47 protein-coding genes and 5 pseudogenes are annotated in these 46,700 nt (G+C 69.8%); 32 read left to right on the top strand and 20 right to left on the bottom strand.

What is annotated here, in order from left to right:
• Positions 1 to 180: 180 nt before the first annotated feature.
• Complete coding sequence (locus A6A27_RS27575) at positions 181 to 585, bottom strand: hypothetical protein (RefSeq protein ID WP_143194208.1); 405 nt, start codon at positions 583 to 585, stop codon at positions 181 to 183.
• 432 nt (positions 586 to 1,017) lie between these two features.
• Here A6A27_RS27575 and A6A27_RS46305 point away from each other — a divergent pair, with 432 nt between their 5' ends.
• Positions 1,018 to 2,079, top strand: a complete 1,062-nt coding sequence (locus tag A6A27_RS46305; protein ID WP_073837558.1) for a C40 family peptidase — start codon at positions 1,018 to 1,020, stop codon at positions 2,077 to 2,079.
• Here the strand turns inward: A6A27_RS46305 and A6A27_RS27565 are convergent.
• Entirely contained in the window at positions 2,064 to 2,948 is an 885-nt protein-coding gene (locus A6A27_RS27565) for an aminoglycoside phosphotransferase family protein (RefSeq protein WP_158074081.1), read from the bottom strand. The genes A6A27_RS46305 and A6A27_RS27565 overlap by 16 nt on opposite strands.
• Before the next feature lie 80 nt (positions 2,949 to 3,028).
• Here A6A27_RS27565 and A6A27_RS27560 point away from each other — a divergent pair.
• A pseudogene (locus A6A27_RS27560) lies at positions 3,029 to 3,509 on the top strand (transposase family protein); the annotation flags it as partial.
• A gap of 118 nt (positions 3,510 to 3,627) precedes the next feature.
• Here A6A27_RS27560 and A6A27_RS27555 read toward each other — a convergent pair.
• The gene (locus A6A27_RS27555; RefSeq protein ID WP_073837556.1) at positions 3,628 to 4,332 is read right to left on the bottom strand and encodes a VanZ family protein; all 705 of its coding nucleotides are present in this window, start codon (positions 4,330 to 4,332) and stop codon (positions 3,628 to 3,630) included.
• Positions 4,333 to 4,541: 209 nt separating this feature from the next.
• Between A6A27_RS27555 and A6A27_RS27550 the strand changes: the two genes are divergently transcribed.
• The 3 genes from A6A27_RS27550 (at position 4,542) to A6A27_RS45195 (ending at position 6,395) form a co-directional block, all read left to right on the top strand.
• Positions 4,542 to 4,826: a hypothetical protein gene (locus A6A27_RS27550; RefSeq protein ID WP_143194207.1), complete on the top strand. Its 285-nt coding sequence runs from the start codon at positions 4,542 to 4,544 to the stop codon at positions 4,824 to 4,826.
• Positions 4,823 to 5,191 carry a helix-turn-helix domain-containing protein gene (locus A6A27_RS27545; protein ID WP_073837554.1) on the top strand — a complete coding sequence of 123 codons (369 nt, stop codon included), beginning with the start codon at positions 4,823 to 4,825 and terminating at the stop codon, positions 5,189 to 5,191. The genes A6A27_RS27550 and A6A27_RS27545 overlap by 4 nt, the downstream gene beginning before the upstream one ends.
• Positions 5,192 to 5,777: 586 nt before the next feature.
• On the top strand, positions 5,778 to 6,395 hold the full coding sequence (locus A6A27_RS45195; RefSeq protein WP_073837553.1) for a hypothetical protein: 618 nt from the start codon (positions 5,778 to 5,780) through the stop codon (positions 6,393 to 6,395).
• A gap of 82 nt (positions 6,396 to 6,477) precedes the next feature.
• Here the strand turns inward: A6A27_RS45195 and A6A27_RS27535 are convergent, their stop codons facing one another.
• Positions 6,478 to 9,093, bottom strand: coding sequence for a transcriptional regulator (locus tag A6A27_RS27535; RefSeq protein WP_241825490.1), 2,616 nt, complete (start codon positions 9,091 to 9,093; stop codon positions 6,478 to 6,480).
• 300 nt (positions 9,094 to 9,393) lie between these two features.
• Between A6A27_RS27535 and A6A27_RS42405 the strand changes: the two genes are divergently transcribed.
• Positions 9,394 to 11,313 carry a hypothetical protein gene (locus A6A27_RS42405; RefSeq protein WP_083672927.1) on the top strand — a complete coding sequence of 640 codons (1,920 nt, stop codon included), beginning with the start codon at positions 9,394 to 9,396 and terminating at the stop codon, positions 11,311 to 11,313.
• Here A6A27_RS42405 and A6A27_RS27525 read toward each other — a convergent pair.
• The 4 genes from A6A27_RS27525 to A6A27_RS27510 are packed head-to-tail and all read right to left on the bottom strand — an operon-like array spanning position 11,302 to position 14,084.
• Entirely contained in the window at positions 11,302 to 11,580 is a 279-nt protein-coding gene (locus tag A6A27_RS27525; protein WP_198940472.1) for a transposase, read from the bottom strand. The genes A6A27_RS42405 and A6A27_RS27525 overlap by 12 nt on opposite strands.
• 49 nt (positions 11,581 to 11,629) lie before the next feature.
• The gene (locus tag A6A27_RS27520) at positions 11,630 to 12,127 is read right to left on the bottom strand and encodes a hypothetical protein (RefSeq protein WP_073837551.1); all 498 of its coding nucleotides are present in this window, start codon (positions 12,125 to 12,127) and stop codon (positions 11,630 to 11,632) included.
• Positions 12,124 to 12,801 carry a response regulator gene (locus A6A27_RS27515; RefSeq protein ID WP_073837550.1) on the bottom strand — a complete coding sequence of 226 codons (678 nt, stop codon included), beginning with the start codon at positions 12,799 to 12,801 and terminating at the stop codon, positions 12,124 to 12,126. The genes A6A27_RS27520 and A6A27_RS27515 overlap by 4 nt, the downstream gene beginning before the upstream one ends.
• Positions 12,798 to 14,084, bottom strand: coding sequence for a sensor histidine kinase (locus A6A27_RS27510; RefSeq protein ID WP_073837549.1), 1,287 nt, complete (start codon positions 14,082 to 14,084; stop codon positions 12,798 to 12,800). The genes A6A27_RS27515 and A6A27_RS27510 overlap by 4 nt, the downstream gene beginning before the upstream one ends.
• Before the next feature lie 155 nt (positions 14,085 to 14,239).
• Here A6A27_RS27510 and A6A27_RS27505 point away from each other — a divergent pair, with 155 nt between their 5' ends.
• The 3 genes from A6A27_RS27505 to A6A27_RS27495 are packed head-to-tail and all read left to right on the top strand — an operon-like array spanning position 14,240 to position 17,612.
• Complete coding sequence (locus tag A6A27_RS27505) at positions 14,240 to 15,187, top strand: ABC transporter ATP-binding protein (protein WP_073837548.1); 948 nt, start codon at positions 14,240 to 14,242, stop codon at positions 15,185 to 15,187.
• 8 nt (positions 15,188 to 15,195) lie between these two features.
• Positions 15,196 to 16,821: an ABC transporter permease subunit gene (locus A6A27_RS27500; RefSeq protein WP_143194206.1), complete on the top strand. Its 1,626-nt coding sequence runs from the start codon at positions 15,196 to 15,198 to the stop codon at positions 16,819 to 16,821.
• Entirely contained in the window at positions 16,818 to 17,612 is a 795-nt protein-coding gene (locus tag A6A27_RS27495) for an ABC transporter permease (protein WP_073837547.1), read from the top strand. Before A6A27_RS27500 ends, A6A27_RS27495 begins: the two co-directional genes overlap by 4 nt.
• 351 nt (positions 17,613 to 17,963) lie before the next feature.
• Here the strand turns inward: A6A27_RS27495 and A6A27_RS27490 are convergent, their stop codons facing one another.
• Positions 17,964 to 18,323, bottom strand: a complete 360-nt coding sequence (locus A6A27_RS27490; protein WP_143194205.1) for a VOC family protein — start codon at positions 18,321 to 18,323, stop codon at positions 17,964 to 17,966.
• A gap of 110 nt (positions 18,324 to 18,433) precedes the next feature.
• Here A6A27_RS27490 and A6A27_RS27485 point away from each other — a divergent pair, with 110 nt between their 5' ends.
• The 3 genes from A6A27_RS27485 to A6A27_RS27475 all read left to right on the top strand — a co-directional run bounded on the left by A6A27_RS27485 (position 18,434) and on the right by A6A27_RS27475 (position 19,980).
• Positions 18,434 to 18,913, top strand: a complete 480-nt coding sequence (locus A6A27_RS27485) for a DUF6933 domain-containing protein (RefSeq protein ID WP_073837545.1) — start codon at positions 18,434 to 18,436, stop codon at positions 18,911 to 18,913.
• Between the two features lie 267 nt (positions 18,914 to 19,180).
• A complete protein-coding gene (locus tag A6A27_RS27480) occupies positions 19,181 to 19,504 on the top strand; it encodes an ArsR/SmtB family transcription factor (protein ID WP_073837544.1) in 324 nt (107 codons plus the stop codon).
• The gene (locus A6A27_RS27475) at positions 19,501 to 19,980 is read left to right on the top strand and encodes an SRPBCC family protein (protein ID WP_073837543.1); all 480 of its coding nucleotides are present in this window, start codon (positions 19,501 to 19,503) and stop codon (positions 19,978 to 19,980) included. The genes A6A27_RS27480 and A6A27_RS27475 overlap by 4 nt, the downstream gene beginning before the upstream one ends.
• A gap of 239 nt (positions 19,981 to 20,219) precedes the next feature.
• On the opposite strand, the gene A6A27_RS46300 is transcribed toward A6A27_RS27475, so the two are convergent.
• On the bottom strand, positions 20,220 to 20,768 hold the full coding sequence (locus A6A27_RS46300) for a hypothetical protein (RefSeq protein ID WP_073837542.1): 549 nt from the start codon (positions 20,766 to 20,768) through the stop codon (positions 20,220 to 20,222).
• A gap of 196 nt (positions 20,769 to 20,964) precedes the next feature.
• Here A6A27_RS46300 and A6A27_RS27465 point away from each other — a divergent pair, with 196 nt between their 5' ends.
• From A6A27_RS27465 to A6A27_RS27435, 7 genes and pseudogenes are all read left to right on the top strand, one after another.
• The gene (locus A6A27_RS27465) at positions 20,965 to 22,218 is read left to right on the top strand and encodes an efflux RND transporter periplasmic adaptor subunit (protein ID WP_073837541.1); all 1,254 of its coding nucleotides are present in this window, start codon (positions 20,965 to 20,967) and stop codon (positions 22,216 to 22,218) included.
• A gap of 115 nt (positions 22,219 to 22,333) precedes the next feature.
• Entirely contained in the window at positions 22,334 to 23,041 is a 708-nt protein-coding gene (locus A6A27_RS27460) for a response regulator transcription factor (protein WP_073837561.1), read from the top strand.
• Positions 23,038 to 24,705, top strand: a complete 1,668-nt coding sequence (locus A6A27_RS27455; protein ID WP_073837540.1) for a sensor histidine kinase — start codon at positions 23,038 to 23,040, stop codon at positions 24,703 to 24,705. Before A6A27_RS27460 ends, A6A27_RS27455 begins: the two co-directional genes overlap by 4 nt.
• Before the next feature lie 46 nt (positions 24,706 to 24,751).
• The gene (locus A6A27_RS27450; RefSeq protein ID WP_073837539.1) at positions 24,752 to 25,954 is read left to right on the top strand and encodes an efflux RND transporter periplasmic adaptor subunit; all 1,203 of its coding nucleotides are present in this window, start codon (positions 24,752 to 24,754) and stop codon (positions 25,952 to 25,954) included.
• Positions 25,954 to 26,694 carry an ABC transporter ATP-binding protein gene (locus A6A27_RS27445; RefSeq protein WP_073837538.1) on the top strand — a complete coding sequence of 247 codons (741 nt, stop codon included), beginning with the start codon at positions 25,954 to 25,956 and terminating at the stop codon, positions 26,692 to 26,694. Before A6A27_RS27450 ends, A6A27_RS27445 begins: the two co-directional genes overlap by 1 nt.
• Positions 26,691 to 27,892, top strand: a pseudogene (locus A6A27_RS27440) (ABC transporter permease). Before A6A27_RS27445 ends, A6A27_RS27440 begins: the two are co-directional and overlap by 4 nt.
• Positions 27,893 to 27,914: 22 nt before the next feature.
• Entirely contained in the window at positions 27,915 to 28,475 is a 561-nt protein-coding gene (locus A6A27_RS27435; RefSeq protein WP_073837537.1) for a hypothetical protein, read from the top strand.
• A 352-nt stretch (positions 28,476 to 28,827) separates the two neighbouring features.
• Here A6A27_RS27435 and A6A27_RS46910 read toward each other — a convergent pair whose 3' ends face one another.
• Entirely contained in the window at positions 28,828 to 28,956 is a 129-nt protein-coding gene (locus tag A6A27_RS46910; RefSeq protein WP_274534589.1) for a hypothetical protein, read from the bottom strand.
• A gap of 24 nt (positions 28,957 to 28,980) precedes the next feature.
• Positions 28,981 to 29,133: a hypothetical protein gene (locus A6A27_RS44520; RefSeq protein ID WP_158074080.1), complete on the bottom strand. Its 153-nt coding sequence runs from the start codon at positions 29,131 to 29,133 to the stop codon at positions 28,981 to 28,983.
• A 229-nt stretch (positions 29,134 to 29,362) separates the two neighbouring features.
• Here A6A27_RS44520 and A6A27_RS27430 point away from each other — a divergent pair, with 229 nt between their 5' ends.
• From A6A27_RS27430 to A6A27_RS27405, 5 genes are all read left to right on the top strand, one after another.
• The gene (locus A6A27_RS27430) at positions 29,363 to 29,929 is read left to right on the top strand and encodes a cadmium resistance transporter (RefSeq protein WP_241825489.1); all 567 of its coding nucleotides are present in this window, start codon (positions 29,363 to 29,365) and stop codon (positions 29,927 to 29,929) included.
• 416 nt (positions 29,930 to 30,345) lie between these two features.
• A complete protein-coding gene (locus A6A27_RS27425; RefSeq protein WP_073837535.1) occupies positions 30,346 to 31,815 on the top strand; it encodes a S8 family serine peptidase in 1,470 nt (489 codons plus the stop codon).
• A 1,262-nt stretch (positions 31,816 to 33,077) separates the two neighbouring features.
• On the top strand, positions 33,078 to 33,446 hold the full coding sequence (locus A6A27_RS27415; RefSeq protein WP_073837533.1) for a YciI family protein: 369 nt from the start codon (positions 33,078 to 33,080) through the stop codon (positions 33,444 to 33,446).
• Positions 33,447 to 33,525: 79 nt separating this feature from the next.
• Positions 33,526 to 34,143, top strand: coding sequence for an IS607 family transposase (locus A6A27_RS27410; protein WP_073837423.1), 618 nt, complete (start codon positions 33,526 to 33,528; stop codon positions 34,141 to 34,143).
• Between the two features lie 132 nt (positions 34,144 to 34,275).
• On the top strand, positions 34,276 to 34,626 hold the full coding sequence (locus A6A27_RS27405) for a hypothetical protein (protein ID WP_073837532.1): 351 nt from the start codon (positions 34,276 to 34,278) through the stop codon (positions 34,624 to 34,626).
• Here A6A27_RS27405 and A6A27_RS46905 read toward each other — a convergent pair.
• From A6A27_RS46905 to A6A27_RS47200, 3 genes and pseudogenes are all read right to left on the bottom strand, one after another.
• Positions 34,568 to 34,831, bottom strand: a complete 264-nt coding sequence (locus A6A27_RS46905; RefSeq protein ID WP_274534588.1) for a TetR/AcrR family transcriptional regulator — start codon at positions 34,829 to 34,831, stop codon at positions 34,568 to 34,570. The genes A6A27_RS27405 and A6A27_RS46905 overlap by 59 nt on opposite strands.
• A gap of 238 nt (positions 34,832 to 35,069) precedes the next feature.
• Positions 35,070 to 35,389, bottom strand: a pseudogene (gene sugE, locus A6A27_RS27395) (quaternary ammonium compound efflux SMR transporter SugE).
• An 82-nt stretch (positions 35,390 to 35,471) separates the two neighbouring features.
• Positions 35,472 to 35,844, bottom strand: a pseudogene (locus A6A27_RS47200) (SDR family oxidoreductase); the annotation flags it as partial.
• A gap of 240 nt (positions 35,845 to 36,084) precedes the next feature.
• Here A6A27_RS47200 and A6A27_RS27385 point away from each other — a divergent pair.
• From A6A27_RS27385 to A6A27_RS27375, 4 genes are all read left to right on the top strand, one after another.
• Positions 36,085 to 38,700 carry a M14 family zinc carboxypeptidase gene (locus tag A6A27_RS27385; RefSeq protein WP_158074079.1) on the top strand — a complete coding sequence of 872 codons (2,616 nt, stop codon included), beginning with the start codon at positions 36,085 to 36,087 and terminating at the stop codon, positions 38,698 to 38,700.
• 254 nt (positions 38,701 to 38,954) lie between these two features.
• Positions 38,955 to 40,250, top strand: a complete 1,296-nt coding sequence (locus A6A27_RS27380) for an asparaginase (protein ID WP_073837530.1) — start codon at positions 38,955 to 38,957, stop codon at positions 40,248 to 40,250.
• Positions 40,251 to 40,421: 171 nt separating this feature from the next.
• Positions 40,422 to 40,595, top strand: coding sequence for a hypothetical protein (locus tag A6A27_RS44515; protein ID WP_158074078.1), 174 nt, complete (start codon positions 40,422 to 40,424; stop codon positions 40,593 to 40,595).
• Positions 40,596 to 40,692: 97 nt separating this feature from the next.
• Complete coding sequence (locus tag A6A27_RS27375) at positions 40,693 to 40,968, top strand: hypothetical protein (protein WP_158074077.1); 276 nt, start codon at positions 40,693 to 40,695, stop codon at positions 40,966 to 40,968.
• An 81-nt stretch (positions 40,969 to 41,049) separates the two neighbouring features.
• On the opposite strand, the gene A6A27_RS27370 is transcribed toward A6A27_RS27375, so the two are convergent.
• The 3 genes from A6A27_RS27370 to A6A27_RS27360 form a co-directional block, all read right to left on the bottom strand.
• Complete coding sequence (locus A6A27_RS27370) at positions 41,050 to 41,844, bottom strand: SDR family oxidoreductase (RefSeq protein WP_073837529.1); 795 nt, start codon at positions 41,842 to 41,844, stop codon at positions 41,050 to 41,052.
• Between the two features lie 128 nt (positions 41,845 to 41,972).
• Positions 41,973 to 42,518, bottom strand: coding sequence for a hypothetical protein (locus A6A27_RS27365; protein ID WP_073837528.1), 546 nt, complete (start codon positions 42,516 to 42,518; stop codon positions 41,973 to 41,975).
• A 214-nt stretch (positions 42,519 to 42,732) separates the two neighbouring features.
• Positions 42,733 to 43,143, bottom strand: a complete 411-nt coding sequence (locus A6A27_RS27360; RefSeq protein WP_073837527.1) for a DUF6223 family protein — start codon at positions 43,141 to 43,143, stop codon at positions 42,733 to 42,735.
• A 218-nt stretch (positions 43,144 to 43,361) separates the two neighbouring features.
• Between A6A27_RS27360 and A6A27_RS27355 the strand changes: the two genes are divergently transcribed.
• The 3 genes and pseudogenes from A6A27_RS27355 to A6A27_RS43525 form a co-directional block, all read left to right on the top strand.
• The gene (locus A6A27_RS27355; protein ID WP_073837526.1) at positions 43,362 to 44,477 is read left to right on the top strand and encodes a sensor histidine kinase; all 1,116 of its coding nucleotides are present in this window, start codon (positions 43,362 to 43,364) and stop codon (positions 44,475 to 44,477) included.
• Positions 44,474 to 45,136, top strand: coding sequence for a response regulator (locus tag A6A27_RS27350; RefSeq protein WP_073837525.1), 663 nt, complete (start codon positions 44,474 to 44,476; stop codon positions 45,134 to 45,136). The genes A6A27_RS27355 and A6A27_RS27350 overlap by 4 nt, the downstream gene beginning before the upstream one ends.
• 6 nt (positions 45,137 to 45,142) lie before the next feature.
• Positions 45,143 to 45,238: pseudogene (locus A6A27_RS43525) on the top strand (IS5 family transposase); the annotation flags it as partial.
• Between the two features lie 229 nt (positions 45,239 to 45,467).
• Here A6A27_RS43525 and A6A27_RS44510 read toward each other — a convergent pair.
• Positions 45,468 to 45,641, bottom strand: coding sequence for a hypothetical protein (locus A6A27_RS44510; RefSeq protein WP_206745065.1), 174 nt, complete (start codon positions 45,639 to 45,641; stop codon positions 45,468 to 45,470).
• A gap of 268 nt (positions 45,642 to 45,909) precedes the next feature.
• On the opposite strand from A6A27_RS44510, the gene A6A27_RS46890 reads away from it, so the two are divergent.
• Entirely contained in the window at positions 45,910 to 46,038 is a 129-nt protein-coding gene (locus tag A6A27_RS46890) for a hypothetical protein (RefSeq protein ID WP_274534586.1), read from the top strand.
• A gap of 115 nt (positions 46,039 to 46,153) precedes the next feature.
• Here the strand turns inward: A6A27_RS46890 and A6A27_RS27335 are convergent.
• A partial coding sequence (locus A6A27_RS27335; protein WP_143194204.1) for a tetratricopeptide repeat protein occupies positions 46,154 to 46,700 on the bottom strand: 547 nt, incomplete at its 5' end.

Here is a 46,700-nt window from a genome sequence, read left to right as displayed (position 1 = left end):
AGTTGTTCAGATTCTCGAACCCAAGGATCTAGCAACAGCCGGCGCGGCTTTCGCTGACTCTCTGATGACGGCCGCGGCCTGGCCTGTCACCGCACCGGCCAGCTCGACCGACGGGCGTTCCATAGCCGGCCCTTCACATCGCGCCGACCGCGGCCGCGCGGCACCGTCAGCCTCTCCAGATCAGGAAGTCCTGAAGACGCGATCATCTTCCAGCCGCACCCGTCCATCGGCAGTGAATATCCAGGTCTTCGTCGTGCAGCCAACGAGGTCGAGACGGGAGATCTCCGAGCCGTTCGCGTCGTATGCGATGAGCAGAGTCGCCCGGCAGGTCGCCTCGCCGAAAGACTCCATGCCACCGGCCGGCACGGTCCTGGTTGAGATGCCGCTGGGCGATTCTACGCGGATGGAAAGCTCGCCCGTCCGCTCGTTGCGCACGATGAGCTGCTGGACGGGCTCCTGGTATTCGAGGAGCGGCACCCAGCGGCCGAGCGAGTCCGGGAATAACACCACTGCCCCGCAGGCGACGACCACTGACAGCACGATCAGCGGCACCAGCCATCGCCGCATGGGGGGTGTGTTTGTCATCGCGGCTCCTCCGGGGTTTCGTGCCATGGACGGTAACGCGGCCACCGCAGGATCTGATGTTGTATCCACATCGCACAAACGGTCGGTGGCCGTCTCGCGTCCGCCCTGGTTCAGCAGAAGGATCTCAAACGGTGGCTGGGTACAAGCCAGCCGATGATCCTGCTCGCCCCACAGATCATGTGCCTGGACTGCTACGGAGCTCTGGTAACTGCCCAGCCTGGGGCCCGGCCACTGGGACTGCCGCTATGCCATCCGGGTCGACGTCAGCCACCCGCTGTTCGAGACCGCCGAACTGATCGCCGATTTCCTCCCCGACACCCACGCCGGGCTGCTCATCCACCGCCTGCAACCCGAAGCCCCATCCCACCTCTGCCGGCCGCGCACCCGCGCGGGACCGGCCCCTTTTCGTTTTCAGCGGAAGGTAGTCACCACATGATCAAGGTCGTCATCGGCGTCGTCACCGTTGTTGTCGTCGCCTGCTTCGGACTGCCCCTGCTGCTGCTGTCGGGCGTCATGGGCAGCGGCTCCGGCGGGTGCGGCATCGTCGCCCCGCCCGTCGTGCGCCCATCCGGGCAGCCGCCCACCGGTACCTGGGACAACGAGCAGTTGAAGATCGCCGCAACCATCATCGATGTCGGCGTCGCCAGAGACGTACCCCGCTGGGGCTGGGTCATCGCCGTCGCCACCGCCATGCAGGAATCCGGCCTGCGCAACCTGCCACACCTCGGCAACCGAAACGACCACGACTCCATCGGCGTGTTCCAGCAACGCCCCAGCCAGGGCTGGGGCAGCGTCACTCAACTGTCCGAGCCCACCCATCAGGCGGGCAAATTCTTCGCCAAGCTCCTCACCGTCCCCGGCTGGGAGACAATGCCGCTCACCCAGGCCGCCCAGGCGGTCCAAGCCTCGGCCTTCCCCGATGCCTACGCGAAATGGACCGACGACGCCCTCCACCTGGTGGAGCAGATGACCAGCACTCTCTCAGGCTGCGCCACCGACGCGCTCGCCGTCCTCCCTGCCGGGTTTGCGTTACCCGCCAACACCCCGCCCGCCGTCATCACCGCCATCTTCTGGACGGTCAACCAGCTCGGCACGCCCTACCACTTCGGCGGATCATGCACCGACCCCCGCTCCGGCGACCCCGACAAACAGTGCGACTGCTCATCACTCATGCAGTCCGCGTACCGGGCGGCGGGCATCGCCATTCCGCGCGTGACCCGCGACCAGGTCAACGCCGGCAAGCCCGTGGCCGACCCAGCGCTCCTGTTGCCCGGCGACCTCATCCTCATCCCCGGCAGCAACGGCAGCATGTCCAATCCGCGCCACGTCGGCATGTACCTCGGCGAAGGGCTCATCATCCACGCCCCGAAAACCGGCGACACCGTCAAGATCACCCACCTGAGCAACTGGCTCAACCAGATCGCAGCGATTCGCCGCATCGCCAAAGAGGATGATGCTGCTCGCAGCGGCACCGCAGGTCAATCGTGGCGCTGACGCACGATGTAGTCGATGTATCGGATCGTGTCCTCGCGGTCGTCCTCCCTGATCGAGTCCCACAGGTCCGCCAGCCAGTAGAGCGAGCCCGACAGCATCCAGGCCCACCCGCGCACCCAGGTCGCCTCGTCGAACCCGAGCGCCTCCCGGTAGGCGGCCCGCGCGCGGGCGTCGAACAGGCACCAGCCCGGCCGCACCTCGACCGCCGGATCGCCGCGGCCGAGACCGCCGAAGTCGATCACCCCGATGAGCCTGCCCCGGTCGACCAGCAGGTTGCCTTCCAGGAGATCACCGTGCAGCCATACCGGCGGTCCGGGCCACTCGTCCGCCGCCATCGCCTCGTCCCACGCCGCGGTCACCGCCCGGCCGTCGATCCGGTCGCCCAGCGCCGCGATCGACCGGCGGGTCAGCTCGTCCCTCTGCACCAGAGGTACGCCGCGCTGAATCCCCTCCTTGACCGGCCCGCCCATCGGGTCGATCGCGATCATCGCGCGCACGAAGCCGGCGAGGTCGACGGCGAGGTCGACGAGGTCCTGCCCGGCTTCCGGATTGCGCCCGTCCAGCCACGGGACGACCGTCCACGGCCACGGATAGTCCCCGCCCGGCCCGCCGACCGCGACCGGCACCGGCACCGGCACCGGAAGATGCGGCGCCAACCGCGGCAGCCAGGTCGCGTCGGTCGCCACCTGGTCGACCGCCCACTGCGCCCGCGGCAGCCGTGCCGTCAGAGAATCACCCAGCCGGAACAGCGCGTTGTCGGTGCCGTTCAACGGCTGCGGAACGATCGGCAGGTCCGACCATTCGGGGAACTGCTCGTCGATCAGGGCGCGTACCTGCCCGACAGCGACGACGATCTCTCCAGGGCGCATCGGCGCGACCATAGAACCCGCTCGATCATCCTGCCAATCGAATTCGGGCCACGCCGAACCGTGCGCCGGATCGACCGCTTGGCACGCTGATTCCGATCGACCGCGTGGCAGACCAGGAGCCGTACTACTCCGGCAAGCACAAGAGGCATGGCGTGAACGTGCCGGTCATCGCCGACGCCACCGGCCGGCGCGTGTGGGCCTGGGCCTCACCGGCACTGCCGGGCTCGGCGCACGACCTCACCGCCGCCCGCGTCCACGGCATCATCGACGCGCTGACCAGCGCGGACGTGATGACCTTCGCCGGCAAGGGCTACCAAGGGGGCTCGGGGCAGGGTGCGCACGCCGTTCAAGCGGCGCCGCTTCCGGCCGAAGCTGTCGCGCCGGCAGAAGGCGGTCAACCGGGCGCACGTGAGAATCCGTGCTCGTGGCGAACGAGCCATCGCCACGCTCAAGACCTGGAAGATCCTGGCCAAGCTGCGCTGCTGCCCACACCGCGCCACCGCGATCGTGCAGGCCATCCTCGTCCTGCGCCACGTCGAAGCGAACCGCTACGCGGGATGAAACTGGCTGGGTCTACATGCGGAACTGCTCGAACATGATTTCGTAGCCGTCCGGGTCCAGGCCATAGTCACGATGACAATGGCTCAGAAGATGCCGGCCGACAGCGCTGGACACCGACTCAGCCTGCCGGCGCCGGCGCGGGGCGCGGCTTGTCCGATGGCACCTCCGCCGTAGTGCGCCACCAGTGGCGTGACGCCAGCCCGGCCAGCACCGCGCCGGCGGCGTTGACCAGGACGTCATCCACGGAGGAAACCCGGTCCAGCCGCAGGACGTACTGTGCGGTCTCGACCAGGACCGCGCAGCCCGCCCCGAGCGCCAGGGTCCGCGGCACGGTCGCCAGCGCCGCGAACCGTATCGGGGCGAAGAACCCCAGCGCCGCGAAGATCAGCAGGTTCCCGCCGATCCCGATCGGCCCCATCGTGACCAGGTCCCGCAGCGGGACCAGGCTCACCCGGCCCGGGACGATGCCGGCCCCCGGGCCCGGCATCATGGTCAGCCATACCAGCGGCACCGTCCCGTAGACCATGCCCACCTCGGCCAGCGACATCCGCCACGCCGACGGGACGCCGGCAGCACGCCGACGGCGCGTCAGAGCCCACACCACCAGAGCGGCCAACGGCAGGCCGACCAGCATCATGAGCAGCACCCCGTTGAACGTGTCGAAGCAGCCGTGCCACCGCCCGGCCATGCACCTCGGAGCGGACATCATGAGCGGCCGCCGCACGACGAACGCCCCGCTCGCCAGGCCGAGGATCGCCAGGCTGACGAGCCCGATTCGGCGCGTACGGCGGGGCTCTGCTGACAGGGATGCACGGTGCTTCATGCCCCCATTAGAAACGGAGGGCCGTTGCAGTGACGTATGAAATTTTCCATACCTCCCCGATACACGGAATGCCCCGGCGTCGTCGCCCGGCACCGCGATGCGCCACACGCGAGTCACGTGTCAGTGCCACGCGAGGCCGCCGTGGCCCCGATAAGGAGCGACCCCGGGGCAGCGCTTCAGGGTCTTGACGGATGCCGGAGGTCCGCCCAATGCGCCGTACCCGCCCCTGCGTAGTCGTCGCCGATCACTCGACCGACGCCGACGTCATCAAACGCGCCGCCGAGCTTGCCGCCCGCGGCTTCGCCGTCGCTGCTACGGACTTCACCTCGGCCCTGGCCGCTGGCGACCTCCTCGCCCGGATCGTCGACGGCCTGGCCGCCGTCGAGGCCTGTCGCCCCGGCGCTGAAGACACTCTCGAGGTCGCCCGCGTCGACCTTCACGGCGTTGCCGCGCTGCGTCTGGTCGACGTCTTGCGGCGGGTGGTGCCCGGATGAGTATCGAGGCCGTGTCCTGGGCCCTCAGTGAGGCCCCGGATGTCCCGCCGTCTTGTCTCGCCGTCCTGATCGGCCTCGCCAATCACGCACACGCCGACGGGCGCGGCGCCTTCCCGTCGCAGGAGCGCCTGGCGTTCTACGCCCGCAAGTCGGTTCGCGCGGTCCGCAATGACCTCGCCGAACTGGCGCGCGTCGGCCTGATCCGCCGAGGCGACCAGCGTCACGCGAGCCTCCTTCCCGCCGACCGTCGCCCGATTGTCTGGGATCTCGCGATGCAACGCCGACGCCCGCTCCCGGCAGCCCTGGAAACCGCTGGCCGAGCTGCAGTCGGGCCGCCCGACCGGGGCCCCGGAGCCTGTGGATAACCGGGCGGAAGCTGGCTTCCGGCCGGGCCGGGACCGGGCGGAAGTGCAGTACCAGACGGCCGGAAGTGTGGTACCGAACGGCCGGAAGCCTGCTTCCGCCGAACCGTCCTTAACCGTTAATAACCAACAGGGCCCGCGCTCGCTTCGCGGCGCCGCCCTCCCCTCTCACCCCGCCGCCGTGCAGTGCCCGCACCACCGGGGTTCCCCGGCCGGCAACTGTGGCCCGTGCCGGTCCGAAGCCCTCGCACGTGACCGATGACCGCCGCCGACGCCATCACCGCCGTACTCCTCGGCAGGCCCACCGTCATGCCCGCCCCCCATCGGCGCCGCTGGCCACCTGGTCGACAGGCACCGAGGAGGCCAGGCCCGATCATCCGCGCCGCCGGCAACGGCGATCCCAGTCCCGCCGCCGTCCGCACGATCGCGAAGGAGACCCACCCGATGGCCGCTGTCCGAATCGCTGGCCGTAACTGGGCGTACGCCGGGGCCGTCCTCGGCGGGGCCGTGTCCATTGCAGCGAACATCGCCCACTCCTACGTCCGGCCCGACGACGCCCCGACCGACTGCTCGCCCGCAGGCCGGGGCCGTGGCCGGATCTGTCTTCTGGCCGGTCGCCCTGTACGTGGCCGTGGAGATCCTGACCCGAACCGCATGGCCACCCGGCCACCGATGGACCACCCTCCGATTCGGTGGCCTCCTCCCAGTGGCCGCCGCGGCCGCCCTCGTCTCCCACCGACACCTGTCCGGCCTCCTCGACCACTACGGCGAAGACGCGGTCACGGTCACCGTCGCGGTCGGGCCATTGGCCGTGGACGGCCTGATGCTCATGGCGACCGGGGCCCTCCTGACAACCGGCCGCCCAACGGCCACGGTCACCACCCCGGCCACGGACGGCCGGACGGACGGCCACGCGCCAGAGGCCACCAGGCCGCAGGCTACGGCCACGGCGGACACGACCACCCGGGCGGGAGACTGGCGGACCACCACGGCCACGGCCACGGCCGCCCGTCGTCACCACGTCCGGCCGGCCTCGCCGCGGCCTCGCCAGGCGGACTTGGCCGACGACATAGCCGCGAAGGTGGCCGCCATCGTGGCGGACCGGCCGGACGTGACCGCCGAGGACGTGGCCGCCGAGATTGGCCGTGCGCCGAGGACGGCTCGGCGCTACTTGGCCGCTGTCCGGGCCAACCTTGCGGGCGCGTGACCGTGCTGGTGCCTCGTCATGCGTCACTTGAACGGGTGATCCGGATACTGGCTGGCTGTGCGTCGGTGCGGTGGTGCTCTCGCTACGTGGCCAGGCTTCTGCATAGCTGGTCTGCCTGCGTGATGGTTGCTTCTTGGGGTTCGGCGTCGAGGTCGGCGAGGGCTTTGGTCAGGGCGCGCTGGAGGGTGCGGATGCCGTCGGGGTCGCCGAGGGCGTGGCGGGCGTGCATGGCGCGGGTGTAGAGGGTTTCGTTGTAGCGGTCCAGGTCGATGGCCTTGGTGAGTAGGTCGGATGCGGCCTGCGGGTCGGTGTCGAGCAGGTCGTCGGCGAGTAGCAGGTGGGCTTCGGTGCCCCAGCGGCGTACGGTCTCGCGGTGTGGCTGGAGCCATTCGTAGTCTTGGCCTTCTGCGAGGGGTGCGGTGTAGAGGTCGCAGGCGGCGGTGAGTAGTTCGTGGCGGCGTGGGCCGGTGGCGATGGCTGCGGCCCGCAGCAGGTCGCGCAGCGTCCAGACGTCGACGTCGATGGTGGCTGGGTCGAGTCGGTAGCGTCCGGTGGTCTTGATGAGGTAGGCGTTCTTCGTCTCGGCGGTGCCGGCGCGGCTGAGTACGTGTCGCAGGTTGCTCGCGTTGGTGTGTACGCGTTGGTCGGCTTGGCTGATGCGGGCGTCGGGTTCGAGGTATTCGCCGATCTCGCGGGTGGTGACTCCGTCGGGGTGGCAGGCGAGGAATACGGCGAGTTCGAGGGCTTTGGCGCGTAGCGGCCGGCCGGGTTCGGTGATGTTGTCGATGCGCGGCTGGCCGAGCACCCGCAGCTGCGCTTTGCCGCTGTTGGCGTCGGTGGATGGGGTGGTGACGGGGGCAGGCTGGTCGGGCGGGTCGGTGTCGGTTCGGTTGGCGTGCAGTGGGACGACCGTGACCGGTAGAGCGGGTGAGGCGACGGCGGGTGGTTCCCCGGTCTGCGCCTCCCGCAGCGTGGTGAGGATCTGGATCGCCGTGTCGGGCTCGAGTACGGGCAGGCGCGGCGGCATCGGCTCGGCCGCCTGGCCCGAGACGAGGTTGGTGTGGCCGTCCGGGCTGACCTCGACGGTGGCGCCGTGGGCCCACTCGCCGAGCAGCAGGCCGGACACGTGGAGGTCGCTGCCGAGGGCGAGAGCGGTCTTGGTGCGCATCCGGGCGCTGGCGGGCGGGGTTTCGGTGATGAGCATGATCGGCGGCAGGGCTTCCTCGTCGGGAGCCTGCTGGCGCAGGGTGTCCAGATCGGTGAGGGTGTGCTCGTCGAGGATGCGGCTGCGGTGCAGGAGTTTGGCTTCGATCATGGTGAGCGCGTCCTCGACGCGGTCGGTGACGTGGAGCCGTGGCCATGGGCTGAGGGCCACGGCGTTGGGGCCGAGCAATGTTTCCAGGGTGGCGGCGTCGATGATGACTTCGCCGCGGGCGTCGGGGTGGTGCGGGCTGCCGGATGCCAGGACGGCGACGAGGGTGGCGCGGGCGGCGGCGTGCGCGCCGTCGCCGACGATGCCGGTTCCGCCGGGTGGCAGCGGTGCGAGGTCGGGCACGAATGCGGGCGGCTCGGTGTCGTGGCTGTCCGGGTTCGGCAGTTCGGGGTTGCGGGCCACGGCGCGGCGCAGGTGGCGCACAGACGGTGGCAGTTCTGTGGGTGGGTCGGCTGCGGGCTCGCCGGTGTATCGGCGGCGGCGTTGTGCCCAGACCAGCAGGGCGGCAGCGCTGATCGCGGCGGCGAGTGACCAGGGCAGCCAGTTGGACGGTGATAGCTGCACACCGTCGGTCGTCGCGGTCGGACCGTGTGTGTCGCTATTGCCTGGCGACGCTGACGCGGTGGGGGTGGGGGTGGCCGGCGGGGTCGGCGGGGTGGACTCTGGCGGGCTCGGGGTGGCCGTCGGTGTGCTGTTGGGGATTGCTGCTGCTTCTTGCTCGGTCGTCGCGGGCGGCACTGTGGGACTCGGCGAGTCTGGGGCGGCACTCGGCGATGCCGAAGAAGTCGCGGTCACCGGCGGTGGCGTTGGCGCAGCGGGCGGCGTCGCCGGTGTGGCACCTTTCGGCGGGCGGGCGTCGGCGGGGAGCCGCAGTTCCCAGCCGGGGTAGATGAGGCTGCAGTCGCGCAGGGTGCCGCCGACTCGAGGGAAGTGGCGGTGTTTGTTCAGGCGGCAGATCTCCGGCCACCTCTTGGCGTCGCCGAGCCACTCCTTGGCGATCTTGGACAGGGTGTCGTGCCGCTCGACGGCGTAGACGTAGCGGGTGTCGGCGACGTGGATCAGCGCGGGTCCTCGCGCGACGGCTTGTCGAGGAATCACGCCGGTGCTGTCAGCGGAGGCGACGACGGCCGTCGACCTGCCACCGTCCTCCCCCGTGTTGAGGGATCCGACAGAGGTGACGGCGATTGCGGCGGTGCCGGCAAGGCCGAACACGAGCCGGTGTAACGGTGCCGGAAGCCGCAGCGCGGGGATCCGCCATCGGGTCAACACCGCGAACAGTTCGGCGGTCAGGAGCAGCGCGCACGCCGCCCAGAACAGCCACAGCATCCAGATGGCTGCGCCAGTAAGAACATCCGGGGTGAATCGGCCGCTCGGCTCGTCGAACCAGGTGACAACCTGCGGCCACGTCGGCAGCCGTCGCACCGGGGCACCACCGACGATCCACAGCAGAGCCGGCACCCCGACCAGGAAGGCCAGAGCGCCCACGACGGCGCGGATCACTCGAACGGGAACCGCCGGCCGGTGCCCTGGGGGCCGGGGCGATGACGATTCGTGTGGGGCATAGACCGTGGGACGCGCATATTCGGCCAGCCGATTGCCTCTGTTCGGGGACTGCTGCGGCACTCTGCCCTCCACCCGCGCCGATGCTGATCTTCCTCCCGCATACACGACAATGGCGGTCGATGGCCATCTCCGAGAGAAGGATTCTCACCATACGCGCACAAAAGATCACTGCGCGGGACTGTGGTTGACGATCCACTCCCCTGTCGGGAGAAACTGCCGCACATGCCAAGCGGGGGTGTCCGACTATCCATCGATCTCAGTTCGTCGGCCATCGCCGCCACCGTCGACCGGCACGGCGCCCGGATCCCCGTGATGCTCGACGGTGGCCTTGTCATGCCGCACGGCGTCGCCCTCGACCCTGCCGGTCACGTTCACGTCGCAGTGGCCGCAGCGTCCCAGCCGTCGGCGGACCATCAGTTCGTCAGTGACCCGCTGGAGCTGCTCGGCAGAACCGAGGCCGACCAGCCGGTCGACGGTGTGCAACTGCTCGCCGCACAGCTGTGGCATGTCGCTGACCAGGCCGCCCGCCAGGTCGGTGAGCCGATCACCGCCCTCACCGTGACCATCCCGGCAAGCTGGGGACCACGCCGAAGAGGACAGCTCACCGACGCGGCAGCCCACGCCAGCCTGCCCGCCCCCGCCATGGTCACCGCGCCGGCAGCGCTGGCCGCCTACACCAGGGCCCACGGGGTCACGACACCTGACGGCTCCTGCCTGCTGATCTGCCAGGCCGACCGCCATCCGGTCACCGTCACCGTCCTCCAGGTCGGCCCCGACGGGTTCCGCGAGCTGGCGACCCGATCGATCGACCTGCCCCGCGACGTGAACCAGATTCTCGCCCAGCGAATCGTTGACGCGGCCACCGAGGACGACGACCCCCTGCGAACCGAGATCGCTCAGCCCACACAGGACCACAACAATCGAGCGCTGCTGGAATCCATCCGACATGCCAGACAGCTGTTGACGGCCCAGGATCGCGCGCCGGTGCTGCTCCCCGCACCCCGCAAGCCCGCGGTCATCAGCCACGACGACGTCGCCGTCGCCGCGCAGCCCCTCCTCAACAGCGTCCACGACGCGGTCCGAGACATCCTCGACGCCGCCGACATCGACAGCCAACACCTCAGCGGCGTCCTCCTCCGGCAAGCCGAAGCGTTACCCGGCCTGCAAGACCGCCTCGCCACCGCCACCGGCCTCACCCCGAGCACCCTTACCGGCCACTCCCACGCCCTCGCCGACGGCGCTCTGGCCCTCACCGCGCCGCACCACCACACACCCACCGCCGCCAACACGCGGCTACCACGCGTCCGACTCCGCATCCGGGACCTGACCGGCGCCCTCCTTCTCGGCGCCTGCTCCCTCACACTGCTGCTCCAAGCGATCCTCACCGCAGACATCACCACCACCTACGCTCTCCGGGTCGTCGGCGTCCGCACCTCCCTACCCGAGTTGGGCACCGCCGGCGCACTCGCCATGCTCACTGCCTTCGCCGTCGCGCACCTCGCCCCCACCACCTGGCTCGCCGGCACACCCACCACCGCAACAGCTGCGGCCGGCAGCCTCATCCGGCGCGGATACCTCGCCGCCGCCGCCGGCGGCGCGATCGCCGCCGCCCTCTACGGCCTCGCCACCGGCACCTCCGTCGAATTCGACTACGGTCAATACCTGAATTGGACACTCGGCTCCGCGCTACCCCTCGCGGCCTGCGCCGCCGTCATCGCCGCCGCCGCACCCCGGATCCCGGCCCACACCCTGCCCGCCTGGCTCGCGCGCGCCCGACCGGCGATCATCCACGCCGCCATCGCCGTCACCGGCATCTACCTCATGCGAGCAGCGCTCACGATCACTGCGCCCGTCGACCTGACCGGCATGGAAGGCCTCATCGGCAGCATCGGAGCAGCGCTTGTCGGCGCCGCCACCGGCCTGACCGCCAGCCGAAGCCGCACCATCCGCACCATCACCGCCACAGGCCTCGCCATCGGCTACGCCATCGTCTTCACCAACAACACCCACGGCGCCCTCATCGTCGGCTACCTCGTCGCCCTCACCTGGTGGGGCGTCCGCCTCACCGCACACACACTGCGACTCGCATTCCCCACCGCCGGGAAGGCGCTACGCCGCCTCACGGACGGCTCAACCACCTGACCGACGCTTCTGGCCAGCAGGTCGCTGTATCCGGCCGGATCCGGCTCGGCGACCACGCGGTCGGCCGGTCGCGCCAGGGTGTCGGGGCGGCTTCGGTAGCCGTAGCACCCGGTCGGCGCGAAGCCGGCCGAGCAGTTGCACGGGCAGGTCAGCCAGGACGAACGCCAGCCGGGTGATGTCGTAGCCGGTGTCAGTGACGATCAGAATCGGCGGGTCGCCGGGACGCCAGTGCCCCGCCGCGATCAGCCGGTTCACCACCTCACGCACGGCTCCTACGAGCGGCTCAAGTTCGTCGCGAGCCACGAGGGCATGAAGCTCAGTCTGCGGTGAACGGCAGCTCGACCGGCTGGCCGCTGCGCCGGCCGGGCGCGGAGTGCTGCGGTGCCGGGGGGGCCGACAGTTGCGAGTGCCGGTGGTTGCGTACGGCGACCTCGCAGGTGACGAGGCGGATCGGCGTGGGCGGTGCGGCGAACGGCCCCGGCCCCCAGCGTACCCAGAGCGCGACCCGGCCGGCGCCGGCCTCGGCGAGCAGCTTCTCCACAGTGCGCCGGCGATCGGTGCGGTCCACCTCGATCACGATGGGCCGGCCGGCCGGGCGGGCGCAGGCGACGTCCACGATCGAGTGCCGGTGCTGGTACGGGGCGGGCAGCGGGACGACGCTCGTGGCGCGCCGATACACCCGGAAGCCCTGGGACTCACCCCAGGCGGCGACCGCGTCGACAAGCAGCGCGGTGACCTCGTCCGTCGACCGGTCCACGAACGTGAGCCGGCCCAGGTACGCCGCCAGCGAGGCGGCGAGCTCGTCGTCGTTCATGGTCTGCCCCGGTTGCCACGCGGGACGACCAGCCCGGTCTCGTAGGCGACGACGACCGCCTGCGTCCGGTCCCGCAGGCCGAGCTTGCCCAGCAGCCGGCTCACGTGCGTCTTCACCGTCTCGTCACTGACCACGAGCCGCTCGGCGATCTCCGGGTTGGACAGGCCCTCGGCGACGAGCCGCAGCACCTCGGTCTCCCGCGGGGTGAGCACGCCGAGCGGGAAAGGATGCCGGGGCGGGCTCGGGCGCAGCCGCGCGAACTCGCCGATCAGCCGCCGGGTCACCGTCGGCGCGAGGAGCGCCTCGCCGGCCGCGACGACCCGGACAGCGTCGAACAGCCGCTCGGCGGTGACGTCCTTGAGGAGGAAGCCGCTCGCCCCGGCGCCGAGGGCGTCGTAGACGTGCTCGTCCAGGTCGAACGTGGTGAGGATGAGGATCCGCGGGCCACCGTCGGCGACGAGGTGCCGGGTCGCCTCGATGCCGTCCATCACCGGCATCCGCACATCCATGAGAACCACGTCGGGCCGCTGCTCGCGGCAGACCCGCACCGCCTCGGCACCGTCGGCGGCGCTGCCGACCACGGTGAGGTCCGGCTGCGTGTCGAGGAGCGCGGCGAAGCCGGCCCGGACGACCTCCTGATCGTCGGCGACGACGACCCGCACCGGCTCGCTCATCGCTCCACCATAGTTTCGCTCGTCCCGACGAGGGTTCCGGCACAATGGTGGCCATCGGGTCCGGCCGGGACCGGCGTCGCCGACGGTGCCTCCTCGGGGAGGGGCAGCACCGCGTCGACCAGGAAGCCGCCGCCCGGCGCGGGGCCGGTCCACAGCTCGCCGCCCAGGGTGGCGACCCGCTCGCACATGCCGAGCAGCCCGTGTCCGGCGCCGGAGAGCTGCCCGGGGACCGGTCCGGGACCGTTGTCGCGGACGCGCACGCGCAGGGCGTCCCTCGCGTACGTCAGCTCGACGTCGACCGCGGCGCCTGGGGCGTGCCGGCGGACGTTGGTCAGCGCCTCCTGGACGATCCGGTACGTGGTGAGCTGCACGCCCGGATCGAGCGGGACGATCTGGCCGCGCACGAGCAGCCGCGTGCCCGCCCCGGTCGAGTCGCGCACCTCGTCGAGCAGCTCGGTGAGCTGCCGCAGGCCGGGCTGTGGGGCACGGGCCGGTCTCGTCCCGGCGGACTCCTCGACGTCCTCGCGCAGGACCCCAAGGAGCCGGCGCATCTCGGTGAGCGCGGCCCGCGCCGTGTCGCCGATCGCGAGCAGGCGCTTCGCCCCGTCCGGTGGTAGGCCGGGCGTGGTCAGCCGGGCCGTCTCCGCCTGCACCGCGATCATCGAGATGTGGTGGGCCACGACGTCGTGCAACTCGCGGGCGATCCGGGCGCGTTCGCCCCGCGCCGCGTACGCGAGCAGGGTCTTCGCCATCGTCTGGCGGGACTCGTCGTGGGCTGCGGCCTCTGCGCGGGCCCGCACCGCGACACCGACGCCGGCCGCCCCGACGGTCGCCGCCGCGACGGCGAGCGCGAACATCCGCCCGTCCAGGCCGCCACCGGGCGGGCCGAGAATCGCGTAGACCACGAACGGCAGCACGAACCAGCCTGCCACGGTGGCCCGGCGGCGGCGCCCCACCAGGCAGAGCGCGGTGAGCTCGGCGACGAGCACCGCGATCGGCGGCCGGGGGTACAGCGCGAGCGTAAGCGCCGTCGCCGCTGTCGTGGTCGCCGCGGCCCACACCGGCTGGGTCCGCAGCTGCGCCACCGGCGCGGCGGCGCAGACGGCGAGGAACAGCGCGGCCGGCAGCAGGGCACCGGAGACCACGCCGAGCAGGACGGTCTCCACCATCGCGGCGAACCCGAGGAGCGCCGCGGCGACCGCTGGCAGCTCGGGCAGGTCGGTGACCCGTCCGACGAACGCTCCAACGGCGGCGGCCGACCGGCCGTGCGCATCCCCCTCCATGCCGCCATTCTCCCGCCAGGGCCGGTCCGCCGCGTCCCCCGGTGACCGTCCCCCATGCTGGGGACCTGACGCACGCGGCGTAACCCGGAGCCCTGCGCCAAAGACGGCCCCGCAGCGGGACGACCGGGCGTCGCCGGCCGCCTAGCGTCGCTGCCATGACCGAATCTCCCCCACGCAGCGGCGTGACGATCGAGGTACGCGGGCTGCGCAAGCGGTACCGCTCGACGGTGGCCGTCGACGATCTGTCGTTCACCGTCGAGCCCGGCATGGTGACCGGGTTCGTCGGGCCGAACGGCGCCGGCAAGTCCACCACGATGCGGATCATCCTCGGGCTCGACGCGGCCGACGAGGGCAGCGCGCTGGTCGGCGGCCGGCCGTACCGGGTGCTGGACCGGCCGCTGCGCACGGTCGGCGCGCTGCTTGACGCCGCCGCCGTGCACCCGGGTCGCAGCGCCCGCAACCACCTGCTCTGGCTCGCCCAGTCCAACGCGATCCCGCGCCGTCGCGTCGACGAGGTCCTCGACCTCGCCGGGCTCGCGACGGTCGCGAAGCGCAACGTGGGCGGGTTCTCCCTCGGCATGCGGCAGCGGCTCGGCATCGCCGCGGCACTGCTGGGAGACCCGGCGGTGGTCATCTTCGACGAGCCGATCAACGGCCTGGACATCGAGGGCATCCAGTGGATCCGCAGCCTGCTGCGGTCCCTGGCCGGCGAGGGCCGAGCGGTCCTGGTCTCCAGCCACCTGATGAGCGAACTGGAGGACACCGCCGATCACCTGCTGGTCATCGGCCGCGGCCGGCTCCTAGCCGACACGAGCGTCCGGGAGCTGGTCACCACCGCGTCCGGGGACCGGGTCGCCGTCCGTACGGGCATGCGCACCGAGGCGATGACGACCCTCGCCAACGCGGGCGCGCTGGCCACCATCACCGACGGCGAGACGGTGACCGTCTCCGGCCTGCCCGTCGAGCACGTCATCGAGCTGCTCACCCGAGACGGGGTGGCGTTTACCGGCGTGTCCGCGCACCGGGCCTCCCTCGAGGAGGCGTACATGGAGCTGACCCGCGACGCGGTCGAGTTCGGCGCTGCTGCCGGGCGCGAGGGGTGAACGGCCCGGTGACTGCCACCACGCACCGCACCACCAGAACCGCCGGTCCGCTGCCGGCCGCCGGCCGCCCCGGCTTCGGTTGGCTTCTGCTGTCGGAGTGGACGAAGCTGCGGTCGGTCAGCCGCTGGACCGTCGCCCTGCTCACCGCGCCCGTGTTGATCATCCTCGTCGGCCTCCTGTCCGCCGCGAGCAGCCAAGCCGGCAACCCCGACTCGACCGTCAGCGGCCCGGACGGCACCTGGGTGCAGGACCGGTTCCATTTCGTCCACCGCCCACTCACCGGCGACGGCAGCGTGACGACCCGGGTCGCCTCAACAAGGCTCGAGTTGAGCGTGCCGCAGCAGGATGGCGGCGACGGACGGACGCAGGACGTCGAACGCACCGTGTGGTCGAAGGCCGGGCTGATGGTCAAGGACGGCCTGCGGCCTGGCTCGCGTTACGCCGCAGTGATGGTCACCCCCGGGCACGGCGTCCGGCTGCAGTCGAACTTCACGACCGACATCGCCGGCCCAGCCGTCGGCGCACCGACCTGGCTCAGGCTCACTCGCGCCGGCTCGACGATCAGCGCCTTCCAGTCATCAGACGGAGTCTCCTGGACACCCGCCGGCACCGTCACCGTCCCGGACCTGCCGCAGACCGTCGAGGTCGGGCCGTTCGTCGCCTCGCCGGCCGGAATCCTGATGGGGGAACGGCAGTTCGGCACCGTCCAGTTCGAGCGGTACCCGACCACGACCCGAGCGGTATTCGAACGGCCCACGCTGGAGCCGGCCAGAGCCACGGGCGCCGCGTCCGGCGAGCCGCAGGACGGCTGGCGGGACGACGAGGTCAACGACGAAGCTGGTCAGTCGGGTCCGCCGCTGCCCGCTGGCGCGCGGCCGGACAAGACACCGCAGGCCGGGCCGCCCGCCGCCGAATGGGCGGGGGACCGGCTCACGCTGGTCGGTGTCGGCGACATCGCGCCGCGAACGAAGTCGGAGGACGTCATCAAGCTGGGCCTCACTGGCGCGTACGCCGGACTGATGGCGCTCGTCGCGGTGGCGGTCCTGTTCGTCACCACCGAGTACCGGCGCGGCATGCTCCGCACGACGTTCACGGCAAGCCCCAGACGGGGGCGGGTTCTGGTGGCCAAGGCGATGGTCGTTGGCGCGGTCACGTTTGTCATCGGGCTGGTGGCGGGTGTCGCCGCGCTGCTCATCACCCTGCCGATCACACGCGACAACGGCTTCCTGCCCCCTGTCTACCCGGACTGGTCACTGATCGACCCCACGGTCCTGCGGGCGATCGTCGGCACCGCCGGCGTGCTGGCCGCGATCGCGGTGTTCAGCCTGGCCCTCGGCACGGTGCTGCGTCGCGCCGCGGGCGCGGTCGCCATCGTCATCGTGCTCATCATCCTGCCGCAGCTCCTCGCCGGTGCTCTGCCGACGGCGGCCGGGCAGTGGCTGATGCGGCTCACCCCGCCTGCCGGGTTCTCGGTCCAGCAGACGGTCCCGCACTACGAACAGGTGCCGCGGATCTGTATACCCGAGAACGGCTGCGTCTACGACCAGCCGTGGGCCGGGTTCGCGGTCGTCTGCGGGTACGCGCTGGTGACGATGGCCGTGGCGCTCTGGCTGCTGCGCCGGAGGGATGCGTGAGCACCGTGTACGCGATCCGCGCGGAGTGGACGAAGCTACGGACGGTGGTGAGCACGCCGTGGCTGCTGTTCACCGCCGTCGCCGTCACCGCCGGCATCAGCGCGATGGTCACGAACGCGGCCAGCAACCGCACCTGCCCGGTACCGTCGCCCTGCCTCGATGACCTGCCGAAGCTCAGCCTTACCGGTGCCCAGTACGGCCAGGCCCTCGTGGTCGTGCTCGCCGTTCTCGTGATGAGCGAGGAGTACGGCACGCGCTCGATCGGCGTGTCCCTGATGGCGGTACCGCGCCGGTGGCGGCTGTACCTGAGCAAGGCGGCCGTCCTCACCGGGGTGGTGGTCGTCATCGGCTCGCTCGGCGTCCTCGGCTCGCTGCTGTTCGCCCGGCAGGTCCTACCCGGCACTGCGTTCAGCGCCGCCAACGGTTACCAGGGCCTTTCGCTCCGGGACGAGCCGACGCTGCGGGCGGTGTACGGCACAGTGCTTTACCTCGCCCTGGTAGCGCTGCTGAGCTACGGCGTCGCCGCGATGCTGCGCGACACCGCCGGGTCGGTCGCCACGATGCTCATCCTGCTGTACGTCGCGCCGATCCTGACGGCGGTCGTCACGGACCCTCGGTGGCTGACGCGGATCGAGCGGGTCTCGCCGATGATCGCCGGCCTGAAGATCCAGGCGACGACGGCGCTGGACTCGCCGACAATCGGACCGTGGCAGGGCCTGGGCGTCCTGGCCCTGTGGGCCGCGGGCGCCCTGCTGGCGGGCCTGCTCTCGCTGCAGCTGCGCGACGCGTGACTCGGGGCCTCGTGGTCGGTCGCAACGACCGCCACAAAGCCCCGATCGGGCACTGCGCCTACGAGCGCCTGCGGCGCGGCAGCCAGGAAGTCGCGGCAGAATCAGGTTCACGCATAAGTAGCCGCCGACAGCGCTCGGCAATGATGGCGCGCCAGCCGACCCCGGATCGTTGTTGCCTGACTGCGGACATGAGCACAGCCGGATCGGCGCCGCGAGGGGTCCAGCCCACGGCCCGCAGTGCCTGCTCGATCTCATCGCCAAGGTAGTCCGCCGTCGAGGGCTTCTCAGGTGGTGGCCTTGGCCGATCGGCGGTCGGGCGGCAAATTGGGTACGCGGTCCCTTCGGCGGCCTTCAGCTGAGCTGTTCGGCCAGTCCGACGACGATGCCCTCGGGGCCGCGGACGTAGCAGAGCCGATAGATGTCCTCGTACTGCGCCAGCTCGCCGACGAGTTCGGCGCCGTGGGTGCGCAGGCGGGCAACGACGTCCTCGATGTCGTCAACGGCGAACATGATGCGACGAATGCCCAGCGTGTTCGCCGGTGCGTCCTTCGGCTCGGCGCTGATCGCCTTCGGCGCGGGGAACATCGCCAGCTCGATTCGGCCGTGGTCGTCCGGGGTCCGCAGCATCGCGATGTCCTGTCGGACGTCGTCGATCCCGATGACCCGCTCCACCCAGCGTCCCTCGACTGGCGTCTTGCCCTCCAACTCCATGCCCAGCTCGACGAAGGACGCAATTACCGACTCACGCCGGACGTGCCGCGTAAGCCGTCGGGTGACACGGACGGCACCGAAAGCGGACGCGCAGAAGGCAGGATGGGCGCATGTTCATCCTGCGCGCAACCGCGAAGCTGCGCCAACGCATCGGCCTGTCCGCCCCGCATACGGCTGAGTCCACGACGTTGCTCGGCGACTGGTACGCCACCATGTTGCCGTGGCGACCGCAGGTCGCGCTGCTCGTCAACGAGCGCACCCTGCTGCCGGTGCTCATGCCCCTCGCGCCGGCCGCCACCATGCCCGCCCGGGTCGCCGACCAGGTCGGCGAGGTACTCGCCGCCCACAGCGTGCCCGACCTGATGATCTGCGCCGAGGTCGACCAGATGCGCCAGTGGCGGATCGCACCGACGGCCAATCGCAGCATCGTCGGCATCATGAACGAGTTCGCCTTCCTCGCCGACACCTGGCGCGACGCCGCCAAGCCGAACCTTCTCGATCTCGCCGTGCGGCTGGCCGCGACACCCTGCAGCCCGCTCTACCGGCGCCATGTCAGCCCCGACCGGGAGCTCGCAGCCCTCGTGCAATGAGGCTTTTCCACCCTGATCTTGCAGGTCAGGGTGGGTGCGCGCGGGTCGGAGATCGATGATGATGAGGCTCCAGGTGTGACAGCAGTCGACCAAGGTCAGATGCGCCGAACAGGAGTCTGGCTGTGCTGCCTTACGCCGTCATGATCCCGCTGTCCAGCCACGATTGCGTCTCACGGGCGCTCGGAGCTACCGGCGTTGGCCGCCTCGGAGGCTCTGAGAAATGGCGGAGCTTGACGAACCCTGCTGGTAAGTCGTAGCTTACCGTTCGTGGCCACTTACCGAATTGAGGATGGGTGGGACGCCCTGGGCGACCCGACGCGGCGGGCGATCATCGCGTGTCTCGCGGAGCAGCCAAGGGCGGTCGGCGAGCTGGCCGCGGTGCTGCCGGTCAGCCGGCCAGCGGTGTCGCAGCATCTGCGGGTGCTGAAGGACGCTGGCCTGGTGACGGACCGTACGGCGGGCACACGGCGTGTCTACCGACTCAATCCCGCCGGGGTGGCCGCGTTACGAGATCAGCTCGACACCTACTGGAGCCGGGCGTTGGACGGCTTCAGGGACGTTACCGAGCGTCCTGACGAGGAGGAATCATGAGTGGCACGGATGCGGTGGTGCGGCGGCAGATCGTGGTCGACGCGCCAGTTGAACGGGCGTTCGCGGTGTTCACGGAGCGGTTTGGCGACTTCAAGCCGAAGGAGCACAACCTGCTGGGGTCGCCGATTGCGGAGACTGTGTTCGAGCCGAAGGTCGGTGGGCACATCTATGACCGCGGCGAGGACGGCAGTGAGTGCGCCTGGGCGCGAATCCTCGCCTTCGAGCCGCCGGACCGGGTCGTGTTCAGCTGGGACATCAGCCCGGCATGGCAGGTCGAACAGGATCCGGACAACGCCAGCGAGGTCGAGGTCCGGTTCGTCGCCGAGACACCGCAGCGGACCCGGGTCGAGTTGGAGCACCGCAACCTGGACCGGCACGGTCCGGGCTGGGAGTCGGTTCGTGACGGCGTCGCTCACGACCAGGGCTGGCCGCTGTACCTGGACCGCTACGCCGGTCTGTTCATCGATGCCGGATAACGCCAAGGCGATGAGACGGGCGGCGTTGCCGCTGATCAGTGAGCGTTTTCATCCTCGATAGGCCGGGTGGTCGACGCGCCGTCCTTCCACGTGGCGGTCTGCATCGCAGCGGCTGCTCCGTCGCACCCTGACCACCGTCCCCGCGCCGCTTTCCACCGCGCGCCGCGGCCCCGGCCTCCTGCCGGACAGCAGCATGCTGGTTCGGGCGCTGGCCGCAGTGGCGGTGCCGGCGACGGGCTTCAGCTCGTCGGTGCCGGGCTGACCGCCGCGCAGGCGGTCAGCGCCTCCTTGGCCTTCGCGTCGGACGGGTCGAGACGGTCCAGATCGACGCCGCGCCCGCGCAGGCAGGTGCGGTAGGCCGTACCACGCCCGTCGTCCGGCGCGGCCGAGCCGCCGGGCCCGCCCCACCCTCCGGGCCGTGCGGTCGGCCGCAGTGCCGAGCAGGCCTCCTGTGCCTTCTGCCAGGTGGCCTCGTCGACACCATCTGGCCGACCCATTCCCGGGAACCGGCGTCCCTCGCCGTCCGATGGGCGAGCCGTCGGGAAGCCGGACGGCCGGGCAGTTGGGAAGCCGGACGGCCGGTCCCTGGGAGGGCGGGACGGGTCGGCCGAAGGCAGGGTGATGCCGTTGTCGCGCAGGCATTCCTGGTACGCGGCGAAGGCGTTGTTCCCTTCGGCACCGGTCGCCGCGGCGGTGGGGGTGCTGTCCGCGCCGCAGGCGGTCAGCAGGGCCGACGCGGCGGCAGTCAGTACGGCCGCCAGGAGGCGGCCCCTTCCAGTCTTCGACACGGAGACTCCTCAGCCGTTTCCGGAACCCGCTCAGGTAAGCGGCTACAGCTCCGGGTCGCCTCGGACCGGACTGGGAGTTGCCTCGGAGCTCTGCCGCGGGCACCCGAGCCGACCCGCCAGTTGGGCCGCGGCTTTTGAGGCAACTCCCAGGTGGAACCGAGCCGCTGGAGAGGAGCGGCCGGCAGACTGACCCGTCATGAGAGAGGGCCAGACCCGACTGTGGCGTACCCGACGGGTCCGCTGGGGGGCCGCCGGCATCGGTGCCGCGCTCGTGCTCGGCGCCGGGGCGTTGGTGTTCACCGCGGACGCCCGCGAGGTACCGGCCCGGCCGGTCACCGTCACCGTCGACCGGGGCCCGGTCGAGATCCACGTCGCCACCACCGGCACGGTCCAGCCGGCGAACACCCGGGCGCTGAGCTTCACCGTTTCTGGCACGGTGGCGCGCGTCGCCGTTCGGCCCGGCACTGTGGTGCAGGCCGGGCAGCAGCTCGCCACGCTCTCCGACGAGGACGTCGCCGCGGCGGCCGACGCGGTTGGCCGCGCCGAGCAGGATCTGGCGGATGCCCAGGAGGCACTGGCCAAGGCGCGCGAGTCGACCGATGCCGCATCGCGCTGTGCGACCGCCGCCGTCCGGCCCGCTGCGTGGACGTCGTCGCGGCCCGCCGGAACGGCGAACCCGGCTCCCTCAACGGCATCGGGTTCCGCGGCACAGACCACCTCCCCGAGCGGCGCGCCACCCGCCTCACCCACCCGCCCCGCCCCCGCGCGGACCGGGGTCCCGCAGCCTGACGCGACGCGGGCACCCGGCGATACTGCCTGCTCCGGCGGATTCCAGGGCGGCGGCGACCGAATCCTTGATGCGCAACGCCGGGTCAACCAGGCCGAGGCGGCGGTCGCGGAGGCGGAGATCGCGCGGTCCGGTGCCACCATCACCGCGCCGATCCGGGGCACCGTCCTGGCCGTCGCCGGGAAGGTCGGCAGCACGGTCGGCCGAGGTGCCGCCTTCATCACCCTGGCGGACACGTTCAGCATGCAGGTCGAGGCGAAGTTCCCCGAGGCGGACGCGGCGGCCATCGCCGTCGGGCAGCCCGCCACGGTGGGTCTCGCCGACCGAGCCGCCCAGGCGTTGCCGGCGACCGTCGTGCAGGTGGACCCGGCCGGCACCGCCGACGGTCAGATGATCCGCTACGGCGTGGTGCTCTCGTTCACCGACGCCCCGGGGAACCTGCTGATCGGGCAGACCGCGGCGGTGACTGTGCGTACCGGGTCGGTTGCCGACGCGCTGCGCGTGCCGTCCACTGCGGTGCACGATGTGACGGACGGCCGCGGCAGCGTGCGGTTCGGTGCTGCCGGCGAGCTGCGCACGGTCACCGTGGGCCTGCGTGGCGATCAGTACACCGAGGTCACCGACGGGTTAGCGGCCGGCGATGCCGTCCTGCGGTCCTGGTGACAGCTGGGACACAGGTTCCACACAGTTCGCTCCGAGGCAGGCCCGGTAGGCAGAGCCGGTGCAAACCGACATCCTCCGGCCGCCGGGCGAGGGCCCAGCCCCAGCTCTCGGTAGCCTGACCGACACCGCCCGGGTACTGGTGGTCGACGACGAGCCGAACATCTCCACGTTGCTGGCCGCCGCGCTGCGCCTAGTCGCGTATGACACCCGGGTGGCCGCCAATGGTCGAGCGGCACTGGCCTGCGTTGAGGAGTTCGACCCCCACCTGGTCGTCCTCGATGTGATGCTGCCGGACCTGGACGGGTTCGAGGTGGCCCGGCGGCTACGCGCGGCCGGGCAGCCGGTGCCGGTGCTCTTCCTGAGTGCAAGGGACACGGTGCAGGACCGGGTGACCGGGCTGGTCGTCGGCGCAGACGACTATGTCGCCAAGCCGTTCAGCCTCGAAGAGGTGGTGCTGAGGATCCGAGCCATCCTGCGTCGCAGCCGACCGGAGTCGCCGACGGTGCCGGAGATCTCCACGCTGCGCTACTCCGATCTGGAGCTCGACGACGGCGCGCACCAGGTACGCCGGGCGGGCCAGCCGGTGGATCTGTCGCCGACCGAGTTCCGGCTGCTGCGCTATCTCCTGCTCAACGCCGGGCGGGTGGTGAGCAAGGCGCAGATCCTCGACCGGGTGTGGAACTACGACTTCGGTGGTGACGGGCGGATCGTCGAGTCGTACGTGTACTACCTGCGCCGCAAGGTCGACCGGCTCGGCCCGCCACTCATCCACACGGTGCGCGGCGTGGGGTACACCCTGCGGCTACCGCACGGGGAAGAGTGAACCGCCTGCTGCGAGTGCGCCCCTGGGCGCACTGGACCCTGCGCTCCCGGCTCGTGCTCGTGGTCGGCGTGCTCACCGCGCTCGCCCTGCTCGGCGCGAACACGGCCGGGTTCTTCCTGCTCCGCGGCTATCTGCTGGAACGGATCGACGACCAGTTGACCGCCCAGGCCCGGCCGCTGCACGCCGGCCCCAGGCCCGGCGGCTCCACACCGGCGGCCACCCCGCAGGCCGTCGCGCCATCCACGGGTCCGTACTCCGGGGCGGAACCCGCGGCCGGCGCCGGCCGTGGCGTGCCCGGGCGCTTCGCCCGCCTGGGCCAGGACCAGATGGTCCTGGCCTACCGCACGGACGGCACCCGGGACACCGAACGCAGCAGCACGCCGACGGCGGCCGCCCCGGATCCGGGCAGTCTCGCCGAGGTGACAGCGCGGGCCGCGACCGGACGGCCGTACACCGTAGCGGGCGGTGACGGAGCAGCCGAGTGGCGGTTGCTGGCCGTGCCGGTCGAGCGGGACGGAATCGTCGTGGTCCTCGGCGTGTCGCTGAGCGAGGCGGACCGAACCGCCGACCGGTTGCTGCTCATCGATGTGGCGGTCACCGGCACCGTGCTGCTCGGGCTGGGCTTGCTCGCGGCCTCGGTGGTCCGGCTGGGCCTGCGCCCGCTGACCAGGATGGAGGGCATCGTCGCGGGCATCACCGGGGGCGAACTCACCCACCGGGTCGACGGCGCCGACCCGCACACCGAGCCGGGCCGGCTGGGCGCGGCGGTGAACCTGATGCTGGACCGGATCGGCGCCGAAATGGCCGCCCGTGCCGCCTCCGACCGGCGGTTGCGTCAGTTCGTCGCTGACGCCTCGCACGAGCTGCGTACTCCGCTGACCTCGATCCGGGGCTTCGCCGAGTTGTACCGGCGCGGCGGCGCCCCGCCGGGGCCGCTGCTCCACGAGACGATGAGCCGCATCGAGGGCGAGGCGGCTCGGATGGGTGTGCTGGTCGAGGACCTGCTCCTGCTCGCCCGGCTGGACCAGCAGCGGATCCCGGCGCTGCGGCCGATTGACCTGCTGGAGATAGCCGCCGACACCATCCGCGACGCGCACGCCCGGACGCCGGAGCGGCCCGTCCGGCTGACCACCCTGGCCGACCGCGACGACGACTCGTTTGAGCCGCCGAGCGTGCTCGGCGACGAGCACCGGCTCCGTCAGGTCGCGGCGAACCTGGTCGGCAACGCGCTCCAGCACACCGGGCCGAACGTCCAGGTCACCGTCCGAGTCGGGCGGCTGCCCGCGCCACCGGCCCACCCGGCGGTCCGGTCCGCCCCGCTGCCTGAGCCGACCGGCGGCGGGCTCGCCGTGATGGAGGTGCACGACGACGGGCCGGGGATACCGGCGGAGCACGCCGGCCGGGTGTTCGAGCGACTCTACCGGGTGGATCCCAGCCGCGGGCGGGGCAACGGCGGCGGCTCCGGCCTGGGGCTGTCCATCGCCGCCTCGATCGTGCACGCCCACGGCGGCTGCATTGAGCTGGACACCACGCCGGGTGCGGGCACGACCTTCCGGGTGCTGCTGCCCGCCGCGCCCGAACAGGCCGCCGGGGAGCCCGACCCCCCGGTCCACGCCAACGGTGAGCCGGCCGAGTTGCAGAGGGCAATTCCGAGCCAGCTCTGAGGTTGCCCGGAACCTCCTCCCAGCCGACCGGTGGACGCTGTCGGTCATGCGTGTGCGCCTACCGGCCGTCCTGCACCGACCACCCGTGGCGGTCAACACCGCACTGGCTCTGCTGCTGCTCGGCGGCGGCTACTGGGCTTGGTCGTCGGTGGCCGGCGACTCCGCCGCCCAGGCGGAGCCGGCTCGGGGTACCCGGACGGTCCTGGTGTCGCGGGGGACGGTGACCGCAACCGTCACGGCGGACGGCTCGATCGAGAGCGCCACCACGGCGAGCGCCAGCTTCGCCACCGCCGGCACGGTCACCGACATTCGTGTACGGGTCGGGCAGTATGTCAAGAAGGGTCAGCTGCTGGCGACGGCGGATCCGGCCGCTGCCGAGCGAGCGCTCAAGGTGGCCCAGGCGAACCTGGACGCCGCCGAGGACGCACTGGATCGCGCCGCTGACGGCGACACCTCGTCCGCGGAGAACGCGGTGACCCAGGCGGAACTCGCGGTTGACGAGGCGAAGGCCGCGGTGGCCGGGACGAAGCTCACCGCGCCGATGGCCGGCACGGTGGTCGCCGTCAACGGCACGGTGGGCAGCTCGTCCGGGGGGTCCGGCAGCGGGCCGTCCGGCAGTTCCGGCGGCCAGCAGAACGGTGGCGGGTCGGGCACGACCGCAGGTTTCGTGGACCTCGCCGACCTGTCCCACCTGCAGGTCAGCGCGGCGGTCGCGGAGGCGGACGCCACCCGGCTCAAGAGCGGGCTGGCGGCCACCGTCACCTGGAACGCGTTGTCCGACGCCCGGGCGACCGGAAAGGTGGTGGCGATCGATCCCCAGGCCACCACCAGCAACAACGTGGTCACCTACGGCGTGACGATCAGTCTGGACGGCCTGCCCACCGGCGCCAAGCCGGGGCAGACGGTCACGGTCAGCGTCGTCACCGGCACCGTCCGGGACGTACTGATGGTCAACTCGGCCGCGGTCAGCGGCAGCGGCGACCGGCACAACGTCACCGTGGTCACCGAGACCGGCCAGGAGGTCCGGCGGGTGCAGGTCGGACTCGCCGGCAACCAGGCCTACGAGATCACCTCCGGACTGACCGAGGGTGACCGGGTCGTCCTACCGGACACCGGCACCGGGACCGGCAGCAACGGCGGCGGCTTGCGCGGTGGCGCGGGATTCCCCGGCGGCGGTGGCGTTCCTGGCGGTGGCGGCTTCCCAGGCGCCGGTCAGGGCGGGCGACGGACCGGAAACGGAGGCGGCTGATGGACCTCCGAGCCGCGCCGCGCCGCCCGGTGCTGGACGTCCGCGGGCTGACAAAGGTGTACGGCGAAGGGGACGCGGCGGTGCACGCGCTGCGCGGCGTCGACCTCTCGGTCGAGGCGGGCGACTACGTGGCGATCATGGGCTCGTCGGGTTCCGGCAAGTCCACCCTGATGAACATCCTCGGCTGTCTCGACGTGCCGTCGAGCGGGCGATACCTGCTCGACGGGGTCGACGTGAGTAGCCTCGCCGACCGGCAGCTCGCGCTGGTCCGCAACCGGCTGATCGGCTTCGTGTTCCAGGCGTTCAACCTCATTCCCCGCACCACCGCGCTGGCCAACGTGGAGCTTCCGCTGGCGTACGCCGGCATCCGGGCGACGCAGCGCCGGCGTCGGGCGATGGCCGCGCTGGACGCAGTCGGACTCGCCGAGCGCGCCGACCACCACCCCAACCAACTCTCCGGCGGGCAGCAGCAACGGGTCGCCGTCGCCCGGGCACTGGTCACCGAGCCGGCGCTGCTGCTGGCCGACGAGCCCACCGGCAACCTCGACAGCCGCTCCACGGACGACATCCTGGCCATCTTCGACCAGCTCAACTCCGCCGGACGGACGATCGTGCTGATCACCCACGAAGCGGAGGTCGGCGCTCGTACGCGTCGTCTGGTTCGGCTCTTCGACGGTCAGGTCCGCGTCGACGACCGGCAGGACGCCCTGGGCCGACACGCGGCGGGGGTGCCGCGGTGACGCTGGCCGAGACCCTCCGTTTCGCCCTACGCGGGATAGCCGCCAACAAGCTGCGCTCGGCGCTGACAATGCTCGGCATCCTGATCGGCGTCGCCGCGGTGATCCTGCTGGTCGCGGTCGGCAACGGGTCAGCTCAGGCAATCACGAGCCGGATCGAGGCGCTGGGCACCAACACCCTCACGGTGACCGGCACCAACCGGGGCGCAGGCACTGGGCTCACCCTGGACGTGGCCGACGCGCTGGTCGACCCGGTACTCGCCCCCGACGTACAATCGGTGTCCCCACTGGTCACCACCTCGGCCACCATCACCTACCAGGGTGCGGAGCACGAGGTCGGCCAGTTCGTCGGCACCCGACCAAGCTGGTTCGACGCCTCAAACTCGCCGGTCGCCAGTGGCATGGCATTCAGCGTCGACGACGAGGCGCAAAGCCGCCGGGTAGTGGTCATCGGGCGGACCGTCGTCGACGAACTGTTCTCCGGCGTCGACCCGATCGGACAGCAGGTCACCGTCGGCGGCGCGCTGTTCACCGTGGTCGGCGTGCTGGCACCGAAATCCGCGACAGGTTTCCAGGACGCCAACGACGTCGTGGTCGCGCCGTTGCGCGCGGTACGCGAGGTGCTGACCGGCTACGGGCCGCTCAGCTCGATCCTGGTCGAGGCAAAGAACCCGGAGCAGGTGGAAGCGGTCCAGACGCAGATCGCCACCGTGCTCGCCCAACGCCTGCCGAGCACCGGCACCGGCACCGGCACCGGCAGCACGCCGTACCGGATCCAGAACGCCGCGCAGCTGCTCCAGACGCAGACCGAGACCGCCGAAACCTTCACGGTCCTGCTCGGCGCGGTCGCCGCGATCAGCCTGCTCGTCGGCGGCATCGGCATCACCAACATCATGCTCGTCACGGTCACCGAGCGGACCCGGGAGATCGGTATCCGCAAGGCGCTGGGCGCCCGCCGCCGGACCGTACTGATCCAGTTCCTGACGGAGGCCACCCTGCTCAGCCTGATCGGCGGGACGCTGGGGTAATCGCCGCGCTGGTCGGGTCCCGGTTCGCCATCGTCGGCGTACAGCCGGTGATCGTGCCCAGCTCCGTCGTGCTGGCCCTCGGCGTGTCGGTCGCGATCGGGCTCTTCTTCGGCGGCCTGCCGGCGGCCCGAGCGGCCCGGCTGCGCCCCATCGACGCCCTGCGCTACGAGTAAGCCCATCCGGAGAGACGAGGACATGGACACCGCCGACACCGTCATCTTCGAACGGGTGGGCGACGAGCCACCGAGGTCGCCGACCCGGCCGGCGGAACCCGACCGGGACCTCTCCGCCGCGCTCGCGGCCGCCGCGCCACGCCGCTGGTGGAACCGGGGCACCTTTGTGCTGGCCGGGTTGCTGCTGGTGCTGGTCGGCTTCCTGGCCGGGACGCAGGTGCAGCAGCGCTGGGGGAACACCCCGGCGCTGGCGCCGGCCGGACGGACCGGGGGCTTCCCGGGTGCGCTGCCCAGCGCATTCCCCGGGGGCGGCCCGGGCCGCGGCGAGCCGGGCAGCGGGTCGGCGCCGACCTCCGCCGCGGCGGTCACCACCGGGAAGGTCAAACTCGTCGACGCCGGTGTCCTGTACCTGGAGACCTCCTACGGCACCGTGATCACCGTGCGGACCAACGACCGCACCACCGTGCAGACCAGCCGGCCGAGCGAACTGGCAATGCTCAAGGCCGGGCAGACCGTAAGCGTGCAGGGCGACCGGTCGACGGACGGCACGGTCACCGCCACCACAGTCACCGCCGCCGGCTGAGCCCACGGCGCCACAAGGGCTCGGCGTCGTGGTAGGCCCCGGCGGTGCAGCCTTTCAACGACTGAACCGGTCAGCGCGGCTGGATCACCAACCTGGAACAGATCAGGGTCCGCAGCAACTTCGGCGGATCCGGCACCGCACTCACCTCATCACCACCCACCGCGACGCTCTCGGGCACCGACCAACCCCCACGCCTCGCTCGGCAGATCCGGTCCAGGTGCCGTAGCCACACCGCTGCACTCACCTCCGCAGACGTGCTCGACGCCGGTACGGCGGACAGGTCCGAGGGGCGAGCGGAACAGCGGGTGGACTACACCGGCATGCCGACGGATCGCCGTGCAACGCCGACCGGTCATGCGCCGACCTCGTGGATCTGGGTCACCACGTCGTCGATACCCGGTCGGTGCGCCCAGCTCACCCGGGCGGTGGACCGGGGCGACCACTTCATCGTCAGCGCCACCAGCGTCGCGCCGGCGGACATCACCGGGAGCCGATGCAAGCAGCGTCATTTCCTGACGTAGTCGTCCCAACTCATGTCCCAGACCGTCCATCCATTGCTCGGATCCAGGCGTTTCTCGGTGCCAGTGACCGTCACCGGGTCGCCGATCTGTGAGTTGTCGTACACCCATTCGGCGTGTCGGGTGACAGGTTTGTGCACCCATTGCTGACGTTGTTTTGACCTTGGTCGCCCACCGACCACGGGGCTCCGTGGATGTACTCACCGCATCTGGACCGTACACCCAGAGAGCACGGGCTTGGGTTGGAGGTGCTTTGCAGTCTGGCAGAGCCTTGCAGAGCGCTTCCCGCCGGCCCTCTCCACTCAGCTTGCGCCCGTACAGTGCCTAGCCGTGGGAGACCTTTTCGGGACCCTCGCCGCTGCGGTCGGGGTGTTTGCCGGCACGAACATCGACGACATCATCGTGTTGACTGTGCTGTTCCTGTCCGCTCGGGCGTCAGGCAAGCCCCGTGCATGGCAGATCTGGGTTGGCCAGTACACCGGAGTCGCAGCCCTGGTCGTCGTCTCCGCAGTGGCCGCCCTCGGCCTGACGATCATTCCCGACCAGTGGGTGGGTCTGCTGGGCTTGGTCCCGTTCGGCCTCGGCGTGCGGGGCCTCATCGGGGCGATCCGTAGCCGGAATGACGAGGAACTGCCCACTCCGGCCGTGGCGTCTGGCCTGGCTTCCGTCATCGGGGTCACGATCGCCAACGGCGCGGACAACATCTCCGTCTACACCCCGATGTTCCGAACGATCGGCGTCACCGCCAGCCTGATCACGGTCGCCGTGTTCGCCGTTGGCGTCGCCGTATGGTGCCTGGCCGGGTCCTGGCTCGGCTCCCACCGCAAAGTGGTCGACATCGTTGAACGGTTCGGACACTGGATCGTGCCGGGCGTGTTCATGCTGATCGGTGCCGTAATCATCATTGAGTCCGGGGTTCTCGCCCGGCTGATCTAACTTGATCTTTAACCCGTGCGGCGTGGGCGGGGAGCGGTGGAGGTCTTCGGTTTCCTTCTCGCGCGTGGGCTGATGTGCACGTCGTGGCGTTGGGCGGGCTGTTTGTTGCGTCGACCTGGTGGTCGACCGGGGCCAGGGCGGGAAGGTTTCGGTGCGCTGGGCCAGGATGCCCGCTCGACTCAGCAGCCAGCTACCGACCGTGACCGCTCTTGATCGGCCAGCACGCACGGACGGCGGCAGATCCGGACGTCGGACCTTCCAGGTCGTGTAAGGCCTCGGTACCCCTCACGCCTGCAGTGCGAGGGGGTGGCTCCGTACGCATTCGCGCCCTTAGGACGTAGCCGTGTTGCATAAGTTTGGTGATCGCCGATGTAGGCCATAGATAGCGTCACATAGGCTCCCAGAGGAGGCCCCACATGCCTCGAACCACCCCCGTCCTGATCGCCGGCGTCCTTGCCGCCGCGCTCGTCGCGCCGGTCGCGCCGGTCGCGCCGGCGCAGGCGAGCAACCCACTCGCCCCGATATCCAGTTCCCTGGCGCGGACGCTGACGACAGCCTCCGGCACGATCCCGGTGTTTGTGCACGGTACGAGCATCGGCACGGCCCGGCAGGCGGCCGCCGACACCGGCCTCACACTCGTCACCACCTGGAACAAGATCGGTGTCGCGGTTGCGCGCGGCACCGCCGAGCAGATCGCGGCCGTTCGCGGTCATGCCGGTGTCACGTACGTCGAAGGTGACCAGCCGCTGCAGCTGCACCTGTCGACCTCGAACGTCGCTACCCGAGGCGAGCAGGCGCGCGCTGAGCTGCGCGACGGACAGGGACGGCCGGTCAACGGCCGTGGCGTGTCGGCGGCGATCATCGACACGGGCGTGGACGACACGCACCCGTTCTTCCGCAACGCGGACGGTAGCAGCGCAGTGAAGCTCAATCTGAAGAACATCTGCGGCCCGCTCACCGACCTGGGTCTGCCGCTCCCGCTCCCCAACGACTCGTGTTTCCTCGACCTGACCGCGGTCAACGACACCGACACGCTGTCGGCCGGCGGGCACGGCACACACGTCGCGGGGATCGTCGCCGGGCGGGACACGACGCTCACCGACGGCACCCGGCTGCACGGCGCTGCCCCTGACGCCACGCTGATCAGCCTGTCTGTCGGCGCGGGACTGAGCATCTTCGGTGCGGACAGCGCGCTGAACTGGGTGCTCGAGCATCACCTGAACCCGTGCGCGGGTTGCCCGCCGATCAAGGTGAGCAACAACTCGTACGGCCCCACTGGCGGTGGGGCGTTCGATCCGAACTCGGCGACCACCAAGTTGCAACGGGCGCTGGCCGCCGAGGGTGTCGTCACCGTCTGGGCGGCCGGCAACGACGGCCCGGACAACAGCGCCACCAACCCTCCGGGTCAGGACCCCACTCCGGGCATCATCATGGTCGCCTCCTACGACGATCATGGCACCGGCACCCGCGACGGTAGCGTGTCGACGTTCTCCAGCCGCGGGGCGGCGGGACACCCGGAGACCTACCCGGACGTCTCGGCACCCGGATCGAACATCACCTCGGCCTGCCGGCCGTACCTGCTGATCTGCTCGACCGGTCTGGACCCGCGCAACGGCCCCGGGCTCCTGGATCTCGGCACGTTCAACACGATCAGCGGTACCTCGATGGCAACCCCGCATGTCGTGGGCATCGTCACCCAACTGTTCCAGGTCGCACCGAACGCGACCCCGGCCCAGGTCGAGGACGCGCTCAAGGCCACGGCGTACAAGTTCACGGACGGCGCGGCCTACCAGACCGTCGGGCCCTACACCACCGCAGTTGACAAGGGAACCGGCCTCGTCGACGTGTACGCCTCAGCGGTACGGCTGGGGGCGACACCTGCCTGACGGCCGATCAGCTCAACGGCGCAGTAGCGAGTTCAGCCGGCACCGGCACCGGCACCGGCACCGTCAACAAACCAGTGCCACGGTGCGCACGATCACCGGCTGGCAACATGCCGCGATGACCTGCTCTGGCACAGCTCACGATCCACGACCAGGACCGCTACGAAACGTACGCCCCGGCGTTCATGAAGTAGTACCGGAGACGACTCCTCGCCGCGACGAGGCGCTGGAGCGCCTGACAACAGGAAAAGGTCATCCCGATGGCGTTCGAGAACAGGCAACACTTCGAGCGCTGGACCTGCTCCCCTGAATACCGGGAGCCCTCCGGGGACCGGGCGTCCGCCACGGACCGCCCGGTCCTCCGGGTCAGGGCGGCCCGGCTGCCCTCTACACCGAGCGACGCGTCAGCACCCGCCCACCATCGGCAGGGTGCACGCTTCAACGCCACCATGGTCCTGGTGCCGGGCGCGCCAAGGGGCACCGCCTTGGTCCAGCCGGGCTGGACCGCCTCGGTTACCACCATCCAAACAGCAGCGCAATTCGCATTGGCAGGCCCGGGCGGTCATGGCCGCCCCGCTCATCGGCCATGTCCGGACGTCCCCTCCGGGCGCAAGTGGTCACGATCCGTAATGCTCGGATCGCGGCTATGTGCGGATGGGACAGCCGTTGTCTCTGGCTGGTAGACATACCGCCGTGGCCGAGAATCTGCCAACGCCGACTTCGCCCTGCCCTACGTGTGGAGGCACCCGCGTGGCTACGGGCGTACGTACCGACATAGACCAGCAGAGCATCCGGTTGTGGCGGCCATCGCGGCGAGGATGGGGCACTCGAGACGTGACGTCAGTCCGCGCTTTGGCCTGCGTCAGTTGTGGCCTCGTAACCCTCCACGCGGCAGACCTTCCCCGCCTCCAAGCGGAGGCGGCTAAGCATCCTGAGCTGTTCAGGTGGGAGAATTAGCCGGGCCAGCACATTATGCTGGTTGATCCACGCTCGCATCCGCTCATCGGTTATGTGGGTATGCCGGCCGAGTCAGCATCTCGTGACGCCGCATAGCGCGCGGACCGCGGCACATGAGTGTGTGGGACTATTCGTGGCCGGTGGCGGCGGCAATGATCCCCGCGAACACGGGCGACTTGACGCCCGTGGGCGCCGAGCGGCGGAGATCCCGTGAGAATTCTTCTGGCATGGCGTCGGATCTGGGGCGAGTCGTTCGTAGAAAGGCGAGAGGCGGCTGGACGAGGCCGCCGGGACAAGGGAGTTATGGGATGACGCGGTACTTGATCTCGTTCAATGACGGCGCGATGGACCACATCCCCGACGAGGATTGGCCCGACGTGGGCAAGGCCTCGCACGCGGTGGTCCAGGAGGCCGTGAACGCCGGCGTGTTTGTGTTCGGCGCTGGACTCGAACGCCAGAGGGCGAGCGTTGTGGCCACGGACGGGATGGTCACCGATGGCCCTTACCCGGAGACCAAGGAGGTCATTGGCGGGTTCGTGGTCGTCGACGTGGCCTCACGCGAGGAGGCGGTGACGTGGGCCGCCAAGATTGCCGGCGCTTGCCGCTGCGCGCAAGAGGTTCGGGAGCTCATGCCCGATCCCGAAACAGACGCGATGCTTCGCCGTGCTGACAGGTGATGATGACAATCAGACGATGTCGGATCGAGCAAGGCTGACCAATTTGATTAAGAATCCTCATTGATCATAGGATGACCGTGTGGAACTTCTTCGGCTTGCGAAGGCCGCGAAGCGTCTTGGTGTTCACCCGGTGACGCTTCGCCTGTGGGCTGATTCGGGGAAGATTCCGGTGACGTGGGTGGGCCGTGAGCGTCGGTTCTCCTCGATCGATGTCGAGGCGATGAAGGTTCCCACTGGCGGCGGTGCGCGCCTTCGGTTGGAGGGCTTGTACGTGCGGGTCTCTGGCTCCAGTGGGCAGGAGTCCTCGTTGGAGGCTCAGGAGCATGAGCTGCGGACTACGTCCACCGGCGAGGTCGTGAAGGTGTTCCGTGACCGGGCGTCGGGCCTGCGAGAGGACCGGCCTGGCCTGAACCGGCTGCTGCGAGCCGTCGCCGACGGAAGTGTCACCGTGGTGCGGGTGACGCATGAGGACCGGCTTGCACGCTTCGGTGTCGGCTGGCTCAAACACTTGCTGGCCGTGCACGGCGCCACCCTCGAGGTGCTCCATCCGAACAAGCTCGGCGGACGGGAGGAGTTGCTGCAGGACTTTGCTTCGTTGGTCACGACGTTCGCGGGGCGCTTGTACGGGATGCGGTCGGCGGAGAACCGGCGTCGTCTGCTGGCCGAGTCCGGGCAATGCCAGGCCAGCGACCGGTGAGCCGGAGGCTGCCGCCGGCCGGGGGCGAGGCCTCCCGTACCGCCTCTGCCCGTGTCTTGCTTCGTTCAGGGGTGGACGAGAAGACCGGTGACGTGTTGTCCCGGGCGGTGCTTGCGCGACGGATCGGTTGGTGTGCTGATCTGGTGGCGGGGATGGTCCGGCTTGTTGGCTGAGCGGTGGAACGCCGTGGATGTGGCGGTGTTGGCTTCCGGGGTGGACGCGAGCGATCGGAAGTTGCCGTCGCAGGCGTGGATGGCGTTGCGGCGCCTGGGCTGGGCCACCACCGCCCCGGAGGGTGTGACGGTCAATGACTGGATCGTGCGGATGGTCCAGGAGCAGGCGGGGCGCGCTCTCGCCGGGGAGCATCTGGAAGTCAATCGCCAGAAGTTCGATGACCTGTCGATCACCTGGAACTCGGTGGACGTTACCCGGCCACCGGTGTGGCCGACGTCGGACGACTTCCGGCTGGGTCTGGCGCGATGACGTTCCCGCCGTATTGGCTGCCCGGCGCGGGCAGCGGCCGTTGCGGCACGGCGCCGTGCGTGGCGTTGTAATGGGCGACCGCCTCCCGGAACAGCGCCTCCTTGTTTCCGAATGCGGCATACAGACTGGGGGAGGCGATGCCCATGGCCGTGGTCAAGTCCGTGAGGGAGGCGCCTTCGTAGCCCCGCTCCCAGAAAACCTGCATGGCCCGGTCGAGGGCAGCGGTTCGGTCGAAGGTACGTGGCCGTCCTCGCATACCCAATGTCTGCGTCCTTTCCTGGCTCGCAACCGCCGAACCGTGCACCGGTGAACTCGGGCAACCGCTTCAATCCCACACAGGATCCCCCGATCCGGCGAACCGCGGGTCGGTCTTGCCCAACTGCCGCAGAGCAGTCTGCCCATCAAGGCCGGCAGGCGGCGGAGCCGGGGTCCCGCTGAAGGGTTCAGCCCTCCATGACCTTCAGGCCGATGATCCCGACGAGGATCAGGGCGAGGAAAGCGAACCGCTGCGGTGAGGCGCTTTCGCCCAGGGCGACGATACCGGCGACGACCACGCCGACGGCACCGATGCCCACCCACACCGCGTACCCGGTCCCGACGGGCAGGTTCTTCATGGCCCACGACAGCAGCACGAAACTCAGCGCGGCGGTGGAGACGGCCAGCGCCGAAGGCCAGAAGCGGGTGAACCCCTCGGTGTGTTTGAGCGCGGTCGCCCACACCACCTCGAGCAGGCGCCGGCGGCGATGAGAATGATCCAGGCCACGGGGTGTTCCCTTTCGGAGTGGGCGGGTGCCGCGCACGAGTGCCGGTTCGGCACCGGTGGTCGGCGGCCGTGAACGACGGACTCAGGCGGCAGATCCGCCGTCTACGGCGATCGACGCGCCGGTGATGTACCGGCCGTCCGGGCCGGCGAGGTGGCTCACCGTGGCCGCGACGTCCGCAGGCTCGGCGTAGTGCCCTAGGGCGATGAAGCTGCGTCGTGGTCGGCGCCGTCGCCGCTGGCCGGGTTCATGTCCGTGTCGGTCGAGCCCGCGTTGACGGTGATGCGACGCGGGCCGAGCTCGCGGGCCAGACCCCGGGTCATGCCGATCAGCGCACTCTTGTTCATGGCGTACGGACTGACCCGGCGTACGGAACACGCTCGGCGAAGCAGCTACCGATGCTGATGACCCGGCCGCCGTCGCCCATCCGCCGCACCGCCGCCTGGGTGGCCAGGTAGACACCGCCGGTCGTCCGGCGAGCGGGCGGCCCGAACGGCGAACCTCAAGTAATGCTCAAAAAGTTGACCCGACCTTACACATTCTGATATTTCTATACATGAAAGGGGGTGGAAACTATTCGGTTCTCGCAGTGATTAGCCCTGCCCGGAATTCGATACTCGTCGGAACTCCGAGAAATTGACCCTCGTCCAGGATTCGGCACTCGTTCAGCACGGCGACGAGCACAAGGAGAATGTCTATGCGCACCTGGAAGAGGAGAGGTCTGCTACCCGCAGCAGCTCTCCTTGCATTGGCCCTGCCCTTAAGCAGTAGTCTCGTTCTGAATTCGACCGCCCTCGCGGCCCCGCGCATCACCACACCCGAGCAGTTCTTCGGCTTCCCACTCGGCACCGAAGGCAAGCTCGCCCGCTGGGACGACCTGGTCAAGTACTACAAGCTCGTCGCGGACAAGTCCCAGAAGGTGCTTTACCAGGAGATCGGCAAGACGGCGACAGGCCAGCCCTTCCCGCTCCTCACGGTCAGTTCGCCGGACAACCTGAAGAAACTCGACCGGATCAAGGAGAGCAACCTGCGACTGGCCGATCCGCGCGGCCTGACCGAGGCGGAGGCCAAGAAACTCACCGCGCAGAGCAAATCGGTCTTCCTGTTGGAAGCCGCGATCCACTCAACCGAGGTGGGCACCGCACAGGTCATTCCGAACATTCTCCACCGGCTCGCCGACGAGAAGTCGACCACGGTTTCGGAGATTCTCGACAACGTGGTACTGCTCATCATCCCGGCGCAGAGCCCGGACGGCACGAAATGGGTGGGCGACTACTTCAACAAAACCGCGGGAACGAACTACGCTCGCACCTATCCCGACCTCTACCAGAAATACACCGGGCACGACGACAACCGTGACTGGTTCATGATCACGCAGCCCGAGACGCAAATCAGCGTCGCCCTGCAGAACGAATGGAAGCCGCAGGTCGTCCAGAACCTGCACCAGATGGGCAACAGCCGGGGCCGGATCTTCATCCCGCCGTACCTGTCGCCGAACGACCCGAACATCGACCCCATCACCGTCCAGCAGACCAACTCCCTCGGCATGGAAATTTCGCGGAGCCTGACCGCCGAGGGCAAGAAGGGCGTGCAGTGGGGCTCGACCTACGACTACTGGACGCCGTCGCGCCAGTACATGACCTACCACGGCGCGCCGCGCATCCTCGTCGAGGCGGCGAGCGCGCAGGACCTTGCCTACACCTACAAGAGCAGCAACGGTGGCCCGATCGGTCCGCAAGAGCCGGACACCAACTTCATCGAGCCGTACGACCAGTCCACCTGGACGCTGGCCCAAATCGTGGACTACCTCGACACGGCGGTCTTCGGCGCGCTGAGCAACGTCGCCAAGTACAAGACTGAGTGGCTCTACAACTTCTACCGCACCCAGCGCAACGCGGTGGACCCGAGCGCCGACAAGCCGTTCGCCTACGTGGTTCCGGCCGGTCAGCGGGATCCATTCGCCACGTACGAGCTGCTGAACACCCTGCAGACCGGCGATGTCGAGATCGAGCAGGCCACCTCCGCCTTCACGGCCAACGGCAAGCGGTACGAGGCCGGTTCCTGGGTCATCCGTTACGCACAGCCCTACGGCCGGTTCGCCAAGACCTTGCTGGAGGTGCAGCGCTACCCGGACCTGCGGGAGTACCCGGGCGGCCCGCCGCAGAGCCCGTACGACGTGACGGCGCAGACCCTGCCGATGCTCCTGGGCGTCTATGTCGACACCGTCGCGAAGCCCTTCACCGCCTCGACCACCCCGGTCACGAAGGTACAGCCGGCCAACCCGGCGTTCCCCGGCGACCCGGGAGGCAACGGCGCCTACCTGGTCAGCCCGGAGTCCTACGGCACGGCGATGATGATCGCCGCGCTGCAGAAGGCCGGTGCGGGAACCTTCCGTGCCAGCGCTGAGTTCTCGGCCGGCGGACGTACCTACGCCCCGGGCACACTGATCGTCGAGCCGAGCAAGGCGGCGCAGACCGCCCTGCAGGAAGTCTCCCGGAAGACAGGCATCCCCGTCTTCAGCGTCGGGCAGGCGCCGCAGGTGGCGGCGGAGCAGCTCAAGGACAACACCCGGGTCGGCCTCCTCCGGGGCATCAACAACATCCCGGGCGGCTGGATGAAGTGGCTCTTCGAGCAGTATGGCATCGGCTTCAACGAGGTCGTCGCCGCCGACTTCGCCGGCGACCTCAACGCGAAGTTCGACACGATCGTGCTGCCGGCGGGGATCAGCCGGACTGACATCGTCTCGGGCCTGAACCGGGATCGCTACCCGGCCGAGTGGTCCTGGGCGTACGGGGTTGGCGAGGCTGGCTGGGCCGAGCTGCGCAAGTTCGTCGAGGACGGCGGGACGCTGCTGGCGATCGGCGACTCGGTGGCGACCGCGCGCCAGCTAGCCTCGCTGCCGATCACCCCGGCGCTTCCCTCCGACGAGCACCAGTTCTTCTCGCCCGGCAGCATCCTCAGCCAGCGGTTCGACACCTCAGACCCGGTGGCCTGGGGTATGCGCCCGGACACGCCGGTGTGGTTCGGCGAGGGCGATCAGGCGTACACCGTCACCGGCGGCGACGTGGTCTCCTCGTTCCCCAAGTCCGGTGAGCAGTTGCAGAGCGGCTGGCTCATCGGCGGGGAGCACCTCAACGGCAAGGCCAACATCGTCAAGCACCAGATGGGCGAGGGTCTGATCGTGACGTTCGGTAGCGAGCCGACGTTCCGTACGTGGTCTCGTGACCCGAGCAAGCTGCTGTTCAACGCGATCTACCACGGCCCGTCGACCACAGTGGACGGGGCGGCACTGCCGGGGGCGCTCCGCGGCTAGCCGCGGTGTCGAACCAAGGCTCCGGACACCGAGGGGGTCGCGTCCCGGCGGACACGGCCCCCTCGCCGCCGAATGTCACTGCTGCCCGAATTCTTGGCGGCTCGGGCCAATCTCCGACGGCGTTTACACAGTTCAGAGTGGCATTCACCACTGCATCCGACAGTATCGAGAAATGCTGGTGTAACGCCGACGAAAGCAGCGGCCCGCAAGATCCGAGGCAATTCCCCCCGCCCCCGACCTTCACGGAGGTTGCCTTGTCCCTCGACCAACGCCGGCTTCTGCCAGCCCGACGGATTGCCACCCTGAGCGCCCCGGTCGTCACCGCCGCGCTGGCGGCAGCGGCCGTACTCGCCATCACATCGACCGGCGCCGACGAGCCGGACGGCCCGCCGTCCGGCTCCGCCACCCACGGTGTCATCGCCGCCACAGAAATCCAGAGCGTCGCTTACCAGACAGCGGTCGCCGAGGCCAAGACGAAGAAGCCCAAGGTGACCGTGATCGGCACCGGCGGCACGATCGCCGGCGTCGCCACCTCCCGGAGCAGCTTCACCAACTACCGAGCCGGCCAGATTCCGATCGACCGGATGGTCGCCCAGCTCCAACCCGAGATCGGCGAGGTCGCCGACGTGTCCACCGTGCAATTCGGCAACAAAGGTTCCGGCGGCTACACCATCGCCGAGCTCCACGCCCTCACCCTCGCCGTGGAGGAGGCGCTGCAAACCTCCGACGCGGTGGTGGTCACCAGCGGGACGGACACCATGGAGGAGTTCGCGTACTGGCTGGACCTGACCGTGCAGAGCCGCAAGCCGGTGGTGATGACGGGGGCGATGCGCCCGTGGGCGGCCGGCACGGTTGACGGGCCGCAGGTGATCGGCGCGGACGGTCCCGCGAACCTCTACAACTCGATCGTCCTGGCCGCCAGCCAGTCCACGTACTGCTACGGCACCGTGCTGATGCTCAACGACGAGTTCCACACGGCGCGGGACGTGACCAAGTCCAGCACCACCCGCATGGACACCTTCCAGACCCGTGAGCTGGGCGTACTCGGCTGGATCAACGGCTCGGAGATCAAGGTCGGCCGGGCGCCGTCCCGGGTCGCCGACTGCGATCAGAAGAACCGCTGGCTGACCCCGTTCAAACTGAGCGACATCACGGTGGAGTCGCTGCCCCGGGTCGAGGTGGTCTACAACTACCAGCAGGCCGGCGGTGAGGCGATCACCGCGTTCGCCAACGCAGGGGTCAAGGGCATCGTGACCGCGGGTACGGGAGCCGGCGGCATCTCCTCTGCCCAGTCCGCCGCCCGGTCCGGGGCGATCGCCAAGGGTGTCTTCTTCGTCAGCACCAGCCGGGTCGGCTCCGGCTCGGTCGATGGCGGCAGCAGCACCGCCCCGATCTTCGACGGTGACGACCTGCTGCCGCAGAAGGCCCGGCTGCTGCTGATGCTGAGCCTGGCGACCGCCCCCGGGGACGCGGTGAAGGTTCGCCAGCTGGTCGAATCGCTCGGCAACCCGGAGTGGAACACCACTCCCCCCGGCAATCCGCAGAACTGACGGTCGGGGGCCGGCACAGCGCGGTGCCGGCCCCCTGTCCCGCCGTGATCGTCAGCCGGGGGCGACACGGTTCAGCGACCGACGCGGGCCTTGCGGCTCGGAGGATCTGGACCAACTTTGCACACGGGTTAGACGGAGAACCGGGGCACAGCTGGGCATCCAACCACCTGAATGCCTGACATCCTTCTGTACGGACAGGTCCAGATCATTGCCAAGACCACCGAATCAGTTGATGTCCACCAACTCATAGCATCGACCGCCATGAAGCTACGGATCGTCCTCGCGTTGGCCGCACTCGCTACCCTGCTCTACACCGTCGGCGCCCCATACGAGCACGGCGGCTGACACGGTCGAGAATGACACCCCGCATCGGCCCGCCGCGCGTCGCGCTCACCACTCTGCTACGCCCTCGGCGTACTCATCGAAGAGACCGGGTAACCGGATGTCCATGCTCCTCGTCGGCCTGCGGAAGTCGCGGAACGCGGCCAAGGCGGACGTGGCGCCGTGGTGGCCGGAGTGTTCCAAGGAGGCGTTCAATACCGGCCTGGACGCCCTGGCCAGCGGGGCCTGGCGGGCAAGCGTCCGGAGGGACACGCACCAACGGACCGGACCCGGCTGCCCCGCGCAGCCCACCGGCACCAGGGCGTGGCAACGATCAGCACACCCACCACCGGCCACCGGCCACGCGGAGCAGCACTGGGCGCAGGATTCCACCTGAATGCCCACGCTACCCCACCACGGTGGGAAACGATCCCGGCAACTCAATCCGACTCAGGATCACTACGCTGACCAGAGACGCTTAGCGGTAGGGATGGTCGAGGAGGCCGTCAGCGTCACTACGCGCCTGCAGGTAGTCGGCGAAGGTGACGGTGCCGCGGTCACCGTCGGTGAGCAGATGGCCGCCCACGCCGAACCCCGCGCCCAGCCTGCCCCATAGGGGGATAGTGATGACTGGGCGGCGGCGCTGTGCGTCGGCGAGATAGGTGCGCATCAGGTCCGTCATCGACTCGACCTTCGGCCCGCCGAGCTCGCGAACGCGGCCTGCCGCGGGCCCCATGACGAGTTCGGCCATTCGCTCGGCGACGTCGCCCGCGTCGACTGGCTGGAACAGAGACTTCCGCGGCACCACGGCGGCCGGACCTTTGGAGAGTCGCGTCAAGGCCATCAGCATCAGATCATGGAACTCGGTGGCCCGCAGGATCGTCCATGGCAGGCCGGAGTCTTCGACGAGCCGCTCGGTGTCTAGCTTGGCCTGGAAGAACCTGAACCGAACCCGATCCACTCCGACGATCGAGACGTACACCAGGTGCGGCCGCGCTCCACTTGTCGCGTCGAGGAGCTGCCGGAGCTGGGTCACGTCCCGTTGCGGTCGCCGGTAGTCGGCCGCACTCGCGCAGTGGGCGATCGCATCCACATTCTCGACCGCTGCGGCCAGGCCCTCGCCGGTCTCGAGATCACCCTGGACGAACCCAGGTCCCTGAGATGCGCGACGGCTCAAGACCCGCACCTCGGTCCGATCCTGTAGCCGACGTACCAGCTCGCGACCCAGCACGCCGGTACCACCAGTGACGAGCACCCTTTCTGGACGTGTCATATGCTCCTCCTCACCCTGGAAACGGCCTGGCCAGTTTCTCGAGGAAGCTCGAGGTTCAGGACGTGGCGGCCGGTGCGGCCGGTCGCGTCGAACACAGTGATGTTCATTGGCGTCTCCACCGGTTGGCGTCAGGCATGGTGTTCGGCCGCGGTGGCGCGATGCGCGGGGCCGCGTTCGCCTTGTTCACGGCCCTTGGACAGGCCGCGGTCCAAGACGAATATCAGCGCATACGCCTCGGCGAAGGCGGATACGGCCCACATCGCCCAGGCCAGGACGCTGAGTTTCAGGGGCTGGTGTAGCACGTTGAATGGGCCCATGAACTCGGCGAACACGGTGCCCAGCCACACGATGAGGCCGAGCCGCCATGCCCTGCGGTGCAGGCCCGTCGTCCACGCAGGAGCGATGGACCGGTAGACGAAGGCGTAGCCGATCCCGAACGCGAGCATCCCGCCGAGGATGATCAGCGGATTCTCCAGAATCCGTGGGAGTGGCTCCAGTTCCTTCCACACGGTGATGACCTTGGGGTGCTGGGTGTCGGGGTCGAACAACAGCCCTTCCGCGCCTAGGCGTGAACCCCCGAGCATGCGGAATGTGACGAACGTGCCTAGCACGAACGCGATGCCTCCGGCGAGGCCGGCAGCGAGTGTTCGCCAGATCGGGATGGTGTGTCGCATCGTTCTCCTTCCTGGGTTGGGCTGCCGTGAAGGAAGCTGCTACCAAGTGTCAGGTAGCGCTGCGTGACTGAATGCGTGCTGAATGGGCGTTCGCCGGTAAGTCTGCGGCTCAGGGCAGCTATCCGAGCATCAGGCTGGGGCGGGTGTTTACGGCGCGCTGGAACTTGGTGCGTCGGTCTTCAGGCAAACCCGAACGCGCTCGAATTCGCTGCGGTCAGACGGTGCGGCGGGAGCGGGCCAGAGCCAGCCAGCCGAGGGCCGTGGCGATCAGCCCAATCACCAGGGCCAAGTAGCCACCGGCGATCCCGTTGCCGGTGCCGAGACCACCGTCGGCGGTGACCACCACCAGCGCGCCATTAACCACGGCGATCAGCCCCGCCACCAGGGCCACGATGGCTCCCCGTCCTCCGTTGCCGACCCGGCTGGCGGGTCGGGCCAGAGCCAGCCCGCCGATGACCACGCCGACCAGCGCCAGTAGCGCGGCCGCACTGCCCCAGATTCGCTCGGGGGTCCAGCCGTAAACTGTGGCGGGCTCGGCCAAGACGTGCGCGGCCGCTGGTGTGGCAAGCCCGAAGACTCCGAGGAGGGCGGCTGCGGCGGCGGCGAGCAGGTGACGCACGGACATGAGGTGCTCCTTCTCCTCGTAGGACTGGACGTCGTCTGATCCTGTCCGCCGGACCCACCGCCTGTCGTCCTGCTGGGGCAGGCACTTCATGCTGCCGCAAGCGGCGCATCCGGCTGCCGCAGATGTCGCAGAAGCTGGGAAGGTACTGCGGGTGCGGTAGGCGGCCGATCATCCGCGCGCACGAGTCGCCCGGGCAGACATCCGGTTAGGGTGCGCGCATGAGCAGGCGACGGATCGGTGTCAGAGACTGGACGATCGCCGCCGGCGTGGCGGCGATCCTGCTGGTCACCGGGCTATCAGGGCAGCACTCCGCCACCAACCTCGACCTGCTCGGCTACGCGCTGCTGACGGCCGGCGGCCTGGCGCTGGCAGCGTGCCGCCGCGCTCCGCTTCCCGTCCTGGTCGTCACCGGGCTGTGCGCGGTGGGTTACCAGGCGGCCGGGTTCGACGTGCCTGCCGTCGCGTTCCTGTTCGCGGTGTACGCCGCCGTGCGGGCGGGACACCGCACCATCACGGTGGCGGTGAGCGTGATCATGCTGGCCGCTCTCCCCCTCGCGGCCATGGCCTCGGGCCTGCACGACACGGGCGAGGCGTTCGCGCGGGCCCGAGGTGTCCTCGAGCTGGCCTGGCTGATCGCCGCCGGTGCGGCGGGTGAAGCGCTGCGACAAGCCGAGCGCCGGGCGGATGAGGCCGAGCGCACCCGCGAGGAGACCGCGCGGCGCCGCGCCAACGAGGAGCGGCTGCACATCGCACGGGAGCTGCACGATTCGCTCACCCACCAGATCTCCGTCATCAAGGTGCAGGCCGAAGTCGCCGTTCACCTGGCCCGCAAGCGGGGTGAACAGGTGCCGGAGGCCCTGCTGGCGATCCGGGAGGCCGGTCGTGAGGCGGCCCGGGAACTGCGAGCGACCCTGGAGGCGCTGCGCGACGACGACAAAAGTCCGCCGCATGGGCTTGACCACGTCCCGGAACTGGTGCAACGGGCCCGGACGACCGGCCTGGACGCGACGCTGACGATCGAAGGGCACCGAAACGATGTGCCCGCCGCGGTGGACCGGACCGCCTACCGGATCGTTCAGGAGTCGTTGACCAACATCGCCCGTCACGCCGCCGCCGCTACGGCGTCGGTTCGGATCGACTATCGTCCCGACGCCCTCGCGATCCGAGTCGATGACGACGGCAGGGCCACGCCGGACACCGCGCCGGTGCCCGGCGTCGGGCTGCTCGGGATGCGTGAACGAGTCACCGCCCTCGGAGGTCACCTCCGCGCGGAACCACGCAGCGAGGGCGGCTTCAGCGTCCAAGCCGAACTTCCCGTGGATCGACGGTCATGATTCGTGTCCTGCTGGTCGACGACCAGCCACTCCTCCGCAGCGGATTCCGCGCGCTCCTCGACGTCGAGGACGACATCGAGGTGGTGGCCGAGGCCGCCGACGGCAGCGAGGGCCTGGCGCTGGCCAAGGAACATCTGCCCGACATCGCGCTCATCGACATCCAGATGCCCGTCATCGACGGCATCGAGGCGACCCGGCGCATCGCTGCGGACCCGACCCTGGCCCGGGTGCACGTCGTCATTCTGACCAACTATGGCTTGGACGAGTACGTCTTCAACGCGCTGCGCGCCGGTGCCGCCGGATTTCTCGTCAAAGACATCCAGCCGGAAGATTTCCTCCACGCCGTACGCGTCGCCGCGCGCGGCGACGCCCTGCTCGCACCATCGATCACCCGCAAGCTGATTAACCGGTACGTCACCCAGCCGCTCCATACAAGCACCGACACGGGGCTGAAGGAACTGACCAACCGCGAACGCGAGGCCGTAGCCCTCGTCGCGCAGGGCCTGTCCAACGACCAGATCGCCGACCGCATGGTGATCAGCCCGATGACCGCGAAAACGCACATCAACCGAGCCATGGCTAAGCTCCACGCCCGCGACCGCGCTCAACTCGTAGTCCTCGCCTACGAATCCGGCCTCGTAGCCCCGCGCAACTCCTGACATCCACGGGGGTTCGCCGTGCTCAAGCGGCGGTAGGTCGTCGAGCGTACCCTCGGCTGGATCATGCTGCACCGACGCCTGGCCCGCGACCACGAAGCCCTACCGTAACCAGCGCGCCTAGCTGGTCCGGGATCACGAGCCGCATCTTCGTGCTGCGCGAGGCCTTCGAAGTCGGCTACGCCGAGATCACGGACGCCCTCGACAAGAGCCAACAGTCCTCCGCCAGACCGCCCACCCACGCCCGCCGCGCCACTGACCAACCGGCGGCCGGGACGGCATCCCACCCCGTGCGGTGATGCACAGGGTGGGATGCCGGACAAGACCCCATCCGTTAGGGCCGACGCAGGATCTCGAGGTCAACCGCCCATGCCATGGCCAGATAGCCGGAGTCGTTGAAGTGCAGGCCATCGCGATAGTCATAGCCTCGGTCGATTTGTACCGGGTCGCTCGGGTCCCGTACGGCAGTGTCGAAGTCCAGCTCGCCCGCGATAGCGTTGCTGCCCATCGTAAAGATCTTCTGGCGCGGATACATGAGCCAAGCGATCGCTACGCTAAGCGAACTCGCGGGGCAGAGGCGCAGACCTTTCGGGCGCAGACCGAAGGCTATGTGAGACGTGCGCAGCTCGGATGAGGTCAATGCCTTGTGGCGGCGTTGCGGGCGACTGACCAACGCGTGTACGCCGTGGAGTGGGACAGCCAGGGGATGCGTTTCTGGTGAACAACACCGAGGTCCCCTACGCCGGCAAGGGCACGGTGGAGGCGACGCGCGGCCCGTGGGTCGTCGACCACCCTTCTACCTGATCCGCAACGTGACGCCGGGTGGCGGCTGGCCGGGCCCGCCCGACGCGTCGACGCCGTTTCCGTCCCGGCTGCTCGTGGGCTACGTCCGCGTCTACCAGTGACCGGCGTCGTGCCGGGCGGGCTGTCCCGCCCGGCACGCCCGACATGTGGGCGCGCTGGTGCGGCAGCCGCCCGAGGGCGGTGGCGAAGATCTTCGGCTTGTCTGCCAGGTCGTGGTCACCCGGCGGCGACGATGGTGGCCTTCTCGATTCCGGCTCGGCCCCGGGCCTGCTCATCTGCCTCGTCGATCCGGTCGGCGATGGCCAGGGCTGCCCGGTGGTGGCGCAGGGCCGTCTCCTGGTCGCCGGCGAGAAAGTACGCCTCGCCGAGGGTGTTCAGCACGTTCGACTGGATGTCGGGGCTGAGTCCGCGGGCGAGATCGAGCGCGGCCAGACCAGCCCGGATGGCTGCCTTGTGCCGGCCCAGTCGGGCGTAGCTGAAGGCGAGGTTGGCCAGGGCGTTTGCCTGGCCCGGGCGACTCCCCGTGCGGTGTTGCAACGCGAGCGCCCGTTGGGCGTACCGGACCGCCTCGGGGTGCCGGCCCAGCCGGGCATGGAGCAGGCCGACGTTGTTCTCCAGGCTCGCCACGCCGGGGCCGCCGAGCTGCCGCTGCAGCGCCAGGGCCCGTTTGGCCTGGTCGAGCGCCTCCGGGTCCCGGCCGAGCAGGTGCAGGTCGATGCTGAGGTTGCTCAGCGCGGTGGCTTCCCACTGTCTGTCGCCGGTG

Source organism: Micromonospora sp. CB01531, from assembly GCF_001905095.1.
Taxonomy (GTDB): Bacteria; Actinomycetota; Actinomycetes; order Mycobacteriales; family Micromonosporaceae; genus Micromonospora.
This window is presented reverse-complemented; position numbering and strand designations above follow the sequence as displayed.

What these genes read in the sequence shown, in the direction of transcription:
- A6A27_RS27575 (WP_143194208.1), bottom strand. Translation starts at nt 585, where the DNA reads ATGACAAACACACCCCCCATGCGGCGATGGCTGGTGCCGCTGATCGTG.
- A6A27_RS46305 (WP_073837558.1), top strand. Translation starts at nt 1,018, where the DNA reads ATGATCAAGGTCGTCATCGGCGTCGTCACCGTTGTTGTCGTCGCCTGC.
- A6A27_RS27565 (WP_158074081.1), bottom strand. Translation starts at nt 2,948, where the DNA reads ATGCGCCCTGGAGAGATCGTCGTCGCTGTCGGGCAGGTACGCGCCCTG.
- A6A27_RS27555 (WP_073837556.1), bottom strand. Translation starts at nt 4,332, where the DNA reads ATGAAGCACCGTGCATCCCTGTCAGCAGAGCCCCGCCGTACGCGCCGA.
- A6A27_RS27550 (WP_143194207.1), top strand. Translation starts at nt 4,542, where the DNA reads ATGCGCCGTACCCGCCCCTGCGTAGTCGTCGCCGATCACTCGACCGAC.
- A6A27_RS27545 (WP_073837554.1), top strand. Translation starts at nt 4,823, where the DNA reads ATGAGTATCGAGGCCGTGTCCTGGGCCCTCAGTGAGGCCCCGGATGTC.
- A6A27_RS42405 (WP_083672927.1), top strand. Translation starts at nt 9,394, where the DNA reads ATGCCAAGCGGGGGTGTCCGACTATCCATCGATCTCAGTTCGTCGGCC.
- A6A27_RS27520 (WP_073837551.1), bottom strand. Translation starts at nt 12,127, where the DNA reads ATGAACGACGACGAGCTCGCCGCCTCGCTGGCGGCGTACCTGGGCCGG.
- A6A27_RS27515 (WP_073837550.1), bottom strand. Translation starts at nt 12,801, where the DNA reads ATGAGCGAGCCGGTGCGGGTCGTCGTCGCCGACGATCAGGAGGTCGTC.
- A6A27_RS27510 (WP_073837549.1), bottom strand. Translation starts at nt 14,084, where the DNA reads ATGGAGGGGGATGCGCACGGCCGGTCGGCCGCCGCCGTTGGAGCGTTC.
- A6A27_RS27505 (WP_073837548.1), top strand. Translation starts at nt 14,240, where the DNA reads ATGACCGAATCTCCCCCACGCAGCGGCGTGACGATCGAGGTACGCGGG.
- A6A27_RS27490 (WP_143194205.1), bottom strand. Translation starts at nt 18,323, where the DNA reads ATGGAGTTGGAGGGCAAGACGCCAGTCGAGGGACGCTGGGTGGAGCGG.
- A6A27_RS27485 (WP_073837545.1), top strand. Translation starts at nt 18,434, where the DNA reads ATGTTCATCCTGCGCGCAACCGCGAAGCTGCGCCAACGCATCGGCCTG.
- A6A27_RS27475 (WP_073837543.1), top strand. Translation starts at nt 19,501, where the DNA reads ATGAGTGGCACGGATGCGGTGGTGCGGCGGCAGATCGTGGTCGACGCG.
- A6A27_RS27465 (WP_073837541.1), top strand. Translation starts at nt 20,965, where the DNA reads ATGAGAGAGGGCCAGACCCGACTGTGGCGTACCCGACGGGTCCGCTGG.
- A6A27_RS27450 (WP_073837539.1), top strand. Translation starts at nt 24,752, where the DNA reads ATGCGTGTGCGCCTACCGGCCGTCCTGCACCGACCACCCGTGGCGGTC.
- A6A27_RS27445 (WP_073837538.1), top strand. Translation starts at nt 25,954, where the DNA reads ATGGACCTCCGAGCCGCGCCGCGCCGCCCGGTGCTGGACGTCCGCGGG.
- A6A27_RS27435 (WP_073837537.1), top strand. Translation starts at nt 27,915, where the DNA reads ATGGACACCGCCGACACCGTCATCTTCGAACGGGTGGGCGACGAGCCA.
- A6A27_RS46910 (WP_274534589.1), bottom strand. Translation starts at nt 28,956, where the DNA reads ATGTCCGCCGGCGCGACGCTGGTGGCGCTGACGATGAAGTGGTCGCCC.
- A6A27_RS27425 (WP_073837535.1), top strand. Translation starts at nt 30,346, where the DNA reads ATGCCTCGAACCACCCCCGTCCTGATCGCCGGCGTCCTTGCCGCCGCG.
- A6A27_RS27415 (WP_073837533.1), top strand. Translation starts at nt 33,078, where the DNA reads ATGACGCGGTACTTGATCTCGTTCAATGACGGCGCGATGGACCACATC.
- A6A27_RS46905 (WP_274534588.1), bottom strand. Translation starts at nt 34,831, where the DNA reads ATGCAGGTTTTCTGGGAGCGGGGCTACGAAGGCGCCTCCCTCACGGAC.
- A6A27_RS27385 (WP_158074079.1), top strand. Translation starts at nt 36,085, where the DNA reads ATGCGCACCTGGAAGAGGAGAGGTCTGCTACCCGCAGCAGCTCTCCTT.
- A6A27_RS44515 (WP_158074078.1), top strand. Translation starts at nt 40,422, where the DNA reads ATGCCTGACATCCTTCTGTACGGACAGGTCCAGATCATTGCCAAGACC.
- A6A27_RS27375 (WP_158074077.1), top strand. Translation starts at nt 40,693, where the DNA reads ATGTCCATGCTCCTCGTCGGCCTGCGGAAGTCGCGGAACGCGGCCAAG.
- A6A27_RS27370 (WP_073837529.1), bottom strand. Translation starts at nt 41,844, where the DNA reads ATGACACGTCCAGAAAGGGTGCTCGTCACTGGTGGTACCGGCGTGCTG.
- A6A27_RS27365 (WP_073837528.1), bottom strand. Translation starts at nt 42,518, where the DNA reads ATGCGACACACCATCCCGATCTGGCGAACACTCGCTGCCGGCCTCGCC.
- A6A27_RS27360 (WP_073837527.1), bottom strand. Translation starts at nt 43,143, where the DNA reads ATGTCCGTGCGTCACCTGCTCGCCGCCGCCGCAGCCGCCCTCCTCGGA.
- A6A27_RS27355 (WP_073837526.1), top strand. Translation starts at nt 43,362, where the DNA reads ATGAGCAGGCGACGGATCGGTGTCAGAGACTGGACGATCGCCGCCGGC.
- A6A27_RS27350 (WP_073837525.1), top strand. Translation starts at nt 44,474, where the DNA reads ATGATTCGTGTCCTGCTGGTCGACGACCAGCCACTCCTCCGCAGCGGA.
- A6A27_RS44510 (WP_206745065.1), bottom strand. Translation starts at nt 45,641, where the DNA reads ATGGGCAGCAACGCTATCGCGGGCGAGCTGGACTTCGACACTGCCGTA.